This is a genomic window from Rothia mucilaginosa, from assembly GCF_964211445.1.
In the GTDB taxonomy this organism is placed as follows: domain Bacteria; phylum Actinomycetota; class Actinomycetes; order Actinomycetales; family Micrococcaceae; genus Rothia; species Rothia mucilaginosa_E.
The window spans coordinates 1-43,458 of the sequence record NZ_CAXOQT010000022.1 but is presented as its reverse complement, the minus strand read 5'-3'; the positions used below and the strand labels follow the sequence as shown (position 1 = coordinate 43,458).

Sequence of the window (43,458 nt, the reverse complement as noted above, 5' to 3'; positions counted from 1 at the left end):
TTAGGACTCAGCCTACCGGCTGCCGCCGAGGTAAATTGTCGCAAAAAGTAGTTCCCAAAAAAGAGAACTGTATTACAATGTATATATAGTCTTTAGGAACGAGGTACCAACTATGGAAAACCTAGTAATTTCAGTCTTTAACACCGAAAGCGAAGCTTATCAGTCCTTTGCAGATTTGAAGGCTTTCCGCCAAACTCAGACGACCAAGGTTGCTCAAATCGCCCTGGTCAAAAATGAAAACGGTCATATCGTTGAAAAAGAACGCTATGATTTTGAAGATTCAACGACGGATGCAACCCTAAAAGGTGGCTTGCTCGGTGCAGTTATCGGGCTTTTGGGTGGTCCTATCGGCGTCTTGTTTGGTTATGGTATTGGTAGCCTCAATGGTTTGGTTGCTGGTGCTACCGTTGATACGGCAGAAGCTGGCCTGATTGACGTTGTTTCTCAAAAATTGACTAACGGTGAAACAGCCGTTGTTGCCTTGGTGCAAGAAGACAACGAAGCAGTCATCGATGCTTACTTCACCAAGTACGACACCCAAATCGTGCGTTGGGATGTAGCAACCGTCGTAGCCGAAATCGAAGCAGCTCTGCAAGTCCAAGAAGACCTCTACAACCAGGCGCGTGCACAGATGAAGGCTGAACGTAAAGCCGAACGCAAGGCTAAGCTTGAAGAATTCAAGGCGAATGTCAAAGCAAAGTTTGACAAATTGAAAGCGTAAGCACCCAAGCATCTCATAAAAAATAGGCTATCTACTTCTGGTAGATAGCCTATTTTTTTTAAAAACTAGATTTTAGAAAGAGGAAGTGAGGATTTTGGCTCAAGATCTTGAACAAATCAAGGAAGACAATGGCAAAAATACCAAACTCAAGGTGGGGATTTTAGCCATCTCTCTTTCTCCAGGTGGATGTTGATGCCGGTGGTGCCGTTCGGGTTGCGGAGGGGAAGCTGGGCGAAGGATTCGGTGATGCGGTCGAGCTCTTCCTCGCTGGCGAGCAGGCCGGGCATGTAGTCCATCTCGACGAAGATGTCCTTCTTCAGCGGGTTGGCGCCCATGCCGGGGTAGTCCACGTCGATTTTGCCGTCGCCGTCGGCGTCGTAGCCCTTCATCTCCCAGGTGTTGGGGATGCCGTCGCCATCAATGTCCGGGTTGTACGCCTGTGCTGCGGGGGCAGCAACAGTGCCGAGCACCAGCAGTGCCGCCGAAGCGAGCGCGGTACGCACCACGCGATTTGAGGTCAGAAAAGACATAGGATCTCTCTTCATATCTTGACCACGCGGGAGGTTGCATCATCTGACGTTGCGCACGGTATGGGTCGTACGGGTCCGGTTTTATGGTGAGTATCAGGCGGCTACCGCGTGGTTCAGTGGTCATGTGTGTCGCTGCCGCCAGCATGTAACCGGTGTGCCGCAAGTGAGTACGGCGTTTAAAAGACAGCGGGTCACTGCCGAACCCTCCGGTGGAGGCAAAGGAACCGTTCTTGGTTCTCTTCTGTTCGACGGTGACCCGCCTCATCATACACAGAGTGCATCTAGTTTGTCCCGGTATTTGCACCGCATCTCAAGTTATGCACCGCTTATGACGTAAAAGCGCTCTGATAAGCCTCTATTTAGTGTTTTCTGCCTCAGACTCTGCCTCAGCGTTCTGCGCGGCACCCTTCGCCTCGGAGGTCTTCATGGAGGCGTAGAACAGGCACACGACCGCACCCACTGCCGCCGCGACCAGCGGAAGCATCATGGAATCAGCCATTGCCGCCGCGTAGGGTTCACGCAGGACCTGCGGAAGCACGCCTCCAGCAGCGCTGCCGTGAGAGCTACCGCCCGCTGCGGCAGCCGGGCCCAACGCGGACAGGTGCGAGGTAATCGCAGAAGCCATAATCGTCGTAATCGCAGCCGAACCGAGCACCGACGCCATCTGACGAGTCTCGTTATACACGCCCGAACCGGCACCGGCACGCTGCGGCGGCAGGTTACGGGTCGCAGACACCGACAGCGGACCCCAAATGCAGGAGTTCGCCGCGCCCAGAATAATCATCGGACCAACCATCAGCCACAGGTTGCCGTCCGCAACCATCGTCGGGCGGAGCAAAGCAAAACCAATAACCAGCAGCGTAAAGCCAATCACGGCAATCCACTTCGGGTCGTTACGGTTCAGGCGCGCACCCACCACCGGCGCCAATGCGCCCGAGAACAACGCCATCGGGGCGGTCATCAGTGCAGCCTGGGTCGGGTCCAGACCCTCCACCTGCTGCAGGTACAGGGTCAGCGGGAACGCCATGCTAATAGCGACCACACCCATAGCGGAGATAGCCACATTCGACACGGAGAAGTTACGGTCACTGAACAGGCTCAGCGGAACCAGCGGCTCACGCGGGTTAATAGCCTGCCAGCCAATGAACAGGCCCAGCACCAGAATGCCGGCAATAATCAGACCCCACACGCTCACCGCAATACCGGTACCCAGGAACGAATCGGTCATGGTGCCCCAGTCGTAGCTAGCGCCTTCCTGAATGCCGAAGACCAGCAGGAACAGGCCGACCGCCGAAAGCACCACGCCCAGCCAGTCGAAGCTGTGCTTCTTCTGCTCAAACACCGGCACGTTACGCCACGCCAAGAACAGACCGACCAGACCCACCGGAATGTTGATGAAGAAAATCCAGCCCCAGCTGAGGGTATCCACCAGCACGCCACCCAGAATCGGACCAACCAGCGAGGCGACACCCGCAGTCGCACCCCAAATACTCATCGCAACACCGCGCGCATTCGGCGGGAACATCAGCGTAATCAGAGACATGGTCTGCGGGGTCATCAGCGATGCACCCAGGCCCTGCACCACGCGGGCAGTAATCAGCGACTCAACGTTCGGCGCCAGACCGCACCACAGGGAAGCGGCAGTAAAAATAGCCATACCGATCATGTACAGGTTCTTCTGACCGAAGCGGTCACCCATACGGCCGGTAATGAGCAGCGGCACCGCATACGCCAGCAGGTAGGCGCTCGTCACCCACATGCCCGCCGACAGCGACGCATCCAAATCCTGCAGCATATGCGGCAGGGCGATGGTGACAATATTGCCGTCCACCAGAATCATGAAGAAGCCAACAACCAGGGACCAGAGAGCAGGCCAGGGCTTGTACGGTGCCTTCGCCGGGTTGCCGACGAGGGGCTCTTTCTTGGGGCGTGAACTCAATGATCCTCCAGTGGATGGGCGTTGCGGGTAGATGTCTGCGTGTTCAGCGTTGCCGCTGATAAATATCACCCCATCTTACTCCCCTTGTGGGTGCGGCTCCGGTTGCTCTACCCTAATCAGCGCTCATCAGCCGCTGACCGGCGCGTGCGCGCGGCAACCGGGCAACAGGCGCCCTGATGCCCCCCGAAGCACTCTGAACCCTCTAGACTGAAGCTATAAAGCTAATCCGGGAGCCGCCAATGCTGGCGCGCCCCATCTGACCACCCCAATAAGACGACCCCGGGAGGACCCATGGGTTTCTTTGACTTCTTTACCGACCGAACCCCGGCAGAGCCCGCCGAAATCCGCCTCGTCGCTTTCGTCAGCGGCAAAGTGCAGGGCGTGGGCTTCCGCTGGTGGTGCGCCGGAACCGCCAAGCCCATGGGGCTGACCGGCTACGCCGAAAACCTCGACGACGGGCGCGTGAAAGTCGTTGCGGAAGGTACCGCCGTCTCCTGCGCTCGCCTGGTAGATATTCTGCGCGGCGGCGACACCGCGGGCCGCGTGGATGAGGTGCTCGTCGAGTGGGAGGAGCCGTCCGGCTCGTTCCGCGGCTTCGGCATCAGGTAGCGCGGACTAAAGTAGCGCGGTTTAGCTAGCCCAGAGCTAGTCAGACCAGAGCGCCGCAAATTGCGCGCGAGTCATATCGGCGCGGCGCACCCGATGCTGCACCGGGTGACCGTTCTCGTCGGGGCGGCCGGAGTTCGGGTCAATATCGTCGTAGATGCCGGTGAAACCCGCTTTAACCGCCACACGTTCGGAGGTCTCGTTACCCGCCAGGGCGGTCCAGCGGACAGTCTCGAGACCCAGCCCGAGCGGGTCGAAAGCGTAGCCAAGGACGGCTCGCAGCGCCTCGGTCATATACCCCTTGCCGCGCGCCTTCGGGGCGGTGTAATAGCCTAGTTCGGCGCGGGGTCCGGGGCTTTCGGGGGTTCCGCCAGGTAGGCGCAGCTCGATACTCCCCGCGAACACACCGGAGGCGTCAATCGCCCAGCGTTGGATCTGCCCGGCGGCAATCTGGCGGGGGGTGGTGAGTAGGGAGTCCTCAGCGTCGGCGCGCGTGTAGTTTAGCGGTACGCGGGTGTAGCGAATCATTTGCGGGTCGCGGCAGGCTTCTACGATGTCGGGGATATCCGCCTCGCGCAGGTGGCGCAGGGTGAGGCGTTCGGTAATGAGTTCGGGCTGGCTGGGCTCTACATATTCACTGTGTTCTGAGAAGTTACTGTGTTCGGGGGTCATGATTCGAGCTTAAACCCTCAGGTTTGTACGCCGGAAAAGCTTTTGTGAGCATCCTAGAATGCTCGGTGATGCAAATCATAGTTAAACACTTCTGTTTTAATGCGTCATCACTTGATTATTATGAATTATTCATAATAAAATAGTTATCGAGCCCGCCCAATGGGCACCACTTAGAACAAGCGCCGCGCAACGAATCCGCGCGGCACGAAGCAGAAAGAAGAACACTATGGCAGTTCTGACCATCGGCGACCAGTTCCCCGCATACGAGCTCACCGGCGTTGTCCCCGGTAAGCTGGCTGACATCGAAGCAACCAAGCCCGAAGACTACTTCACCACCGTCTCCTCCGAGGGTCTGGACGAAGACACCTGGCGCGTCGTCTTCTTCTGGCCGAAGGACTTCACCTTCGTTTGCCCCACCGAGATTGCTGCATTCGGCAAGCTCGCTGACGAGTTCGAGGCACGCGACACCCAGGTGATCGGTGTTTCCGTTGACAACGAGTACACCCACTACGCATGGCGCCGCTCCCACGAAGAGCTCGTGGACCTGCCCATCGTCATGGCATCCGACCTCAAGCGCGAACTGACCGCAGCACTGGGCATCCTGAACAAGGACGGCGTTGCAGACCGCGCAACCTTCATCATCGACCCCCACAACACCATCCAGTCGGTCTCTATTACCGCTGACTCCGTCGGCCGTAACACCGACGAGGTGCTCCGCCAGCTGGACGCACTGCAGTCCGACGAGCTGTGCGCATGCAACTGGAAGAAGGGTGCAGCAACCATCGACGCATTCAAGGAGATGAAGTAATCCATGAGCATCGATAACCTGCGTTCGGCTCTGCCTTCCTACGCGAAGGACATGAACCTCAACCTGTCCTCCCTGCCCCGCATCACCTCCCTCACCGAGCAGCAGCTCTGGGGCGCAATCCTCGCAACCGCAGCAGCAACCAAGGTTGACTCTGTTGTTGTTGAGATTGCTGCAGAGGCTAAGGAGCACCTGAGCGACACCGCTTACGAGGCTGCTCTGGGTGCTGCATCCATCATGGGCATGAACAACATCTTCTACCGCACCCGTGGCTTCCTGAACGGTGCATACGATGACCAGCGTGCAAACCTGCGTATGCAGATCATCGGTAAGAACGGTGGCATTGAGAAGCTGGACTTCGAGATGTTCGCTCTGGCAGTGTCCGCAGTCAACGGCTGCTCCCACTGCGTTGAGGCTCACGAGCACACCCTGCGTGAAGAGGGCGCAACCAAGGAGCAGGTCAACGACCTGATCCGTATTGCTGCAACCCTCGGTGGCGTGGCACAGGGCATTCAGCTGGCTGAGGCACTGGGCTAAACCCACTAAGCGTTAGAGCTTACACAGAAGCGGCGCACCCTTCCCTTTTCGGGTCGGATGCGCCGCTTTTATGTGCGCGTCAAGCCCTGCAACGTGTTGTGCGGCAGCTTCCTAACTCCCCTGATTTGGCGCTATACAATGCCTGTATGCGGTACTGTATTTTGGACTCCACCAGCCCCCTTCCCAGCGTGGAAGAACTTACCGAGCTTTACGATTCTGTCGGCTGGAGCGCCTATACCAAAACGCCCGAACGCCTCATCCCGATGCTGGAAGGGTCGCGGTATCTATACACCGCACGAGAGACAACGCCTGAAGGAACGGGACGGCTCATCGGGCTAGTACGCGCCGTCGGAGACGGTCAATCTATCGCCTACATTCAGGACCTTCTGGTGCATCCGCACGCCCAGCGTCAGGGCGTTGGTTCTGCGCTTCTAAAGCGTGTCATTGATGACTTTGACCGAGAAGACATTCGACAGCGACTCATTACTACCGACACCGCTAGTGAGCACGCCATTGCGCTCTACAAACGCTACGGTTACGCCCCCGTAGAGGTAGCAGGCTGCATCACCCTTGCATGCTATCGATAAGGCAATATCGCATGCGGCTTGATACGGATTGACTCGTTCAAGCTGGCTGGGGCACTGAGCTAAACCCACTAAGCGTTAGAGCTTGACCAAGCGGCGCATCCACCCATCACGGGTCGGATGCGCCGCTTTGTTTTAACTACTTTTGGCTGTCCGCAGAGACAGTACGCAGGGCGGCATCCCAGCTACTCGCCAGACCCGTTACCGCGGCAACCAGAGACGCCAAGTCCTCGGCGTACACCGGGGTCGAGCGCACGCCCGCGCACCAGTCAATCGTGCCCAAACCCAGCCAGGGCTTACCGGGGAAGAGCTCTCGACGCAGCGCCACGCGACGCTTACCCAGGGCGCGGCGACCGGGCACGTACCCGCCGCGGCTGATGAACAGTGCCTCTTTACCCTCAGCCTCAACCAGGGATTCCAGGGCCCTCAGCGCGGGAACCCAGCTCGGCTCCCCCTCGCTCGCCAGGTCGGCCGGCTCGGGGTACTCGCTCTCGTGCTCGGCCACACTCACGCCCAGGATGTACTGGTAGCGCACCTGCCCGAGTTCCTGCGGCAGGCCGCGGTCGGCGGTCTGAATCGTACCGCACAGGTGCCGCGCGACCGGCTCACCCTCGACGTTCACGCCTGCCAGGGGCAGATTGGGGCCGTCCAGATAGAGCCCCACCGCGCCGGTCCCCGTAATGTTGGGGCGCACCGACCAGCCGGGAAGCGCCTCCTCCAGATGGGGTATAACCCCCTGCAGGCCCCCGAAAACTTCGTCGCGCGATACCGCCACGGCGGCTCCTTTCACCTTACGCAGATTTCGTCTAGCTCCAGCTTAGCGAGCGTTCCGGCTGCGCGAAGGCAACCACATCATAAGCGCCGACAGCGCCGCGCCGGCGAACATCATGACCGCTATGGACTCCACCGCATTCAGGGGGCTCAACGCCAGCAGCAGCGAAGAAATAATACCTCTACCGCGCTGGAAAGAACCCAGCGCAAAAACAATCATGACAGCATTGAGGGTGGAGATTCACTCATTCTACGCCTACCTTTTAGCGCGCCCACAAGCTTCTTAGTTCCGTCTCAGAGCTCGTCATGAGCACCTTTCAAATAGGAGCAGGAGCGGCGGCGGGTCTACAATGAATCGGTGCCAATTCAGGTGCGAGCACAGGCCAACAGAGCCGGATGCGGTGATAACGTCGTCACCCGACCCCGTGCGCCCCTCCCCCACAGGCACTCCGATACCCCCTCAGGTGCCCCCTCGCGGGCGCCCAAACGCAGACGCACATACGCACACACGCAGGAGAACGCCCATGCACGAGCTCTTTGACCCGGATCAGGTATTCCGCATCGTCGACATTGCCGCCGTTGTTGCTAACGGCCTGCTCGGCGGTGCTGTGGCGCGCGCTTTCCGATTCGACATTGTGGGCTTCCTGCTGCTCGCTATTGCCTGCGGTATGGGCGGCGGCATGATTCGTGACGTGCTGCTGAACTCGGGCCTGCCCGTGGCGCTTACGGACGGCGGCTACTGGATCGGTGCGATCGGTTCGTCCATCCTGGCGTACAGCATCGACTTGAGTGCCCGCTGGGCAACCCGCACGCTACTCGTCGTGGACTTCGTGGGCATGGGATGTTGGGCGGCAACCGGCACCATCAAGTCCCTGAACCTGGGTCTGCACTGGCTGCCGGCTATCGCACTGGGTATCACCACCGCAGTGGGTGGCGGCCTGATTCGTGACATCATGGTCAACCGTATTCCCGCGATTTTTGGCGGTAACTCCCTGTACGCGACCGTCGCCCTATTCGGTGCCGCAGAAACCGCTCTTGTAACCGGCCTGTTCCACCGCCCGAACCTGGCGATGGCGCTGTCCATCATCCTGTGCCTGGTGTTGGGCGTGCTCTCCCACACGAAGAATTGGCAGCTGCCCACCACCCCGGGTGGTCTGCGGGTGCACCGCCCGCGCATTCTCACGTTCTTCAACCGTGAGGAGAGCGCGGTGCACAACGAGGGCTGGTCACCGGGTGAGCCGCTCACCGACCAGCTGCAGGTGATCAGCCCCGAGCAGCTGGACGAGTACCGCCGCGCGAAGTCCCAGGCGAAACCCAAGAAGGATTAGACGCAATAGAAGGATGGGCCGGTCTCCCCAGGGAAACTCCCCAGGGGAAACCGGCCCATCCTTCTGTTATAGGCTCTGTTGCAGTGCCGACTAGATGGTGTACTCGGTGCTGTCGTACACCGTCAAGAACTTGCGGATACGCTCATCGTCCGAAGCGAAGAAACCGGTCGGCTCGCCGTTATAGCGCAGGGTACCGTTCTCCAAGAACACGATACGGTCCGCGACCTTCTTCGCGAACGCCATATTGTGCGTCACGATGACCAGGGAGCGGCCCTCCTTCGCCAGCTGCATGAGCACGCGGATTACCTCTGCCTCCAGCTCGGGGTCCAGGGCGCTCGTCGGCTCATCAAAGAGCAGGTAGGAGGGTTCCAACGCCAGCGCGCGGGCAATCGCCACACGCTGCTGCTGACCACCCGAAAGGGCATCCGGGTAGGAATCCACCTTATCGGCAAGACCCACCTTCGCCAGCAGCTCGCGGGCACGCTCCTGCGCCTGCTGAGCACTCAGGGTGCCGTTGAGGGTCGGGGCGAGCGCCACGTTCTTCAACGCCGTGTAGTTCGGGAACAGGTTGAACTGCTGGAACACCATCGCCGAACGGGAGCGAATATCACGCACCTGCGCGTCGGTGAGCTTCTGGCTGTAATCCACCTGCGCGTCGTCAATGGTGAGTGTGCCGGTCTGCGGGGTTTCCAGCAGGTTCAGGCAACGCAGCAGAGTCGACTTGCCGCTACCGGACGGGCCCAGAATCACCGTGGTCTCACCGTCGGGGATGTCCAGGCTGATGTTCTTGAGCACCTGCGTCTCGCCGAAGCTCTTCGACAGGGAATCAACGCTAAGCATTGTTGCTCCTCACGTAACGGTTGCTGTACTTCTCCAGCGCGGACTGCGCGGCGGTCAGCAGAGTGAAAATCACCAGGTAGATGATGGCGACCTCGGAGTACATTGCCAGCGGCTCGAAGGTACGCGACGCAATCTGTTTACCGGTCTGGAACAGGTCAACCATCGAAATGACCGACACCAGCGAGGTGCCCTTGATCAGATCGATGAAGTTGTTGCCCAGGTTCGGCAGCGCAATACGCACCGCCTGCGGGATGACCACGTGGCGCAGGGTCTGCATGCGGGTGAAGTTTAGGGTTGCCGCCGCCTCAAACTGGCCGCGCGGAATAGCAGCCACCGCGGAACGGAAAGTCTCCGCCACGTACGCGCCCGTGTGCAGGCTCATCGTGATAATTGCGGCGCTCCACACGTCCAGGGCGATACCGACCTTCGGCAGGCCGTAGAAGACAATGAACAGCTGAACCAGCAGCGGGGTGCCACGGAAAACCCAAATGTACAGCCACGCCAGCCAGTTCACCGGCGCAAAGCGGCTCGTGCGCGCGCCGGCGGACACGATGCCCACCAGCAACGCCAGCACGAAGGAGATGAGCGATAGCGGAATGGTCACTGCCACCGTTGAGGCCAGCAGCTGCGGCAGTGATTCTGCCCAGAGGTTGAGGTAGCGTTCCATGCGCGGAACTCAGCTCCTTATAAGAGTGTTAGTTCTTCGGGGAGAGGTCTTCGCCCACGTACTTTTCGTAAATCGCCTTGATGTCGCCGTTGCCCAGGTGCTTCTTCAGCGACTCGTCGATAGCGTTACGCAGGGCGTCCTGACCCTTAGCCATCAGGATGGAGGAGTTGCTGCCGGTGCCCAGGTCGCCGGAGAGCAGGCGCAGGTTAGCATCCGGGTGCTCCTTGAAGTACTCAGCGAAGGAAACGGAGTCGTTCGCGGTCATCTCTGCACGGCCCGAGAGGACCTGCTCGATAGCCTCATCGAAACCGGAAACAACCACGATCGAGGCGCCCTTCGCCTCCACCATCTTGCGGAAGTTCGAAGTCTCAGACTGCGCCGAGGAGTGACCGGAAATCTCGCTCACGTTCTGCAGGGAAGAATCCTTCTTCACGGCAACCTTCGGCTCGGAGTACAGGTAGGGTACGGAGAAGTCGTACTTCTGCTTACGCTCGTCGGTTGCAGACACGTTGTTGATGACGATGTCGTAGCGGTCAGCGTCCACGCCAGCAATCAGCGAATCCCAGGGGGTCTCAACAAATTCTGCGGTGACGCCCAGGTCCTTAGCGACCAGGTCGGCGATTTCCTTCTCGAAACCGACCAGGGTGCCGTTCGAGTCGTGGAAGGAGAAGGGGCGGTAGGTGCCCTCCAGGCCCACACGAATCTTGCCGGCAGACTTGATAGCCTCCAGCTTATTGGTGCTGGATGCGGAAGTGCTGCTGCTGGACGAGCCGCACGCTGCGAGCAGTGCAGCCAGGCCGGTGAATGCGGAGCCTGCGAGGACGGTGCGGCGGTTAATCATTGCGGACATATTGTTCTTCTTTCGTGTGGTGGTTGATGCTCTTGTAGTTGCGGGTTGTCACCCTGAGGTAACCCGGGGCATCATGCGGTGTGCCCCTCTCTGCGGGTGCAACGCTGGCTATCGTACAGCTATTCCCGGTCGGAAAGAATTCAACGTAACATTCCGTCACAATCTGCGAGAGAGGAAAACCCGGCGGTCGGTACGCGTGTGTGCTGTGTGCCGGCCGCCGGGCTCCACACTAGGATACCGGCTTACGGTGCGAAAGCGTAAGGGTAGGTTTACCTTAAAGCTGAACCGCCCTCCACAAGGGGTGATATTGCGCCCTCAATCCCGCCCAAAACGCGCCGGACACCCTGCCGGATGCCCTGCCGGGCACTACATAGGGCATAGCAGGAGGGGCGTGCCCGGGAATTACCCCGGGTACGCCCCTTTCCGCTCAAACGCTTACAAGCGCCTGATTTTTGTAATTACAAGCCACAGCCGCGGCTTAGCAGGCCGCTACTTGGACAGCACCTGACGCTTCGAAGAAATCACGCCCGTGTTGAAACCAGCCAGGTGCAGGCCACCGTGGAAACGCGCGTGCTCAATCTTCACGCACTTATCCATCACCACGTTCAGGCCGGCGGCCTCACCGATTGCGGCGGCCTCCTCGTTCCAGGAGCCCAGCTGCATCCAGACGGTCTTCGCGCCCAGGTCCACAGCCTCCTGAACCACGCCCGGCAGGTCCTCATTACGGCGGAAAATCTCCACCAGGTCCGGGACCTCCGGCAGGTCCTGTAGCGACGGGTATACCGGCTGACCCAGCACAAGCTTGCCCTTCGCCGCCAGAATCGGGTTCACAAAGTACAGCTTGTACGGCGACGCCGACTGCAGGTACGTTGCCACAAAGTAGGAGGCACGCGAAATCTTATCGCTCATACCCACAATCGCAATCGTGCGGGTATTACGCAGAATGTTCAGACGCTCAGGGGCGGAAGGACCCACCCAGGTACGCTTCTCAGTCATTACTTCTCCTCCTGAGTGGTAGTAGGCAGGGAGCAGGATGCGCCAGCAGCAGCCTCAGCGGCGGCGGCGTCCTCGGCGGCCTTAGCGGCGGCAACCGCCTCCTCAGCCTCCACAATCTTGTCTGCGCTGGACTCGCCCACACGCTCACCGGCGTGGCTCAGGCCGGTCGCGTAGGTCAGCGCCTGGTCCAGGTCCCAAATGATGTCTTCAACGTCTTCCAGACCCACCGAAATACGGATCAGGTCCTCACCGACACCGCCAGCCTTCAGCTGCTCAGCGGTCAGCTGCTGGTGCGTGGTCGAACCCGGGTGCAGAACCAGGGTGCGGGCGTCACCAATGTTCGCCAGGTGGCTTGCCAGCTGCAGCGCACCAATGAACTCGCCACCAACCAGACGGCCCGAAGCCTTCTCGGTTGCCTTCACACCGAAGGAGAACACGGAACCGACACCCAGCGGCAGCAGCTTCTTCGCACGCTCGTGGTGCGGGTGGTCTTCCAGGCCGGCGTAGTTCACGTAGGCGATACGCTCGTCCTCAACCAGCCAGTTCACGACCTGCTTAGCGTTCGCCAGGTGCGCGTCCATGCGCTGCGGCAGGGTCTCAACACCCTGCAGCAGGTTGAACGCAGACTGCGGGCTCAGCGACGGACCGAAGTCACGCAGCTGCTCAGAACGCAGCTTGGTCAGGAAACCGAACTCACCGAAGTTACCCCACCAGGACACGCCATTGTAGGAGGGAACCGGCTCAGTCATGGACGGGAAGTTGCCGTTACCCCAGTTGAAACGACCGGACTCGACGACAATACCGCCGAGGGTGGTGCCGTGACCGCCCAGGAACTTGGTGACCGAGTGAATGACGATGTCCGCGCCGTGCTCGATGGGGCGAATCAGGTAGGGGGTGGACAGGGTTGCGTCCACGACCAGGGGGATACCCGCCTCGTGCGCGACCTCTGCGAGGCCTTCCAGGTCGGCAACCTCACCGGAGGGGTTCGCCACGATCTCGGTGTAGATCGCCTTGGTGTTCTCGGTCAGTGCCGCCTTGTAGTCGGCGGGGTCGGTGCCGGGCACGAAAGTGGTCTCAATGCCGAAGCGGCGCAGGGACACGTCCAGCTGGGTGACGGTGCCGCCGTACAGCTGCGAGGAGGCAACAATGTGGTCGCCCTGCTGGCAGAGCGCCGCGAAGGTGATGAACTCGGCAGCCATGCCGGATGCGGTCGCAACCGCACCGATACCGCCTTCGAGGGAGGCGATGCGCTCCTCCAGTGCGGCGACGGTGGGGTTAGACAGGCGCGAGTAGATGTTGCCGTACTTCTGCAGGGAGAAGAGGTTCGCGGCGTCGTCAGCGTCCTTGAAGACGAAGGAGGAAGTCTGGTAGATGGGGACCGCGCGGGCACCGTGCTCAGCGTCGGGGGTACCGCCCGCGTGCAGTGCGCGGGTTCGGAAGCCGAAAGTGTGTTCAGCCATTGGTTTGCTCCTGGTGTATCTGCCCGCCGGGGATGGGCGGGGAGTCGATAGTGGCTCGACTTTATACTGTGCCACCGGCGGCGGGGTGCACCAAGTGCGGGTACCTATGTGTCGTTTATTGCGGATTATGACGGGCGGATTTTTGGTGGGGCTGCGGGGTTGATGCATGGGGTTCAGTGACAGAGATGAGTAAAGGAGGGGCTAAAGTTGTGCACTTCAGCCCCTCTACAGCTGTACGTTACTCTGATTTCTTAGTAGCCTCTTTCTTATACCCCCCTCTAGTGAGATTAGGAAGATACTTTTCATATCGACGTTGCTTACTAATTAGACGATTCCTTAAAGTTTTAGGATTAGCACCTAGCTGCGCCCCAACCCATGAGATAATAATAATCTTCAACATTTCAATTGATTCAAGAACATCGTCATAATTAATTTCTTCATCTCCGTAGTGCTTCACGGAATTATAGGAATTATTGATTTTATCAGCCCACTCTGGAAGGAAATAAACCACTTTCCCTTCCCGACCCCCCTCACCCTTCTTAACGTAGGGTAAAATTCCTTTAGGAATCTGATTAATAATATTCTGCAAAGCATCTTTAAGATAAGCTCTACCACCGTCTTCAAATGATTTTTCAGGGTAATCTCGAGCAATATATCGCCCAAGTGCTTCAACACCTGAACATAGGTTGAAGAGTTCATTTTCAACTGTCCCACTCTCCCACCTAATAGTAGACAGAATCGGATTTAGTGCACGAGGATATTTTTCAGAAATCTCAAGCCACTTTCTGACCCCATCAGGTTCAATGTCATTGTATGTGAATATAAATTCTTTATTATCAACATCAATATTTTTAGTCGTCTCCCACCGCTCTGAAATAACATTCCTCCACGCGATAGCATCCGAGTCTCCCCTGTCGTTATCACGAGAGACTGCAATCGAGACAAACTTATGAACACTCCATGAAGAAATCATCAGTAAGTCTCTAATAGCATCATGCTCTTTCATACCTTTAGTAAACGGAATGATTTCATCACGGTACGACTCTAGAACATCGTGAGATTCATACACAACTTTAGTTGAAGAGCTATTAGGAACAACTGTAAAGTCGGATTTAAATTTCAGTCCCCTCGACTCATCAATTAAAATCTCACCAGCGGATGAAGCTTTTGTCTCAACCGACTTCACACGATACAAGCCATCCACTTGCTCGCATACAGGTCGCGTTTTTATAGTATTCATCTGAAACCACTGCGAGAGGTTTTCAATTTCCGTCCGATACCCATTAAAAGAATTCGTATTATACGCGCGGGAAGAAAAAACTGCCGCCTCCACCGAAATCTTCTGCAGAATCCCACCAAGACTCTGAAAGACTGATATGAATTTCTTTTTGAACCCAGAATCCCTACATCCAATTAGGAGAACCATGCCATGATTATCAATAAAATACATATTTCCAGGAACTTCATACTGATATTCTGTTCGCTCTGGGTCATCATCAAAGACAATCCCTTCAGTCCCCCAACGAGCTGCAGGATTTGAAGAGCGCCAGCCTTCCACTGGAATAAGCGCCTGGACTCGATGTCCATCGCGCACTAGAGTAGCCGGGATTCCCTTCCCTTCTTCTACCTTACCGGGGTATAACCACCCCACTCTAACCTGGCCAACCTCAAGAGTATTATCAGACATTTGCAACCTCCCCTTTCTAAAGAAGATTAATAACTAACGAAATTACATATATTACATATAGAATTTTTATGCAAGAATTATCTATTCCAAGCCGGGTCATATCAGCCGTCATAACAATCGTCATAACAGAAGTTGTTATGACGATTGTTATGATGTACGGTCAATGAGACCAATAAAAATATCCGGTTTTAGCCTGTATTTCTGGGGTTTTCAGAAGCCATAGAGCGATGAAGATACCGCATCATAACAACATCATCGCAGGATCATAACAGCATCATGACAAGACTTGTCATGATGTTGTTATGACGTTGCGAAGAATAAATTCACAACACTCCTGCATAAAGTTGTACCGCTAATTCTTAGCCGCAAGCCCACTCAAAGACGACCTGCGAGAAATCGCGGGCGGCAAGCGCCTCCGGAGTAATCAGCCAGTTTCCAGAACCAGCGTCACCCCACATAATCTCAATCTCCTCATCTTCGTTCTCCTCATTCTCCGACTCGGAGACAATGGTCAGCAGGTTCACCGTGTGGCCGCGCAGCTCCTCAAACTCATCGCGCGGGTCATTCTGCACGAAGTACGGGTATCCGCCCATGTGGGAGTACTCTTCATCCGATTCGAAAGGCTCCGTCAGCTCGTAGATGGCCTCGCGGCGCGGCTGGTTCTTGTACGGGTTCTCGTGCGCCTCGGGTAGCTTCTCCTCCGGGTAGGTTTCATCCCACTTCGCACCGAAAACGTCGTAGTAGTCGTAGCCGGAGGCGGTTACACCCTGCTCACGCACCTCAAAAGTCACGCCGTACTCAATCTCAAGCGGGCCGCTCTCACAGTCGAAACCGCCGATAGGCCAGCCACCCTCGTCCCAATCCACGTTCGGGAACGGTGCCTCCGGGTTCGGATCACCCAGGGTCTCGTAGTAGATAACGCGGTGGTTCTTCTGCGAGAGCGGGTTCTCGTAGTCGTAACCCCACATGCATTCGTCATCGTTCGGGTTAATCCAGAACTGCACCATGCCCGTGCTCGGGAAAAGGTCATTCTCGGGCAGGTCAGCGCAGTTAATCTGCGCAATCATACCCAGCGGTTCGCCCGCCTCATTAGTCGGTGCAGACTCGCCGGCGGGCAGGTACGGGCGGCCACCAAACTTGGAGGCAGTCTGCGGTAGCGGCACATCGGGCACGAAAGGCTTCAGGGCGATAGCCTTCTTGCGGGCGCCCTCCTGGTTGAGCAGGTCGATAACGTGCTTCACCTGCTTTTCGATGTCCTTGAACGGTTTGTTGTCGAGCATCTTAGAATCTCCTCATTGATGATGTGAAAGTAGTACGGTGCCTAGCCGCAAGCCCACTCAAAGACGACCTGCGAGAAGTCGCGGGCGGCAAGCGCCTCCGGAGTAATCAGCCAGTTCGCCGCGCCAGCGTCACCCCACATCACGTACACGCCTTCCTCGGCGTCCTCGCCCCACTCCGACTCGATGGTCAGCAGGTTCACGGTGTGGCCGCGCAGCTCCTCGAACTCGTCGCGCGGGTCCTCTTGTACGAACGAAGGGTAGCCGCCGATATGCGAGTAGTCCCGCTCCTCCGATTCGAAGGGTTCCAGCAGGTTGTAGGAGGCGTCGCCGCGTGCGTTCGGTTCTTCGGGCAGCTTCTGGTCCGGGTACATCTCGTCCCAGGCGTCAGCGAACTGGTCGTAGATCTCGAAGCCGCCATCCAGGAAGCCCTGCTCCCAAGGCTCGAAGGTAAGTGCGTACTCGGTGGTTGCCTCAGAAACATCCATGCCCTCAGGTCCCAGAGGCCAGCCGTAATCACCCCAGTCGATGGTCGGGAATGGAACCGGGAACTGCACATCCGGGTTCGGTTCATCCAGCGTCTCGTAGTAGACAACACGGTGATTCTTCTGCGAGAGCGGGTTCTCATAGTCGTAACCCCACAAGCACTCTTCGTCGTTCGGGTCAATCCAGAACTGCAGCATACCGGTCGCGGGGTAGATGTCGTTTTCGGGCAGGTCAGCGCAGTTAATCTGCGCAAGCATACCCAGCGGTTCGCCCTTCTCATTGGTCGGCGCGGACTCCCCTACGGGCAGGTACGGGCGGCCACCAAACTTGGAGGCGGTCTGCGGCAGAGGCACGTCGGGATGGCTTACCTTCAGGCGAATCGCCTGCTTGCGGGCGCCACGCTCGTTGAGCGCGTCGATGACGCGGCGGGCCTGCGCCAGGGTCTCTTCGGAGGGCTTGTTCTTCGGCATTGCGTGCTCGTTTCGTCGGTGAATTAATCGGTGTGAAAGGTTCGGTGTGAAAGGTTCGGTGTGAAGGCGCGAGGCAACGGTACCGCGGCGCCTTCTACCCCCATTAGACCCTATTTTGGGCGGGCGCGCACCGGTTTCGGTCACGAGTGCAGGTCACCCGTGCATCCGGCGGACAAAAACGCCGGTGCAGAGCGTGCAGAAAGCCCCACCTCCTCGCCCTCGCACACTATGCGTGCGGGGGTAAGAAGACGGGGCTTCCAGCAAAAACGAATCTCTACCGGAGGTTAGAAAGGCTTAGAGCGCCTTCTCGATGGTCTCCAGAATACCGAAGGCAGCAGCCGGGCCGGCGTTCAGGAAGAACATATCGGCATCCACGCTGTGCGCGTGCTTCTCGGTGACAGCCTTGAGGGTGCTCCACAGGGCTTCCTTGGTCAGCTTGGACTCGTCGCCACCCTGCACACCGTAGAACAGGTAGTCGGCATCAGCCTGGTCAAGCTGCTCAGCGCTCAGGTCCACGGAGGTCTTCTCAACCTGCGCCGCTGCGGGGCGTGCCAGGGATGCATCCACGCAGATGGAGCCGGAGAACGAGGACTTCGCGAAGATGCGGGTGCGGTCAGCGGAAGCGTACAGGAAGGAGAAGGTCTTCTCGCTACCAGCCTTCTGACCAACCGACTTTGCCTTGGCGTTGTACTCCTCCATGAGCTTCTCAGCCTTCTCGGTGGTGCCCAGCGCGGCGGCAATCAGCAGGAAGTCCTGCTTCCAGTTGATGCCGGTGCCCTCGGTGACCACGGTCGGCGCGATCTTGGCGAGGGACTCGTACACCTCGTCCTTCTTGTTGGTGTTGTTGATGAGGATCAGGTCGGGCTTGAGGTTCGCGATGGCTTCCAGGTCAGGGTCGGTGCGCTTGCCGACCTTGGCGATCTTGTCGAGCTCTGCGGACTTATCGGAGAACTTGGTCTTCAGGTATGCGGGGACCAGGTCGGCATCGCCAGCGGTTGCTGCACCGACGGGCACGATGCCCAAGGAGAGCACGCCGTCGAGCTGACCGGTGGAGAGAATAACGACCTTGGAGGGTGCGGACTGGATGGTGGTTTCACCGCGGAAGTGCTTCACGGTGCGGGGGAACTCACCGTCAACGGTGGTGGTGCCCATGCCGGAGGGCAGTGCGGAGGGTGCAACCTTCTTACCGGTCGCAGAAGCAGACGCGGAAGAGGAGGAAGAGCCGGAAGTGTTGGAGGAGCCGCAAGCCGCCAGGGCAAGGGCGCCGAAGGAACCGAGTGCGAGTGCGCCGAAGGAGCGGCGGGTGATCTTGTTCGTCATATTTGCCATTTTATTAGGATAGCCTCATATATGCATATGCGATACTTAATATTCATCTATTGATACGTTAAGCACCTTCCGTCCGCTCGGGAGCACACCGCTCCCCCACCACCTCCAAGGCATATGACCCCACAGACCACCACCTCTTCCGGACCCGCCGCCAACCAAGGACCTGCCGCTAGCGAAGGACCTGCTGTCAGCGCTGCTTCCCTGGCGAAAATTCGTGCCCTCTCCGCTTCTTCGGACGCCGTATCTGGCGCGTCCTCGGGCGGCAAGGGCGGCAAGTCCATCTCCCGTCTGGCGGTTGCGCTCATCATTGGCGGCGTTCTGCTGGTACTGCTGTGCGCCCTGTCGTTTGCGGTGGGTTCGCGCATGTTCGCCCTGGACCGCTCGATTGACGGTTTCCTCCACCCGGAGGCGAACACCATCGAATCGAAACTGATTTGGGCGAAGCGTGCCCCGCGTACCGCCGCGGCGCTGCTGGTTGGTGCCGCATTAGCGGTGTCGGGTGTGCTCATGCAGGCGCTGAGCCGCAACCCGCTAGCTGAGCCGGGCCTGTTGGGTGTGAACTCGGGTGCTGCCGCCTCCGTGGTGGTGGGCGTGGGTGTTTTTGGGGTGTCGTCTCCGTTCGTTCAGCTGTGGTTGGCACTGGCCGGTTCGGGTCTGGCGGCGGCGCTGGTGTTCGTCATGGGTCTGGTGGATTCTAAGCCGAACCTGGATTCAACGGCGCGTCTGGTGCTTACGGGTGTGGCGGTGAATGCCTGCCTGGGCACTATCACCGGCATTATCACGATGTTTAATTCCAAGGCTTTTGATTCGCACCGTTTCTGGGTGGTGGGTTCGCTGGAGAACCGCACCTTCGAGCAGGTGCTCTCTGCACTGCCGTTTGTGGCGGTAGGCCTGGTGCTGTCGTTCATGCTGATTGGTCCCCTGCGTGCCCTGGCGCTCGGTGAGGATGCGGCGGCCGGCCTGGGTGTGCCGGTGACGATGGTTCGTGGTGCGACGATCATTGCGATTATGGCGCTGTGTGGTGCGGCGACTGCGATTGCGGGCCCGATTGGTTTTGTGGGTCTGGTCGTGCCGCATGTGGTGCGTCTGCTGGTGGGTTCCGATATTGCGCGCGTGCTGCCGCTGTCGCTGGTGTACGGCCCGGTGTTGGTGCTTGCCTCCGATATTTTGGGTCGCGTACTGGTCATGCCGAGTGAGCTTGAGGTGGGTATTGTGACCGCCTTTATTGGTGCCCCGGTGCTGATGGTTCTGGTGCTGCGGTTGAGTACCGGTGCGCGCGGTGCGAAGAAGAGCCGCATGGGCGCGAAGGCGCAGGCGCACGATGAGGCGGGTCCGGCTCACGTGTCGGAGCACGGAGCGCATCATGCTCACCGCCCTGTTGTGCGCGGCTCGGCTGGCGCGGCTGGCTCGGCTGGTTCATCTGGCGCGTCTGGTTCGTAGGTCCCGGTTTCTGAGAGGTTTTATTGTGAGCGTTATGTCTCGTTCTGTTGCCGGGTCTGTTGCTGGGTCTATTGCCACCGGGCCTGTGCGTATTCCCGGGCGTTACCGCACCCCTATTCCGCGTACCCTGCTGGTGGTGGCGGTGCTTGTGGTGGCGGCGGTCGCCTCCCTAGTGTTTGGTAGTTATCAGATGAGCCCGGAGCAGGTGTTCCGCATCATCTTTAACGGCGAGGGCACGGAGATTGAGCGGCAGCTGGTGCTGAATCAGCGCCTGCCGCGTATGCTTGCCGCCGTGGTGGTGGGTGCAGCTTTGGGCTTGTCGGGCGCTATTTTTCAGTCGGTTTCGCGTAATGCTCTGGGTTCGCCGGATATTATCGGTTTCACGGTGGGTTCGGCGACCGGTGCCCTGTCGGTGGTGCTAATCGGGTCGGTGAGTTCTACCGGCGTGGGTATGGGCATGGGCGCTATTATTGGCGGTTTTGCGACGGCGACTGTGGTGATGCTTCTGGCGGGTGCGCGCGGTGGCGCAACGATGGGTCAGAAGATGGTGCTGATTGGTATTGCGGTGAGTGCGATGCTCAGTTCCGTGAATGATTACCTGATTACGCGCGGTGATTTGGAGAAGGCGGAGGCGGCGAAGACCTGGCAGCACGGTTCGCTGAATGCTCTCTCATGGAATCAGATGTCGGTGCAGGCAGTGCTGCTGCTGGTGGCTATTCCGCTGGTGCTGATGCTGACGCGCCGCCTGCGCGTCCTGGAGCTTGGCGACGATTTGGCGGCGGGTTTGGGTCTGCCGGTAAAGAAGACCGTGAACACGCTGGTGGCGGCTGCTGTGCTTCTGGTGGCTGTGGCGATTTCTGTTGCGGGTCCGATTGGTTTCTTGGCGCTGGTCGCCCCCCAGATTGCGCGTCGCCTGTGGAATACTCCGGGTACGGCGATGTGGCATTCGGCGTTGCTGGGTTCGGTGATTTTGGTGCTGGCTGATTTTGTGTCGGCTCGTGCGTTGGCGCCGTTCCAGATTCCGGTGGGCCTGGTGACGGGCGCGCTGGGTGGCGTGTACATGCTGTGGCTGCTGTACCGTCAGCGCTAAATCTGCTGCCTCATTCGGTGTAAGTGACCGGGTGTTCCCTACTGGGAGCACCCGGTTTTCTGCGTTTCGCGGAGTTTCACGGGGTTTCGCGGGTGGTTTCAGATTTTTTCAGATTTTTCCCAGTTTTACCCCGGGGTAGATTAAAAACTGCTTATCGTGTCAGGGGTCGCTCATAGAGTGTAGGTGTTGGAAGGGACGATCCTTCCGACCTGGCACACCGCCTCCTGAGGTGTCGCCGACAGGTTGATTCAGCATCTACGGAAGGAACGGTCATGGAAAACACCACTCACGAGAGCCAGTACGCAAACGCAGAGATTTCCTGCACCGCCGATGAGCAACTGTGCCGTGATGCAGAGTTCAACCTGCTGATGCAGGCGGGCACCATCGTCCGTATGGAGCGTTTTAACGTGGAGGAGCTCCGCGGCGTTCTGGAGCAGCTGGTGGCTGACGGTTCGTGCTTCCGCACCGCTCCGGTGTCTTCGACTATGGGTCGTGTGATGCGTCAGCTGACTCAGGGTGCTTCCGGTTACGAGGCGAACCTGGCTGAGCTGCGTGCGGCGGCGCAGAACGCGCTGCTGTTCGTGTTCCCCCTGGAGAAGGACTTGGAGATGTGCCTGCGCTTTGAGCGTGTGCAGGGTACCGGCCTGGCACTGACCCGCCTGGGTGTGAGCCCGGTCAATGGTGACCTGTGGACTCAGCACTGGGCGATGCGCGCGCTGGAGTGCACCGGCGGCGTGTTCGCGGTGGAGTCCGCTCCGGGTGCGTGCAATTTTGAGCTACGCCGCGAGATGTTCTACGCGATGCTGTCGCTGGTTGAGCTGTCGACTTTGGGTCTGTCGGCTGAGCCGGAGGACTTCTACATGTTCGCCGATTCGGAGGCTGTATGTAAGAAGTTCAAGCGTGAGCGCCGTGATTGCCGCCGTGCAATGCGCGCCCAGTACGACCGCGCCGCATAAGGTATATCGTGTATGCCTTATGCGGCATACGCGCATATCAGAGCCATTTATTCTTCTTGAAGAACCAGTAGAGGAGCAGGCAGGAACCCACCATGAGCAGCAACGCGGCGGGGTAGCCGAACTCCCATTTGAGTTCGGGCATGACCTCAAAGTTCATGCCGTACACGGAGCCAACGATGGTGGGCACCATGAGCAGCGCCGCGTAGGCGGAGATTTTCTTGGTGTCGTCGTTCTGCTGCTGACCGAGCAGGGTGTCGTGCACGCGCAGGGCGTTTTCGAGGGAGCTGCGAAGGTCTTCGAGGCGTTCTTTTGTTTGGGTTACGTGGTCGAGTACGTTGCGGAATTGCCGGGCGAGCTCGACCGCTTCTTCGTTCTTTTCTTCGCCGGATGCGCCCGGGTAGGGTGAAGGGTCGAGCGCGCCGGTGCGCATCCCCTCGATGATGCGACCGATCATGGATTCGAGGGGACGGCAGGCACGCTGGAAGTCAATAACCTGGTTGAGCAGCTCGTAGATGCGCTGTGCGAGGGAGTTGGCGTCTCGCCGCTCGTTGGTGGAGAAGAGGATGTCTTCGATCTCGTCGCTGTCGTTTTCGAGGCCGTCGAGCACGGGTGCGTACCCGTCGACGGTGCTGTCAAGGATGCGGTGCAGCAGCCGGGCGGGGGATGCGTCGGGGGTGGCGTAGAGCAGGTTGAACTGGTCGTTGATGCTGCGGTTGCTGCGCTGTTCGTCGCGGACGAGGGCGAGGGTGTAGCGGGGGCCGGTGAAGAGGTGCAGTTCGCTGAGGCGCACTTCTTCTTCTTTATCGAGGTAGACGGCGGGGCGGATGACGGTGAAGAGGGAGTCGCCGTATCGTTCTAGTTTGGCGCGCTGGTGGCCTCGTCCGGCGTCTTCGATGGCGAGTTCGTGCAGGTCGAAGGTTTCTTGCAGGCCGTGCAGTTCGTGGATGCCGGTGTTGGCGTATCCGAGGGCTACAGCGGTGTCGGGTGATTTGTAGGCGTTGAGGGTTTCTTCTTCGGGCGCGCCCACGCGGATGCGGTCGCCGCTGGGGTAGATGGCTCCGGTAATGTAGGTCATCGTTGTCCTCCTCTGAACGCTGTGGCGCCCCGTGTGTGGGCGCTCTTTCCAGCATACGGTATGCGCCCCGCCCGGTCATTCGCGCCGCGCGTACACCCGGCGTACGGAAAGCCCCCGGCGGGTACCGTGCAGGTACCTACCCGAGGGCTTTCGCGTCTTTAGCTTTTGTGCTTAGTCTTCGTTGATGAGGTCGCGGACCACAATAGTCTGGTCACGATCCGGGCCCACACCAATCGCAGAGATACGGCAGCCAGAAATCTCTTCCAGCTTCAGCACGTACTTGCGGGCGTTCTCGGGCAGCTCGTCCAGGCTCTTCGCATCCGAAATGTTCTCGGTCCAGCCGTCGTAGTACTCGAAAATCGGCTTAGCGTGGTGGAACTCGGTCTGAGTCATCGGCATCTCGTCGTGGCGCACACCGTCAACGTCGTAAGCCACGCAGACCGGAATCTTCTCCAGGCCGGTCAGAACGTCCAGCTTGGTGATGAACAGGTCGGTGAAACCGTTGATGCGCACAGCCTGACGTGCCAGCACGGCGTCGTACCAGCCGCAACGACGCGGGCGGCCAGTGTTCACACCGAACTCGCCGCCGGTAGTGCGCAGGAACTCGCCCATCTCATCAAACAGCTCGGTCGGGAAGGGGCCAGCACCCACGCGGGTGGTGTACGCCTTCTGAATACCGATCACGCGGGAGATGCGGGTCGGGCCCACACCCGAACCGACGCACGCGCCGCCGGAGGTCGGATTGGAGGAAGTCACGAACGGGTAGGTGCCGTGGTCAACGTCCAAGAAGGTTGCCTGGCCGCCCTCCATCAGCAGGGTCTTACCCTCGTCCAGTGCCTTGTTCAGCAGCTGGGTGGTGTCCACAATCATCGGCTTCAGACGCTCAGCGTAAGACATGAAGTACTCGACGATTTCGTCGACCTCAACGTGGCGGCGGTTGTAGACCTTCACCAGCAGTTCGTTCTTCTGACGCAGTGCGCCTTCAACCTTCTGACGCAGGATCGACTCGTCTAGGATGTCCTGAACACGCACGCCGAGGCGGCCAACCTTATCCATGTAGGCGGGGCCGATACCGCGGCCAGTGGTGCCGATAGCGCGCTTGCCGAGGAAACGCTCGGTCACCTTGTCCATGGTCTGGTGGTAGGGTGCGACCAGGTGTGCGTTAGCAGAAATCTTCAGGCGGGAAGTGTCAGCACCGCGTGCCTCAAGGCCGTCAATCTCAGCGAAAAGAGCCTCGGGGTTCACCACCACGCCGTTACCAATCACGGGGACGGCGTTATCGCTCAGAATACCCGCGGGCAGCAGCTTCAGCTCAAACTTCTGGCCGTTCACCACCACGGTGTGACCGGCGTTGTTACCGCCGTTGGGCTTGACCACGTAGTCTACGCGGGGGCCGAGCAGGTCGGTTGCCTTGCCCTTACCCTCATCGCCCCACTGGGCGCCCACAATCACGACAGCTGACATTTTGTGCTCCTTGAAAGCCTCGAAGAGACGCACCGGATTTCACGGCGCGGCGGCGACCTACCGCCTCATGATCCGGGTAGGCACACCTCTTCTAATGATACCGTGCCCGCCCCTTTAAGTCCCGTGTGACGGGGCGGTAGGCGTGCCGGGTACGGTGCCGGTGCGCCTCACCGGGCACGGCAACGCCCCCATCCGATATTCGGACGGGGGCGCTACCGGTATGAGCTTATGAAGACTACTTGATGATCTCGATGAAGGTCATCGGGTAGGTGTACTGCTCACCGCGGTTTGCGGCCATAGCAGCGAGGCTGTGGAAGATAACCATCAGGATAGCCACAACCATCGGGACAACCCACAGGATGATGCCCAGGATGCCGAAGGTCAGAACAATCAGCACCCAGGAAGCCATGCTGACGAGCCACAGGGAGAAGTTGAAGTTAAACGCGCGGCGGGATGCTTCCTTAGTGAAACCGTAACCGGGCTTGTCCTTGTAGATGAACCACATGACCAGCGGCGCGAGAATACTTGCAGTTGCGAAGGACAGCAGAGACAGAATTGCAGAAGCCAGGTGCGCAAGCATCGCCATGTTCTGGTCGTCCTTGGAGGAAACCATGTAACCGTTGGGCTGCTGACCCGGCGCCTGCGAGTAGGAGGGTGCCTGCTGAGAGTACTGGTTGTACTGTTCAGGGTTCGGGTTCTGGGACATCGTTCTTTCCTTAATCTATCGATGAGTGGATACAGCTAATCGTTGAGGTGCGGCGGCAGGCTAACTCGCCGTTTCCGGCGGGTGCCCACATTGCTCTGCTTGGTCGCAACGCTCGTGATGGTTTCACCCTATCAAGGCAAGGTAAATGGAATATTAACCCTCGCCGGACAACAGACGAAGAAACCCAAATATGACAAGGAATGAGACGCCCCTGCCCCTCCACGCGGTCATACGTGCGTGGAGGGGCAGGTTGTTATACAGTTCGGGGCTGCGTGGTTTGGTCGTTAGTCCTGTTTCTCTTCATCGGCGAGCGCAGGATGGGCGGCGGACTTCTGTAGCGCGGCAGCCTCACGCAGTGCTACAGACTCACGCAGTGCTACAGACTCACGCGGTGCTACAGTCTCGTGTAGCTTTGCGTGTTCTTGCTTTTTCAGAAACTCGTACACCGAGAAAGAGTCCTCTTCTTTCTTCGTGTAGCCGTTGATGCCCGTGTAGTCGTCCGGCAGGCGGTTGTACACCAGGTAGTACCAGTACTCGGCATGCGCACCCTCTATTTTCTGGATGAGTTCCCTCAGCTGGTTCTTACGCTTCACCGCCTGAACAATACCCACAATCCATAGGACCGGCACCACAAAAAGTGATCCCACGCCGATAGTGATGAAGAAGAGTAGCATCGACATGCCGGCACTACTATCGAACATGCTCACCAAAGGAACCAGCACAAACGGGTTCAGTATCAGCAGGACAATAAGCACGGTCTTCCAGAATGTGCGCTGGCTATTGATCTCTTCAATGTTGGAGCCAGCGAACGGATTATTGATGGGGACGTAGCCCACCGGTTGCAGCTTGGCTGCCCGAGAGGTGGGGTTCCCTTCGTCCTTGACCGGGCTCAGGTGGACAGCGCACGCCTGCATGGGTGCGGACTCATCCTGGGAGCGGTCGAGCAGGCGCATTTCGATGAGTTTTGAGTCGGGGGTGCCGAAGAGCGGGTCGGGGATGACCGGCAGAATAGCGCCCGGGCTCAGGCCGAGGGATTCTAGCCGAACGTACTCGCCGTAGGCGTGGGGAGCCCCTATTACCTCAGTTTGCGCACCAGGAGAGGGTGCGGGCTCAGTGGAGGCGAGCGCTACCGGGTGGTTCGCCTCGTCGTCCTTGCGAGATTCGTGAGCTTCTTTGGAAGTTTCTTCCGGTTCGTCGGCGCTCAGCTCGTCACTGTCTAGTTCGGCACCATCGGAGTCCTCCCGCGCAGAGTCGTAGCGCTTAGGGGCACCCGGGTAGACGTATTCATAATTTGGGTCGGGGTGCTCTAGCTCTTCGTCTTCGCTGCCGGATTCTTGGTATAGCGTGGCGTCTTCTGCTGTCGACGGCTGCTGGTCCATGAGTAGCGCCATGTATTCCGGGACGGACTGGTCAGTGTCCCAGAGAGGCTGGTACGCCTCGTCCTTCTTTGCAGTTTCCTTCTTTTCAGTGGGTCGGTCTGCCATGGTCGTCTCCTTCGCTCACCAGACATACTCCTAGTGGCACCACCGTACCAGCGTGCGCTGGGCAGTCCCTTGAAACCTGCCGAACGAACCCTGAGAAAAGCCCCCGACAAGCGCCAACACGCACGTGTTAACACTGCCGGGGGTTCAGCACTATCGGAGCCGGGAGACGCCCAAAAGAAGCTACTCCGCTGACGCTGGCAATCCCTCAGGCTCCCCCGCCGCATCCGGGTGGTCAGCCTCCTGCAGGGCTCGGTCGTACACCGGGTGGTACCAGAACGCACCGTACGTCGTTGCCCGCGCCACCGCCTCCTGACGCTTCTGCGGGAACTGTACCAAGGAGTAGATCATCAGTATCAGCCATATCAAAGGCGCCAGGAGCGTCGTCTGCATTGCAAGGGCGAGATAGAGTACGAGAAGTTGCAACGCCGCATCCATACTCACAATATTCACCAGTGGCAACAGCAAGAACGGATTGATGACCTGCATCGCCACCATAAAAATTAGCCAGGGTATGTAACCCCGCCTAGCTTTAGCCCAATCCACGGTGGCTTCCGGTGTACTTGCGGGGATGTAGCCAATAATCCGCGCGGTCTCTGCCTCTTCCCCCGGCGTCTCTTCCCCAAGCGCATCCCACGGAGTTACAGCAGCACCGGTTTTATTCCACCAGCGCACGGAAGCCAGCTGCGTAGGCCCGGCATCACTCGATAGTGCGCCCAGTAGCTGCATGGGCTGCAGGTTCGGGTCGGGGATGCCGTAGATAGGTTCCGTTGCCACAGGTAGAGAAGTGTCAACGGTGATAGGCTCCGGCGGGCTCTGCGCCTGTGTTCCGTCAGTCGTGAGGTGTCCCGTATTTTCGGTTGCTCCCTCGCAGGCAGAGAGTGCTGGCTGGGCGGGCTCAGTGGGCTGAGAGGACTGGGTGGAGGCGAGCGCTACCGGCTGGTTGCCTTGGGTACTCTCTGTGTCTTCATCGTTATCGTCAGCGTCATCAGAGGGTTCAGACTCGTACTCTTCATACTCATCATCTTCATACTCTGCGTCTTCATACTCGGGCTCTTCATCTTCTGAGTCCCTACGCGCAGAGTCGTAGCGCTTAGGGGCACCCGGGTAGACGTATTCATAATCCGGGTCGGGGTGCTCTAGCTCTTCGTACTCGTACTCTTCGGAGTCTTCGTGCAGCTCAGCATCTTCTGTGGTCGACGGTTGCTGGTCCATGAGTAGCGCCATGTATTCCGGGATGGACTGGTCGGTGTCCCAGAGGGGTTGGTATGCCTCTTCATGTTTTATATTTTCGTGATGCGTACCTTCACGCTTCGCGGTGGGGCGGTCTGCCATGGTTGTCTCCTTCGCTCACCAGACATACTCCTAGCGCACCCACAGTACCAGCTCATACTGAACGGCTCCTTAAAACCTGCCCGCCAGAGACCAAAAACCCCCGGACAAGCGCCAACATTCATGCATTAACGCTGCCCGGGGTTCAGCGCTGCCGGAGCTCAGGGACTCACGGGAAGTCGACTATGCTGCATCCGCTGAGTTTGGAGCAGGGCTTGAGGTAGGGCTCGGGGCACTCGGCGGCTGAGGGGCAGGCGCCACGGAAGACATCGAAGACGCCGCATCCAAGATTCCCTGCATCTCCTCAGCGTCCTTAGGCAGACGGTCGTACACCAGGTAGAACCAGAAGGACCCAAGCGGCATGGCTGTCTGCTTCAAATCCTGGTGCTTCCGATAGATTCGGACCAGCGTATAAGTCAGCGCACCAACCCACAGCAACAGGGGAAGCCCCAAAGTCACTGTGGTAAGCATCAAGAAGATGTATAAGAGATACCCGCCAGCATCACCAGCTAAGAGGATATAGGTGAGCGGGTTGAACACCACGCAAATGAAGAAGAGGGCGATGAGCTCAGGCCATGCCTGCCACCACAGATCTGACCCGCTCACCTTACCGGCAACCGGTGCCGCAGGGATGTACCCGATAGGTCGAGGCGCACCCTCTACTTTCTCGCCCAACCAGGTGGGGAACGCGGACGGCGCCTGCTGGTTTGCAGATGCACCAGTATCCGTGCCCATTGGGGACATTCGGCGCATCGTGGGGCCCGGGCGGCCATACAGCGGCCGGTTCAGCACCGGATGCCCCTCCGCCGAAGGGAAAAAATTCGCAGCCGGCACAGACGGCGCAGGAGCAGAAACCGCCAGAGCGGACGCATCAGGATTGGGCGCTGCAGGAACCGCGGAGTCAGCAGGCGCGGATGCAGAACGAGCCTTCTGTATTTCCAGGACCTCCTTCACCGGCTCGGGAATCTCCCCGGTCGGCGCAGGAACCGGCGTTCCGTGAAGTAGCAAAGCCGAGTAATCGGGGGCGGGCTGCTCCATATCCCACAGCGGCTGATACTCACTACCGCTCTTCTCGGTTGGGTTCTGCGGGTTCTTTGGTGCTTCGCTATGCTCCGCCACGGTAACCTCCTCCAATGCTTGTCTGCTGTTACGTGTCTGTTGTGTTGTCTACATTGTGTGTTCGGTGCGTGGGGGCTCAATCCCGCAGCTATTCTTTGAGCCGCAGCTGTTCTTTGGGCCAGTGGCTAGTCTGCTTAAGCCTCATTCGCTTCGGCAAGCCGCGCAATGCTCATAATCCACGCCACAAACCAGATGATGCCGGGAATTCCCATGAGCCCTGCGCTCACCTGATTCACCGTCACAAAGAGAGCTGCGACGAGTTGCCCCGCCCCAAACAGGCCCGTAATGGAGAGAATTCCCGCCGCAATATAGGGATTCAGCACGGAAACGGCAAAGAACAGAAACCGCGCCTCCTTCTTCTGGAACGAAGTGGGCGGGGTACCAGCGTCTAGCACCGGCTGATCAATGAGCTGATGAGGTGAATCGTCACCCTCCTGATGCGCCTCAGAATCCAGGTTCTCGGACGGGGTGCAGTCATACACCAACCGGAACGTAAACCTCTCCTCAGTTCCACGCCTCCAGATGATATTCACCATCACGGCAAGAAAATTGATGACAGCGCCCAGGGAGAAGAGGAACAGCACCAGCGGAAGAATACCGAAGCTCAGCATCGCAAATCCGAAGGACGCCACAAAAAGATTTGTCAGAGTTTCTTCGCTCAGGATAGAACCACCCAAGAGATAGGCGAAAGGATCCGCCACAATAGCCAACGCCAGGTACACCAGCGCCTCCACCACACGTCTACCGGTGCCAGGCTTACGGTAAGGAACCGGCAGGGGGCTGTAGCCGACCAGCTCGCCGCCGTGCTCCTCCGGCGATTCTCCCTTGGGGAGAGTCCCCTGAATGTCATCCGCGTGGATGCGCATCAGCTGCGGGTTGGGGCGGCCGTAATGCACCTGCGGTGCCACCTTCAAAACACGCTGACCAGTGAAATCAGGCTGATTCTTATCGGCGGTCATGACTCCTCCTCATGGTGCGATTCAAGGATGCGGTGCAGCAATGCCTCAGCTGAACCACCGTCAAGCGGGGTGCATTCGTACACCAGGCGGAACTGAAAATCCTGCTGAACCTTGTGCCGCCTAATGAGCAGGCGCGTCGATTCGACAGCATCCCCAACAGCATTTAGAAACTTTCCTACGCAGAGGAACAGCCACCAGATTCCTGCAACGATGCTGGCAAAGCCCACAATGAATAGCAGTGGGGGGAAAAAGATAATCACCAAGATCACCGTCCCTATTTCCTCGCTTATTCCCCAAGGGCCTTGGGAGAGGAACATTGGGCTCACCGGCGCGATAAGGAGAGCTACCCAGAACACTATCCGCAGCAGTGGACCCAGCACGTACCAGGTGAAGCCGCTCCAGTCGGTGAAGAGGCTCTTCATATCCAAGGCTTCGGGTGGCTTCTCCATGGGGGCGTAGCCGACCACCTCACCAATCTGCCAAGCGGATGAGCTGTAGTCGGTGAGGATGCCCTGCACCTCTCCCCTATGGATGCGTTCCAACAGTGAGCCGGGACGGCCGTACATAACCTGGGACGACATCAGCAGAACAGAATCGTCACCAGAAACGCGTCGTTTGACCATGGTTCAGCCCTCCATATCCCAGCATTTTTGATAGATGTTCAATAGATGGTTTTACAGTAACAACCGAACCTGAAAAGAACCTGAACCCGAGTGCAAATAAAAAGCATGAAAAAGAAAAGGGTCGAACATGTCCACAATTTGATGCATTTAGGGGTAATAAACGCTTCACAAGCCATTTTGAGGTGTATCCTAGTTCACATCTAGTGTGTTCAAGTTCAACTAGAACCCACCAGAACAACACCACAAGCCTCCCAGAAACACCCCGGGAGCCAAGCAAAGGAGCACCGTGACACACACCGCCTCCCCAAACCCCCGCGGCCGGTCGCATCGACGCCGACTCGGCAGCGGACTACTCACTCTCAGCATGGCGCTGAGCCCCCTCGCGGCACTGGGCACCACCGCCCACGCCGCAGAAGATCCCGATGCCGTCAAGCAGGTACTCAGCGAAAGCATGAAGAACGCCAGCGGCACCGTCACCGCCTTCGTCCGATTCAAGGGTAAGGGCGCCTTTGAACAGACCCAGCCCGCAGGCGTACGCGCCGGCGTGCAGGCACCCGTCAACACCAGCTCGCAGGTGCAGGCAATCGCCTCCCAGGTGCAGAGCCAGGCACAGCAGGTCAGCAGCCAGTCCGGCGCGCAGGTCCTCTACACCACCCACAACGCAGTACGCGGCGTGGCAGTACGCGGTGATGCCGAGTCCATCAAAGCACTCGCCAACCGCCCCGATGTGGAGAAAATCTCGCCCATCCTGCCCAAGTACCGCCAGAACGCGGGCGCCGCCATTGACGCAGGCTCCCTCGCCACCTGGACCGGCACCACCAACCCCGCCGGCGCGGGCGGGTACACCGGCAAGGGCGTGAAGATCGCCGTCATCGACTCCGGTATCGACTACACCCACACCGACTTCGGCGGTAGCGGCAAGCTCGAAGACTACGAGAAGGCATCCAAGCTCACCGAGCTGCCCTCCGCAGATTCCGGACTCATCAACCGCACCAAGGTTGCCGGTGGTTACGACCTCGTCGGTGACAACTACGACGGCAGCAACACCGCCGTTCCCGACGGCAACCCGCTCGACTGCACCACCGGCGGCCACGGCACCCACGTGGCGGGTACCGCGGCAGGCTACGGCGTGAACGCCGACGGCACCACCTTCACCGGCGACTACAGCAAGCTCACCGCAGAGCAGCTCAAGACCATGAAGATCGGCCCCGGCGTCGCCCCCGACGCTGAAATCTACGCCTTCCGCGTCTTCGGTTGCTCCGGTAGCACCAACGTCGTGATTGAGGCACTCGACCGTGCCCTCGACCCCAACGGTGACGGCGACTTCTCCGACCGCGTGAACGTGGTCAACATGTCCCTCGGTGGCGAGTTCTCCCCGCAGGACGACCCGGAAGCCTACGCCGTTGACGCGCTCACCCGCGCCGGCGTACTCTCCGTGATTTCCGCGGGTAACGCCAACGACTACAGCCTGCGCGGCGACACCTACTCCAACTCCGGTCACCCCGCCACCGCAGCCAGCGCAATTACCGTGGCGAACGCCTACGGCTCCACCCGCGCCGTGGATGCGGCAGAGCTGACCGACCCCGCCACCGGCACCACCCGCAAGGTGCGCGGCGACTACAGCGTCTCCTACCCCTGGGCGCAGGCGGGTAGCAAGGAATTCACTGGTGAACTCACCGCAATCTCCGAGAACAACCGCTACGCCTGCAACGCCCTCAGCGCCACCGAAGCGGCAGCTGTAAAGGGCAAGTGGGTGCTCATCGACTGGGCTAAAGATGACGGTGAACTCGCCTGCGGCTCCAAGGTGCGCTTCGACAATCTGGAGGCGGCAGGCGCCAAGGGCGTACTGCTTGCAGGCAACGACGAAGAACCCGGTCTGGGTATTGCCGGTAACGATACCCTGCCCGGTTTCCGCCTGGCAGCATCCGCCGCTAAGGACCTGCGTGCACAGATCACCGCAGCAGAAGCGGCAGGTAAGCCCCTGACCGTGCGCCTCGGCAACGAGCTGAAGTCCTCCCTGCGCGTGGACACCGACAAGAAGGATCAGCTGAACCCCATGAGTGCCCGCGGCTTCCACGGCAGCTACGGCTACACCAAGCCCGACATTGCGGCACCCGGCTCGTACATCACCTCCGCGGCGGTAGCAACCGGTAGCAACTCCGTGACCTTCAGCGGCACCTCCATGGCGGCACCCTACGTGACCGGCTCCGCGGCACTGGTCATGCAGAGCCACCCGAGCTACACCCCCGCACAGGTCAAGTCCGCCCTCATGAACACCGCAACCCACGATGTGCGCACCGAATCCGGTGCCGCATACGCAGTGGACCGCGTGGGCGCTGGACGAGTCGACACCCTCGCAGCTGTGCAGTCGAAGTCCCTCGTCTACAACGCTGACAAGAGCGGCACCGTGTCCCTGAGCTTCGGCGTGCTCGAGTACGCACCGGATGCGGGCGTTCAGACCCTCACCCGCGAGGTGACCGTCGAAAACACTGACTCCGTGGCGCACACCTACACCCTGTCCTACGCTGAAAGCACCAATATTCCCGGTGTGGAATATTCCTTCCCCTCCTCGGTCACCCTCGCACCCGGTGAGACTAAGAAGTTCGAACTGAGCGTGCGCATCGACCCGTCCAAGCTGGAGAAGACCCGCGACGCAGCAATGGACGCAACCCAGAACGCAACTGACTACTACACCGGCAACGAAACCGTGCCCGTACAGTACCGTCAGTACATTGCGAGCGCCTCCGGTCGCCTCGTCCTCACCGAAGACAATGGCCAGAACCTGCGCGTGCCCATCCACGTGGCGCCCAAGCCCGTGAGCACCATGCACGCTGCCGAAGACACCGTAACCTTCACGCAGAAGCCCTCCAGCGACGAGGCGCAGAAGGCAGACACCGGCTGGACCAAGTCCCAAATCTCGCTGCGCGGCACCGAGGTCAACCAGGGCGGCTACCGCTCCCTGCTCGGCGCGTTCGAGTACGGTGCGAGCGTGGACCGTGTTGCCCCCACCTCCCTGTCGCTGAACAGCAACATTAAGGCGAACCTGCAGTACGTCGGTGCTTCCTCGGATGCACCCGCACTGAAGGCAGCCGGCGGCAACGCCGATGACGGCACCCTGCGTTTCGGTATCTCCACCTGGGCGAACTGGGATGTTGTCTCCTACGAGAACACCTTCACCGTAGAAATCGACACTGACGGCAACAACCGCGCCGACTACAAGCTGGTCACCGACCGTGCTAAGGGCCTGGACTACCCGCTGGTTCGCCTCTACGGCTACAAGAACGGCAACCTCGTCGAGCTCGGCTACTACCCGCTCAACGGTGCCTGGGGTGATGTGGATACCAACATGATGGACACCAACACCCTCATCATGAGCGCACCCCTCAAGGATCTGGGTCTGACCAGCGCAAACAACCCGGACATTCAGTACCGAGTCAGCGCAACCACCCAGTACGAGTGGGGCAACGTCAGCGAGACCGGCTGGATCAAGTACCGCCCCTTCAGCCCCAAGCTGTGGTTCAGCGGCGAGTCCTCCGCCGTGGCTGGCCTCTTCCCGGACGCATCCAGCACCACCCTGACGGCGCACCGCTCCGCTGACGCAATCCCCGCGCTCGGCGAATCCGGCGCACCCGCCAAGGCGCTGCTGCTGCACCTGCACAACGGCACCGGCGACCTCTCCGGCACCAACGGTGCCAAGGGCGACCGCGCCGAGGTGCTGAACATCAAGGAGAAGCAGACCGAGTACATCACTCCGTCCCGCTTTACCGATGTGAAGTCCGGCGACCAGTTCTACACCGAGATTTCTTGGTTGGCTCAGCGTCGCATCACCACCGGCTACCCGGACGGCACCTACCGCCCGCTGGAGTCCGTGGAGCGCGGCGCGATGGCGGCGTTCTTCTACCGCATGCAGGGTTCCCCGCAGTTCACTGCACCCTCTACTCCGAGCTTCAAGGACGTGCCGACCACGCACCCCTTCTACAAGGAGATTGAGTGGATGAAGGCCCAGGGCATCACCACCGGCTACCCGGACGGCACCTACCGCCCCTCCGCACCGGTGAACCGTGACGCCATGGCTGCGTTCTTCTACCGTGCAGCTGGTTCCCCGCACGTGGATCTGCCCGCGACCAGCCACTTCAGCGATGTGTCGACCGATAACCAGTTCTACCGTGAAATCACGTGGCTGGCTTTGAAGGGCATCAGCACCGGCTGGCCGGACGGCACCTACCGCCCGGTGACCCCCATCGCCCGCGATGCGATGGCGGCGTTCATCTACCGCTACACCGAGAAGGTTGCTAACCAGACCGGCCGCTAGACGGTAGCTAACTGGTAGCGAACGGTTCGGGTCCCCTCCTGCCCCCTGCACGAGGTGGGAGGGCACCCAGAACCGGTAGGATTCGGGGCTTTGAAGCCTTAGGGCCTCTCAAGTTTTGGTGGCGGTTTCACCGACGGACGTACTCACTCGTCGTCTGCCGGTGGGGCCGCCTCCGCACATCACCGATACACAACCACAGAGCACACAGCACTATCGAAAACAGATAATCCGAAGGAGGATTCCATGACAACGCCTCATGCGCCACGCCGCAGAATGAAGGCTGTCGGTGCGACCGGTTTGAGTGCGGCTCTTGCCCTTACTCTCGGCGTTCCCGCCACTTTCTCTGCCGCTCACGCTCAGAGCCCCCAGCAGGTTGAAGGAAATACTGCGAGCGCATCCGGTGACGCTGCCTCGCGTATCAGCCCGGGTCTGCAGAAGGCTGAAGGCCAGATCACCGTGTATGTGCAGTTCAAGGGTAAGGGTGCGTATGAGCAGACCCAGTCCGCGGCTGTTCTGGCACGTAAGGAGGCGCCGGCGAACCGTCAGGCGCAGGTGCAGGCTATTGCTTCCCAGGTGCAGTCGCAGGCTCAGTCTGTGGCGGCTGCTTCTGGTTCTAAGCTGATGTACACGACGCATAATGCGATGCGTGGTGCGGCGATTACTGGTGATGCTGCGCAGATTCGTGCGTTGGCGGAGCGCCCCGATGTGGAGCGTATTTCGCCGATTATCGCGAAGGAGCGCATGAACTCCGGTAGCGAGATTGATACGAAGACTCTTGCCACGTGGACCCGTGAGAATACAGGCTACACGGGTAAGGGCGTGAAGATTGCGATTGTTGACTCCGGTGTTGACTATACGCACGCTGATTTTGGTGGCCCCGGTACGGTGGATTCATACCTGAAGGCTAAGGCGATGACGGAGCTTCCGTCTGCCGATTCGGGCCTGATTGATCGTAATAAGTTCATTGGCGGCATTGACCTGGTCGGTGATGACTACAATGCGTCGGTGGCTGAGAAGTCGACTCCGCAGCCGGATAATAACCCGCTGGATTGCCGCCCGGATGGTTTCGGTTCTGGCGGTCACGGCACGCACGTGGCGGGTACTGCCGCCGGTTATGGTGTGACGGCGAACGGTACGACGTACCGTGGCGATTACAAGAACCTGACGGAGGAGCAGCTGAAGGGCATGTCTATTGGCCCCGGTACTGCTCCTGAGGCTCAGCTTCTGGCGATTCGTGTGTTCGGTTGCTACGGCAATTCGAGTGTTGTGATGAAGGCGCTCGATACCGTGATGGACCCGAATGGTGACGGTGATTTCTCTGACCGCGCCGACATTGTGAACCTGTCGCTGGGTGGCGAGTTCGCTCCGGCTGACGACCCCGAGTCGTACATGATTAATACGATGGCGCGCCAGGGCGTGTTCACTGTGGCTGCTGCCGGTAACGCCAATAACTACAACGGTGTGGGTGACACCTACTCCGATTCGGGTAGCCCCGCGAATGCGGCTGCGGCGCTGTCGGTGGCGAACGCCTACGGCTCCACTCAGCCGATTGACCGTGCCCGCGTGACCACGAAGACCGGTCTGGAGTGGTTGCAGGGTGATTATTCGGTGAACTTCGATTATTCGAAGGCGTCCGCTGATCAGCTGCGCGGCGAGGTTGTTGCCGCACCGAAGCGTAACCGTTACGCCTGCGAAGCGTTCACCGCTGAAGAGGCGAAGGCACTGAAGGGCAAGTGGGTTTACTTCGACTGGGATCAGGACGATTTGACGTTCCCGTGCGGTTCGAAGACCCGTTTCGATAATGTGGCTGCTGCCGGCGGTGTTGGCGTGGTGATGGCTGGTAAGGCTGAGCGCTACTCCATCGGTATTGGCGGTAACGCAACCATTCCGGGTCTGCGCCTGACTGCTTCTTCGACGAAGGACCTGGAGAAGGCTCTGGCTGCCGGTCCGGTGACCGTTGAGATGAACCTGGACTACAAGGCTTCGGGTCGTAGCTCCCACTCACGCGCTTTTGACCTGAACACTTCGAGTGCTCGCGGTCAGCACGGTTCTGACGGCTTCATTAAGCCTGACCTTGCGGCACCGGGTACCGAGATTGTGTCTGCCGCCGTGGGTATGGGCACTAAGGGTGTTTCCTTCACCGGCACCTCCATGGCTACCCCGCATGTGACCGGTATTGCCGCCCTGGTGATGCAGGCGCATCAGGATTACAACCCGCAGATGATTAAGGCTGCGCTGATGAACGGCGCGTCCACCCCCATCAAGAATGAGCAGGGTACGCAGTACGCGGTGGATCGTGTGGGTACGGGCATGGTGAATGCTCGCGCCGCCGTGGACGCGAAGGTTATCGCATACGATGCGAAGACCCCCGAGCGTGTTTCGACCGCGTTTGGTGTGCTGGAGTATACCCCCGATTCGGGTATTCAGACTGTTCAGCGTGAAATCGTGCTGGACAACACCGATTCGCAGGCTCACACCTACACTCTGAGCTACGAGGCAAGCACGACCATCCCGGGTGTGGAGTACTCCTACCCGCAGCAGGTGAGCGTGGGTGCCGGTGAGCGTAAGAACGTGACCGTGACCGTGCGTATTGACCCGTCCAAGCTGGAGAAGACCATGGACCCGGCAATGAGCGCCGACCAGGTCGCTCAGGACTGGACGAACGGTAAGACTCTGGCTGCCGGTAAGCGCCAGTACATTGCGAGCGCTTCTGGTCGCCTGATTTTCTCTGAGAATGGTCGCGAGGCGATCCGCCAGTCGATTCACGTGGCGCCGAAGCCCGTCTCGAAGATGCGTGTTGATGCGTCCCGTATTGATTACAAGGGCATTTCCGATAAGGAGTCCACGGTGACTCTGCGCGGTACGACCCTGAACCAGGGTGGTTACCGTTCGCTGCTGGGTGCGTTTGAGCTGGGTGCGGTCAGTGACCGTATTCCGTCCGGTCAGTTGAAGCTGCCGTCGAACCAGTCTGTTGACCTGCAGTATGTGGGTGCCGCCTCGGACGCTCCGGCGTTGAAGGCTGCCGGCAAGAACCCGAACGATGGTTCTCTGTTCTTTGGCATTTCGACCTGGGGCACCTGGGACAGCATGCACTGGGGCCGTCAGGTACAGGTTCAGATTGATACGAACAACGACTCCGCCGCAGATTACGTTCTGGAGGTGACCCGCGAGAAGGGTCTGGACTACCCGCTGGTGAAGGTCTGGTCCATCTCCGGTAACGCATCCACCGTGGTGGCTCGCTACCCGCTGAACAACGCCTGGGGCGACACCGACACCAACATCATGGACACCAACACCATGATTCTGGGTGTGCCGCTGAAGGACCTGGGTCTGACCGCTGAGAAGGCTCAGAGCATCAAGTACACGGTGCAGACTGACACCTGGCACAACGAGGGTAACTCCTACGTGGACACCACCTCGGCTATCGAGTACTCCCCCTTCAACCCCGGTGTTTGGTTCACCGGTGAGGAGTCGGGCGTGCCCGGCCTGTTCGTGGACCGTGACGGCGGTCAGCTGACCGTTCACCGCAAGAACAACAACAAGGAGCGTCAGGCACTGTTCCTGCACATGCACAACGCGACCGGTGACCTGAGCGGCCGTAAGACCGCTAACGGTGTTGCCGCTGGCGACCGTGCACAGGTCGTGAAGGTGGCTCGTACCATCCACGATGCACGCTTCACCGACGTTCCTGCGGATAACCAGTTCTACCGTGAAATCACGTGGATTGCTGCCCGTCAGATTGACCGCGGCTACCAGGACGGCACCTTCCGTCCGCTGAACAACATGGACCGCGCAACCATGGCTGCGTACTTCTACCGCATGAGCGGCTCGCCGCAGTACACCGCACCGTCCACCCCGAGCTTCTCGGACGTTCCGCTCAACCACCCCTACTACAAGGAGATTGAGTGGATGAAGGCTCAGGGCATCACCACCGGCTGGCCCGATGGCACCTACCGTCCCGAGGGTTCGGTGAACCGTGACGCGATGGCTGCGTTCTTCTACCGTTACGCAGGTTCGCCCGAGTACACTGCCCCCGCGCAGGCTCGTTTCACGGATGTTTCGACGGATAACCTGTTCTACCGCGAAATCTCGTGGCTGGCTGAGCAGGGCGTGACCACCGGTTGGCCCGATGGTTCGTTCCGCCCCGTGGAGCCGGTGCACCGCGACGCTATGGCGGCGTTCGTGTACCGCTACAGCACGGGTGTGCTGAAGGAAAGCCCTGAAATCTAGGGCTCATAAGGTTCTACCGCTGTAGGTGCTACCTCAGCAGGTTTTACCGAGGGAGCCGTACCGTTGCAGTTTATCTGCGGCGGTGCGGCTCCCTTTTTCTACGGTTGGGTGCGTTTGTATTCCGCGTCATGTTCCGTAATACGAGTCTGACTAGGTTATATAAAGAATCGTTGAGACAATAAATGAAGGTTTCTTCATCATCGGCATGAACCTTGACGTTCACGCCGCGCAGACGCGCTGTAGCACTCTCAGCGCAACGCTACAGGTGCAGAAACCGCTAAGAAACGCACCATCACAAAATAAGGAGCATTCAGTGGCAACCTTCCCTGAAGCTACCCCCGCGCGAGCCGCCCGGCACACACAGCCGGGTCGCCTCAAGCAGCTGGCACGCAGTTGCGGCGCACTCACCCTGGGGCTCACCCTCGGGCTGACCGCCCTGCCGTTCGGTACCGCCGCCTACGCGGCACCGGGCGTAGTACGCGGCGCAGACCGGGACGCACCCCACCAGAACACCGGCACCGGCGAGAACAGCAACGAAGTCCTCTCCCCCAGCCTGGACGGCGCCACCGGCGAACGCGCCGTCTTCGTCCGATTCAAGGGTCAGGGCGCGTACGCCCAGACCCAGCCGGACGCGGTCCGCTCCCGCGCACAGGCACCCGTCAACGCGCAGGCACAGGTGCAGGCAATCCGTGCCAGCGTGCAGCAGCAGGGCGCCTCCGCGGCGAAGGAATCCGGCGCGCAGGTCCTGTACACCACCCACAATACGATGCGCGGCGTGGCGCTCTACGGTAACGTCGAGCAGATTCGCGCGCTCGCAAACCGCGACGATGTGGAACGCATCAGCATCATTGAGGACATGGCACCGCAGAACAGCGGCACCCTCATCGACACAGGCACGCTCTCCGTGTGGGCGAAGAGCCCGCAGAATCCCGCCTCCACCGGCTACACCGGCAAGGGCGTGAAGATTGTCGTGCTCGATACCGGTATCGACTACACCCACTCCGATTTGGGTGGCCCCGGCACTCAGGAAGCCTTCGAGAAGGCGAAGGCATCCGACACGATTCCCGAGGGCACCTACGATCCGAAGAAGTTCCTCGGCGGCTACGACCTGGTCGGTGACGACTACAACTCCGCCAAGAAGGAAACCTCCACTCCCCACCCGGATAACAACCCGCTGGACTGCGGCGGCCACGGCAGCCACGTTGCCGGTACCGCGGCAGGCTATGGCGTGAACGCGGACGGCTCGACCTTCCACGGCGACTACTCCAAGCTCACCGAAGAGCAGCTCAAGGACATGAAAATCGGCCCCGGCTCCGCACCGGACGCCCAGCTGATTGGCCTGCGCATCTTCGGTTGTAAGGGCACCACCGCGTTCGTCCCCAAGGGCCTGGACCGCGTGCTCGACCCCAACGACGACGGCGACTTCTCCGACCGCGCCGACATCGCGAACCTGTCGCTCGGCAACGAGTTCGGCGTGTTCGATGAGACCGTGAACTACGCGGTCGGCTCCCTATACCGCGAGGGCATCCTCTCCGTGGTCGCGGCGGGTAACGCCAACAACTACAACGCCGTGGGCGACACCTACTCCAACTCGGGCGGCCCCGGCACCAGCGCCTACGGCCTGACCGTGGCGAACTCCATCGGCTCGACCCAGCTGGTGGACCGCGTGAAGATTCTCGCCCCCGCGAACGAGGCAGACACCTACGGTGACTACTCGGTGAGCTTCGACTACTCGAAGGCGACCGAGGAGCAGCTACGCGGCACCGTGGTGCGTGCCGCCTCCCGCAACCGTTACGCCTGCGAGGCGTTCACCGAAGAGGAAGCCGCAGCGCTGAAGGGCAAGTGGGCCCTCATTGACTGGGCGGACGCTGACGGCACCGCACCCTGTGGTTCGAAGGTACGCTTCGACAACCTGCAGGCGGCGGGCGCGACCGGCGTGGTGCTCACCTCGAACACTGAGGTCGGTGACACCGCTATCGGCGGTAACTCCTCCATTCCGGGTGTGCGCCTGGCAAAGAGCCAGGTGGAGCGCCTTTCCGCGCAGATTGATTCGGGTGAGCTGACCCTGCAGCTCGGCGAGAACCTGCGTGACTCGATCCGCGTGCCCAACGGCAAGCTGGATCAGGCGAACACCTCCACCGCGCGTGGCCTGCACGGTTCGCACGGCATCACCAAGCCGGACGTTGCGGCACCGGGCACGAACATTTCCTCCATCGAGGTTGGTAGCGGCACCGGCTCGAGCGTGAAGACTGGTACGTCCATGTCCACGCCGTTTGTTGCCGGTGTTGCGGCGCTGATCATGCAGGCGCACCCGGAGTACGGTCCGCGCATGCTTAAGACCGTCATCATGAACACCGCCGACCACCACATGCAGGACGCCTGGGGCAACCCCTACGCGGTGGACCGTGTGGGTACCGGCCGCATCAACACGCGTGCGGCGGTGGCTGACCGCGTCATGCTGTTCAACGCGGCACGCCCCGAACAGGTTTCGGACACTTTCGGCGTGCTCGAGTACACCCCGAACGCCGGTGTGCAGACCCTGCAGCACCGCGTGAGCGTCGAGAACACCGACTCGGTGGCGCACACCTACACCCTGAACTATGAGGGAAGCACGAGCATCCCGGGTGTGGAGTTCTCCTACCCGCAGTCCGTGTCTGTGGGTGCCGGTCAGAAGGCAACGTTCACCGTGACGGTGCGCATTGACCCGTCGAAGCTGGAGAAGACCATCGACCCGTCCATGTACCCGACCCAGGATTCGGTGAACTACTCGACCGGTGCGGTGACCATTTCGGGTGCCCGCCAGTACATTGCGAGCGCTTCGGGCCGCCTGATTCTGACCGATGCTGATTCTTCGGCTGCGGTGAAGACCCTGCGCATGCCGCTGCACGTGGCACCGAAGCCTGTCTCCGCGATGCGTGTGGCTGGCTCCGATATCGCCTTCGATGCGGAGGGTTCCGGCGCGACCGAGCAGACCCTGACCCTGCAGGGTACCGCGGTAAACCAGGGCGGTTACCGCTCCCTGCTGGGTGCTTTTGAGCTGGGCGTTTCGAGCCCGCGCATCCCGACCGCGAAGCTGGGTGTGGGTTCGGATTCCCGCATGGACCTGCAGTACGTGGGTGCCGCCTCGAACGTGGCGGCGTTGAAGGCTGCCGGTCAGGACACCTCCACGGCGCAGCTGTCCTTCGGTATTTCGACCTGGGGTAACTGGCAGGAAGTGACCCCGCGCGGCACCTACTACGTGTTCGTTGATACCAACAAAGACGGCACGAGCGACTACCGCCTGCAGACGGTGCGTGAGAAGGGCCTGGACTACCCGCTGGTGAAGGTTACGCAGCGCGGTAAGGACGGCAAGTGGCACGCCATCGAGAACGCCCTGTACCCGCTGAACGGCACCTGGGGTGACACGGACACCAACATCATGGATTCGAACACCCTGGTGATGACTGTTCCGCTGAGCGTTCTGGGTCTGGACCCCGAGGCTGAGTCGACCGAGATTTCGTACTCGGTGACCACTTCTAGCGCGTTCTCCGCTACGACCGTGGTTGATACGACTGATTCGGTGACGTTCAACTATGCGGCTCCGAAGCTGTGGTTCAGCGGCGATTCGGCGGGCGTGCCGAACCTGTTCGTGGATGCCCCCTCAGCACAGCTGGTGGCGCACCGTAACGGCGACGCGAAGAACGTTTCTGCCCTGTTCCTGCACATGCACAATGCGACCGGCGACCTGTCCGGTGTGAACGGTGCTGCGGGTGAGCGTGCGCAGGTTCTGCGTGTCTCCTCGAACTCTGAGGCTACCGCCGCGAGCGCGCACTTTAAGGATGTTCCGGCGGATTACCCGTTCGTGAACGACATTAACTGGCTGGCTCAGCGTCGTATCACGACCGGCTACCCGGACGGCACGTTCCGCCCGAATGGTTCGGTGGAGCGTGGCGCGATGGCGGCGTTCTTCTACCGTATGGCGGGTTCGCCGCAGTTCACCGCGCCGTCCACTCCGAGCTTTAAGGATGTGCCGCGTGACCACCCGTTCTACAAGGAGATTGAGTGGATGCGTGCCCGCGGTATTACGACCGGCTGGTCGGATGGTACGTTCCGCCCGAATGCTGCGGTGAACCGTGA

Annotated in this window: 33 protein-coding genes; 12 read left to right on the top strand and 21 right to left on the bottom strand. The window is 59.7% G+C overall.

Features of this window, described 5'->3' with window-relative positions; all coding sequences use genetic code 11:
* Positions 1–112 precede the first annotated feature (112 nt).
* Complete coding sequence (locus AB8E48_RS06595; RefSeq protein ID WP_044150839.1) at positions 113–721, top strand: DUF1269 domain-containing protein; 609 nt, start codon at positions 113–115, stop codon at positions 719–721.
* Positions 722–867: 146 nt separating this feature from the next.
* Here AB8E48_RS06595 and AB8E48_RS06590 read toward each other — a convergent pair whose 3' ends face one another.
* Positions 868–1,251 carry a hypothetical protein gene (locus AB8E48_RS06590; RefSeq protein WP_049338271.1) on the bottom strand — a complete coding sequence of 128 codons (384 nt, stop codon included), beginning with the start codon at positions 1,249–1,251 and terminating at the stop codon, positions 868–870.
* Between the two features lie 355 nt (positions 1,252–1,606).
* On the bottom strand, positions 1,607–3,190 hold the full coding sequence (locus AB8E48_RS06585) for a DHA2 family efflux MFS transporter permease subunit (RefSeq protein WP_368886177.1): 1,584 nt from the start codon (positions 3,188–3,190) through the stop codon (positions 1,607–1,609).
* A gap of 291 nt (positions 3,191–3,481) precedes the next feature.
* On the opposite strand from AB8E48_RS06585, the gene AB8E48_RS06580 reads away from it, so the two are divergent.
* Positions 3,482–3,799: an acylphosphatase gene (locus AB8E48_RS06580; protein ID WP_049334014.1), complete on the top strand. Its 318-nt coding sequence runs from the start codon at positions 3,482–3,484 to the stop codon at positions 3,797–3,799.
* Between the two features lie 36 nt (positions 3,800–3,835).
* Here AB8E48_RS06580 and AB8E48_RS06575 read toward each other — a convergent pair whose 3' ends face one another.
* Complete coding sequence (locus AB8E48_RS06575; protein ID WP_368886176.1) at positions 3,836–4,468, bottom strand: GNAT family N-acetyltransferase; 633 nt, start codon at positions 4,466–4,468, stop codon at positions 3,836–3,838.
* A 226-nt stretch (positions 4,469–4,694) separates the two neighbouring features.
* On the opposite strand from AB8E48_RS06575, the gene AB8E48_RS06570 reads away from it, so the two are divergent.
* The 3 genes from AB8E48_RS06570 to AB8E48_RS06560 all read left to right on the top strand — a co-directional run bounded on the left by AB8E48_RS06570 (position 4,695) and on the right by AB8E48_RS06560 (position 6,397).
* The gene (locus AB8E48_RS06570) at positions 4,695–5,276 is read left to right on the top strand and encodes a peroxiredoxin (RefSeq protein ID WP_005509190.1); all 582 of its coding nucleotides are present in this window, start codon (positions 4,695–4,697) and stop codon (positions 5,274–5,276) included.
* Between the two features lie 3 nt (positions 5,277–5,279).
* Positions 5,280–5,810 carry a carboxymuconolactone decarboxylase family protein gene (locus AB8E48_RS06565; protein WP_049343570.1) on the top strand — a complete coding sequence of 177 codons (531 nt, stop codon included), beginning with the start codon at positions 5,280–5,282 and terminating at the stop codon, positions 5,808–5,810.
* Between the two features lie 161 nt (positions 5,811–5,971).
* On the top strand, positions 5,972–6,397 hold the full coding sequence (locus AB8E48_RS06560) for a GNAT family N-acetyltransferase (RefSeq protein WP_368886175.1): 426 nt from the start codon (positions 5,972–5,974) through the stop codon (positions 6,395–6,397).
* A 136-nt stretch (positions 6,398–6,533) separates the two neighbouring features.
* On the opposite strand, the gene AB8E48_RS06555 is transcribed toward AB8E48_RS06560, so the two are convergent.
* Positions 6,534–7,169 (bottom strand): L-alanine-DL-glutamate epimerase, encoded by a 636-nt coding sequence (locus AB8E48_RS06555; RefSeq protein WP_368886174.1) that lies wholly within the window; start codon positions 7,167–7,169, stop codon positions 6,534–6,536.
* A gap of 520 nt (positions 7,170–7,689) precedes the next feature.
* On the opposite strand from AB8E48_RS06555, the gene AB8E48_RS06550 reads away from it, so the two are divergent.
* Positions 7,690–8,493, top strand: a complete 804-nt coding sequence (locus AB8E48_RS06550) for a trimeric intracellular cation channel family protein (protein WP_368867224.1) — start codon at positions 7,690–7,692, stop codon at positions 8,491–8,493.
* A 90-nt stretch (positions 8,494–8,583) separates the two neighbouring features.
* Here the strand turns inward: AB8E48_RS06550 and AB8E48_RS06545 are convergent, their stop codons facing one another.
* The 9 genes from AB8E48_RS06545 to AB8E48_RS06505 all read right to left on the bottom strand — a co-directional run bounded on the left by AB8E48_RS06545 (position 8,584) and on the right by AB8E48_RS06505 (position 18,546).
* Positions 8,584–9,333 carry an amino acid ABC transporter ATP-binding protein gene (locus AB8E48_RS06545; RefSeq protein ID WP_368867225.1) on the bottom strand — a complete coding sequence of 250 codons (750 nt, stop codon included), beginning with the start codon at positions 9,331–9,333 and terminating at the stop codon, positions 8,584–8,586.
* Positions 9,326–10,000 carry an amino acid ABC transporter permease gene (locus tag AB8E48_RS06540; protein WP_368867226.1) on the bottom strand — a complete coding sequence of 225 codons (675 nt, stop codon included), beginning with the start codon at positions 9,998–10,000 and terminating at the stop codon, positions 9,326–9,328. Before AB8E48_RS06540 ends, AB8E48_RS06545 begins: the two co-directional genes overlap by 8 nt.
* Before the next feature lie 28 nt (positions 10,001–10,028).
* Positions 10,029–10,850 carry a transporter substrate-binding domain-containing protein gene (locus AB8E48_RS06535; protein ID WP_368886173.1) on the bottom strand — a complete coding sequence of 274 codons (822 nt, stop codon included), beginning with the start codon at positions 10,848–10,850 and terminating at the stop codon, positions 10,029–10,031.
* A 489-nt stretch (positions 10,851–11,339) separates the two neighbouring features.
* Complete coding sequence (locus AB8E48_RS06530) at positions 11,340–11,846, bottom strand: CoA-binding protein (RefSeq protein WP_012904274.1); 507 nt, start codon at positions 11,844–11,846, stop codon at positions 11,340–11,342.
* Positions 11,846–13,306 carry an O-acetylhomoserine aminocarboxypropyltransferase/cysteine synthase family protein gene (locus tag AB8E48_RS06525; protein WP_368886172.1) on the bottom strand — a complete coding sequence of 487 codons (1,461 nt, stop codon included), beginning with the start codon at positions 13,304–13,306 and terminating at the stop codon, positions 11,846–11,848. Before AB8E48_RS06525 ends, AB8E48_RS06530 begins: the two co-directional genes overlap by 1 nt.
* Before the next feature lie 238 nt (positions 13,307–13,544).
* Positions 13,545–14,993 (bottom strand): HEPN domain-containing protein, encoded by a 1,449-nt coding sequence (locus AB8E48_RS06520; protein WP_368886171.1) that lies wholly within the window; start codon positions 14,991–14,993, stop codon positions 13,545–13,547.
* Positions 14,994–15,352: 359 nt separating this feature from the next.
* Positions 15,353–16,273, bottom strand: coding sequence for a YwqG family protein (locus AB8E48_RS06515; RefSeq protein ID WP_368886170.1), 921 nt, complete (start codon positions 16,271–16,273; stop codon positions 15,353–15,355).
* A 41-nt stretch (positions 16,274–16,314) separates the two neighbouring features.
* Entirely contained in the window at positions 16,315–17,226 is a 912-nt protein-coding gene (locus AB8E48_RS06510; protein WP_368886169.1) for a YwqG family protein, read from the bottom strand.
* Between the two features lie 294 nt (positions 17,227–17,520).
* Entirely contained in the window at positions 17,521–18,546 is a 1,026-nt protein-coding gene (locus AB8E48_RS06505; protein WP_368886168.1) for an ABC transporter substrate-binding protein, read from the bottom strand.
* 123 nt (positions 18,547–18,669) lie between these two features.
* Between AB8E48_RS06505 and AB8E48_RS06500 the strand changes: the two genes are divergently transcribed.
* The 3 genes from AB8E48_RS06500 (at position 18,670) to AB8E48_RS06490 (ending at position 22,041) form a co-directional block, all read left to right on the top strand.
* Entirely contained in the window at positions 18,670–19,995 is a 1,326-nt protein-coding gene (locus AB8E48_RS06500) for a FecCD family ABC transporter permease (protein WP_368886167.1), read from the top strand.
* A 34-nt stretch (positions 19,996–20,029) separates the two neighbouring features.
* Positions 20,030–21,085, top strand: coding sequence for a FecCD family ABC transporter permease (locus AB8E48_RS06495; protein WP_368886178.1), 1,056 nt, complete (start codon positions 20,030–20,032; stop codon positions 21,083–21,085).
* 272 nt (positions 21,086–21,357) lie between these two features.
* Positions 21,358–22,041, top strand: a complete 684-nt coding sequence (locus AB8E48_RS06490; RefSeq protein WP_368886166.1) for an integrase — start codon at positions 21,358–21,360, stop codon at positions 22,039–22,041.
* A gap of 37 nt (positions 22,042–22,078) precedes the next feature.
* Here the strand turns inward: AB8E48_RS06490 and AB8E48_RS06485 are convergent, their stop codons facing one another.
* From AB8E48_RS06485 to AB8E48_RS06450, 8 genes are all read right to left on the bottom strand, one after another.
* Positions 22,079–23,116: a magnesium and cobalt transport protein CorA gene (locus AB8E48_RS06485; RefSeq protein ID WP_368886165.1), complete on the bottom strand. Its 1,038-nt coding sequence runs from the start codon at positions 23,114–23,116 to the stop codon at positions 22,079–22,081.
* A gap of 171 nt (positions 23,117–23,287) precedes the next feature.
* The gene (locus tag AB8E48_RS06480; RefSeq protein WP_049327414.1) at positions 23,288–24,580 is read right to left on the bottom strand and encodes an adenylosuccinate synthase; all 1,293 of its coding nucleotides are present in this window, start codon (positions 24,578–24,580) and stop codon (positions 23,288–23,290) included.
* Between the two features lie 235 nt (positions 24,581–24,815).
* On the bottom strand, positions 24,816–25,286 hold the full coding sequence (locus AB8E48_RS06475) for a DUF4870 domain-containing protein (protein WP_368886164.1): 471 nt from the start codon (positions 25,284–25,286) through the stop codon (positions 24,816–24,818).
* 284 nt (positions 25,287–25,570) lie between these two features.
* Complete coding sequence (locus AB8E48_RS06470; protein WP_368886163.1) at positions 25,571–26,770, bottom strand: pyruvate ferredoxin oxidoreductase; 1,200 nt, start codon at positions 26,768–26,770, stop codon at positions 25,571–25,573.
* 180 nt (positions 26,771–26,950) lie between these two features.
* Entirely contained in the window at positions 26,951–28,102 is a 1,152-nt protein-coding gene (locus tag AB8E48_RS06465) for a hypothetical protein (protein ID WP_368886162.1), read from the bottom strand.
* A gap of 180 nt (positions 28,103–28,282) precedes the next feature.
* Complete coding sequence (locus AB8E48_RS06460) at positions 28,283–29,218, bottom strand: hypothetical protein (protein WP_368886161.1); 936 nt, start codon at positions 29,216–29,218, stop codon at positions 28,283–28,285.
* A 134-nt stretch (positions 29,219–29,352) separates the two neighbouring features.
* Complete coding sequence (locus AB8E48_RS06455; RefSeq protein ID WP_368886160.1) at positions 29,353–30,177, bottom strand: type VI secretion protein; 825 nt, start codon at positions 30,175–30,177, stop codon at positions 29,353–29,355.
* Positions 30,174–30,800 (bottom strand): hypothetical protein, encoded by a 627-nt coding sequence (locus tag AB8E48_RS06450; RefSeq protein ID WP_368886159.1) that lies wholly within the window; start codon positions 30,798–30,800, stop codon positions 30,174–30,176. Before AB8E48_RS06450 ends, AB8E48_RS06455 begins: the two co-directional genes overlap by 4 nt.
* 364 nt (positions 30,801–31,164) lie before the next feature.
* On the opposite strand from AB8E48_RS06450, the gene AB8E48_RS06445 reads away from it, so the two are divergent.
* The 3 genes from AB8E48_RS06445 to AB8E48_RS06435 form a co-directional block, all read left to right on the top strand.
* Positions 31,165–35,112, top strand: a complete 3,948-nt coding sequence (locus tag AB8E48_RS06445) for a S8 family serine peptidase (protein ID WP_439958501.1) — start codon at positions 31,165–31,167, stop codon at positions 35,110–35,112.
* A gap of 243 nt (positions 35,113–35,355) precedes the next feature.
* A complete protein-coding gene (locus AB8E48_RS06440; RefSeq protein ID WP_368886157.1) occupies positions 35,356–39,342 on the top strand; it encodes a S8 family serine peptidase in 3,987 nt (1,328 codons plus the stop codon).
* A 313-nt stretch (positions 39,343–39,655) separates the two neighbouring features.
* On the top strand, positions 39,656–43,458 hold a 3,803-nt coding region (locus AB8E48_RS06435; protein ID WP_368886156.1), incomplete at its 3' end, for a S8 family serine peptidase.

Coding starts and splice junctions, on each gene's coding strand:
- AB8E48_RS06595 (WP_044150839.1), top strand. CDS start 113: ATGGAAAACCTAGTAATTTCAGTCTTTAACACCGAAAGCGAAGCTTAT.
- AB8E48_RS06590 (WP_049338271.1), bottom strand. CDS start 1,251: ATGTCTTTTCTGACCTCAAATCGCGTGGTGCGTACCGCGCTCGCTTCG.
- AB8E48_RS06580 (WP_049334014.1), top strand. CDS start 3,482: ATGGGTTTCTTTGACTTCTTTACCGACCGAACCCCGGCAGAGCCCGCC.
- AB8E48_RS06575 (WP_368886176.1), bottom strand. CDS start 4,468: ATGACCCCCGAACACAGTAACTTCTCAGAACACAGTGAATATGTAGAG.
- AB8E48_RS06570 (WP_005509190.1), top strand. CDS start 4,695: ATGGCAGTTCTGACCATCGGCGACCAGTTCCCCGCATACGAGCTCACC.
- AB8E48_RS06565 (WP_049343570.1), top strand. CDS start 5,280: ATGAGCATCGATAACCTGCGTTCGGCTCTGCCTTCCTACGCGAAGGAC.
- AB8E48_RS06550 (WP_368867224.1), top strand. CDS start 7,690: ATGCACGAGCTCTTTGACCCGGATCAGGTATTCCGCATCGTCGACATT.
- AB8E48_RS06545 (WP_368867225.1), bottom strand. CDS start 9,333: ATGCTTAGCGTTGATTCCCTGTCGAAGAGCTTCGGCGAGACGCAGGTG.
- AB8E48_RS06540 (WP_368867226.1), bottom strand. CDS start 10,000: ATGGAACGCTACCTCAACCTCTGGGCAGAATCACTGCCGCAGCTGCTG.
- AB8E48_RS06535 (WP_368886173.1), bottom strand. CDS start 10,850: ATGTCCGCAATGATTAACCGCCGCACCGTCCTCGCAGGCTCCGCATTC.
- AB8E48_RS06530 (WP_012904274.1), bottom strand. CDS start 11,846: ATGACTGAGAAGCGTACCTGGGTGGGTCCTTCCGCCCCTGAGCGTCTG.
- AB8E48_RS06525 (WP_368886172.1), bottom strand. CDS start 13,306: ATGGCTGAACACACTTTCGGCTTCCGAACCCGCGCACTGCACGCGGGC.
- AB8E48_RS06520 (WP_368886171.1), bottom strand. CDS start 14,993: ATGTCTGATAATACTCTTGAGGTTGGCCAGGTTAGAGTGGGGTGGTTA.
- AB8E48_RS06515 (WP_368886170.1), bottom strand. CDS start 16,273: ATGCTCGACAACAAACCGTTCAAGGACATCGAAAAGCAGGTGAAGCAC.
- AB8E48_RS06510 (WP_368886169.1), bottom strand. CDS start 17,226: ATGCCGAAGAACAAGCCCTCCGAAGAGACCCTGGCGCAGGCCCGCCGC.
- AB8E48_RS06505 (WP_368886168.1), bottom strand. CDS start 18,546: ATGACGAACAAGATCACCCGCCGCTCCTTCGGCGCACTCGCACTCGGT.
- AB8E48_RS06500 (WP_368886167.1), top strand. CDS start 18,670: ATGACCCCACAGACCACCACCTCTTCCGGACCCGCCGCCAACCAAGGA.
- AB8E48_RS06495 (WP_368886178.1), top strand. CDS start 20,030: ATGTCTCGTTCTGTTGCCGGGTCTGTTGCTGGGTCTATTGCCACCGGG.
- AB8E48_RS06490 (WP_368886166.1), top strand. CDS start 21,358: ATGGAAAACACCACTCACGAGAGCCAGTACGCAAACGCAGAGATTTCC.
- AB8E48_RS06485 (WP_368886165.1), bottom strand. CDS start 23,116: ATGACCTACATTACCGGAGCCATCTACCCCAGCGGCGACCGCATCCGC.
- AB8E48_RS06480 (WP_049327414.1), bottom strand. CDS start 24,580: ATGTCAGCTGTCGTGATTGTGGGCGCCCAGTGGGGCGATGAGGGTAAG.
- AB8E48_RS06475 (WP_368886164.1), bottom strand. CDS start 25,286: ATGTCCCAGAACCCGAACCCTGAACAGTACAACCAGTACTCTCAGCAG.
- AB8E48_RS06470 (WP_368886163.1), bottom strand. CDS start 26,770: ATGGCAGACCGACCCACTGAAAAGAAGGAAACTGCAAAGAAGGACGAG.
- AB8E48_RS06465 (WP_368886162.1), bottom strand. CDS start 28,102: ATGGCAGACCGCCCCACCGCGAAGCGTGAAGGTACGCATCACGAAAAT.
- AB8E48_RS06455 (WP_368886160.1), bottom strand. CDS start 30,177: ATGACCGCCGATAAGAATCAGCCTGATTTCACTGGTCAGCGTGTTTTG.
- AB8E48_RS06450 (WP_368886159.1), bottom strand. CDS start 30,800: ATGGTCAAACGACGCGTTTCTGGTGACGATTCTGTTCTGCTGATGTCG.
- AB8E48_RS06445 (WP_439958501.1), top strand. CDS start 31,165: ATGGCGCTGAGCCCCCTCGCGGCACTGGGCACCACCGCCCACGCCGCA.
- AB8E48_RS06440 (WP_368886157.1), top strand. CDS start 35,356: ATGACAACGCCTCATGCGCCACGCCGCAGAATGAAGGCTGTCGGTGCG.